Genomic DNA, 54801 nt, shown 5'->3' on the forward strand with positions numbered 1-54801 from the left:
TGATGGCGGCAAGATATTCCTTGCGCTCCAGATAATAGCGGCCGATCTGCATTTCCTTGCCAGCCAGCTGGTCGCGGGCAAAACGGATCTTGGCTTTCGCATCCTCGACATATTGGGATTCAGGAAAACGGTCCACGACCTCCTGCATCGCCGCAATTGCACGGCGGCTTGCAGCCTGATCACGGGTAACATCCGGAATCTGGCGGAAATAGCTCAGCCCGATAATGTAATAGGCATAGGCGGATTCTTCGGAGGTGGGGTAAAGCGTATTGTAACGCTTGGCCATATTGATGGCTTCTTCATATTTACCCTGACGGTAATTCGTGAAGGCCCCCATGACCAGCGCCTTGCGCGCCCACTCGGTATAAGGGTGCTGACGGTCGATCGCCTCGAACTTCTTGGCAGCTTCCGACAGACGGCCTGCTTCGAGATTGGCGAGACCTTCATTATAGAGCTGGTCGGCGGGATCGATCGTCTCGACATATTTGCTCAGGTCGATATCATCATTCTTGCTGGCACATCCGGCAAGCGGAACAAAAACGGCGAGAGCGCCGGTCAACAGCACGGCTTTCGTCTTTACCGGGAATTTGGAACTCGTCATGCGGTCTCCGGCCATCTGGCAGCAATTTTTCTTTCTGGAGCAGAGCAAAGCAAGGCTTCAATGCTTGTCCATATTTTCATTACATCAATATCAGCGCACAGGTAAACATCGCCACGGCTGTTTTGGCCGTTCATAAACCACATGCAGGCGAAATCAGCAATCGCCTAGCGGATTAATCATTGGAATTTGATCCGCATAATACATGTAAAGACCGGGCCCGGACACAAGGCTGCAAATTAACCTGCTTCGACTCACCAGCGAGAAGAACCAGCGAACGCGGCCCAATTATGGCGATTTCAGCGCATGGGTGAAGCCCTGCCTGCCCCCGCACCCGGCGAACCGCCCTTGCGTTCAGGGGATTCATCGTCAGGCAATTCCACGATCTCATAATTGGCTTCATCCGACAACAGCGCCCTGGCCGCTTCCGAGTTGAGCTTATGACCGCCGCGATAGGAGCGGAAACAGCCGATGAAGGGCAGCCCCGCCAGCGCCAGATCACCCACCGCATCCAGCGTCTTGTGGCGCACGAATTCATCCTTGAACCGCAATCCACCGGGATTGATGACTGAATCATCATCGGCAATCACCAGCGAATTTTCAAGCGACGAGCCGAGCGCCAGTCCCGCGGCCCAAAGATGCTCGACATCTTTCATGAAACCGAAAGTACGCGCGCTGGAAATTTCGTTGCGAAAGACGGCCTCGCTCATATCGCCTGCAAATTTCTGATGCCCGATCAGCGGGCATTCGAAATTGATCTCAACCTCAAACCGCGTGCCGGAATAAGGCGTGAACTCCGCCCATGCATTGCCTGCTTCCACCCGCACGGTTTTGGCAACCCGAATAAATCGCCGGCGAGCCGGTTGCGCCACTATGCCGGCCCGATCGAGTGCCTGGATGAACTGAACCGAAGCGCCATCGAGAATCGGGATTTCCGGCCCATCCACCTCTATAAGCAGATTATCGATGCCAAGGGCTGCCACCGCAGCCATGAGATGCTCGACCGTGTTGATTCTGGCCTCCTGCGGCCCCAGCGCGGTGCACAAGTCGGTCGCGCCGATCTGCGAAACATGAGCTGGGATCGCAGGCAAGGCTGGCCCTTTGTCCGAGCGTCGGAAGACGATACCTTGATCCGCCGGGGCCGGATTAAAAGTTACAGATGCCGCCTTGCCGCCATGAACGCCGAAACCCTCCAGCGTAACCGCGCGACTGATCGTTTTTTGATATACGCCCAAAATATTCATCCTTCATGTTGCGGCAGCAGCCACCGCTTCATAACAGGAGAGATATGGCGAAAATAGAGCATTTCCAGCAAAACTGTGAAACGGTTTTGCGTCGGATAATGCGAGAAAACAAAGACTTGAGACGCGGTTCAAGCGATTTTGTTTAAACAGGAACCGCTCTGGCGCCGCAATCCGGAATTCCCGAATATGAAATGCCGTGGGCGCGAACCCACGGCATTTGATTTCAGATCGTCACCGGCAAAAATCCGGCTGAATAGACTCAGTTCGACTGGCGGCGCAGGAAGGCCGGAATTTCGAGCTGGTCTTCTTCCGATGCGGCGCGCGGCTGCGGACGGCCCTGATCGTCAAGCTGTCCCCGGCGCGGCGCATAGATCGAGCTTTCCTGCGATGGACGGCGCTGTTCTGCCGGACGCAGGGTTGGCTCGCGATGCTGCGCAGGCTCAAGACGAGCGGCGGGCTGTTCTTCCTCACGACGCGAAAGACCATTGGTCAGGCGGCGCAGAAGGCTCATCGGGCCGCGTTCTTCATGTGCGGGCTGCTGCGGAGCGGTGCGGCGCGCATTGATCTCGGCCTGTGCTACCGGCGGAAAATCCGAAACGGCAGGCATACGCGGCGCGGGGCGCGGTTGTGGTGCAGGCTCCGTATGCATCTGCTGCGGCTGCTGGTAGGTCTGCTGCTGCACCGCCTGCGCGGCTGCCTGACTATGGATTGCCTGCGGCTGCGGTGCGCTCGCACGGGCAGCCGGTGCAAATCCTTCTGCGGCCGGTGCCTGGAAGATACGGCTTTGCGGACGGAAATCCTGTTCAGCGGAAGCAGTCGATGCGGCAGGAGCAGGAGCCGGAGCAGCGGCTTCCGCTTCAACGGCCTGCGTCGCAGGTGCGGCCTGACGTGGCTGTTCAGCAACCGGAGGACGCAAGGCGCCATGCGGAGCCATCGGCTTGGTCTGGGCAGCAGGCTTTACCGGCTGGCGAAATTCCAGCGGCGCAGGCGCCGCGTCTCCAATCTGCTTGTCGATGCCGGTTGCAACAACGGATACGCGGATGACGCCTTCCAGACCTTCGTCGAAAGTAGCGCCGAGAATGATGTTGGCTTCCGGATCGACTTCTTCGCGGATGCGGGTTGCGGCTTCATCGACTTCAAACAGGGTCATGTCGCGACCGCCGGTGATCGAGATCAGCAGTCCCCGTGCGCCGCGCATGGAGGTTTCATCGAGCAGCGGATTGGCGATCGCCGCTTCCGCAGCCGCCATTGCACGGCCTTCGCCCGAAGCCTCGCCCGTACCCATCATGGCCTTGCCCATTTCGCGCATCACCGAGCGAACGTCGGCGAAGTCGAGATTGATGAGACCTTCCTTGACCATGAGATCGGTAATGCAGGCGACGCCCGAATAGAGCACCTGATCAGCCATCGCAAAAGCGTCTGCGAAGGTCGTCTTGTCATTGGCGATGCGGAAGAGGTTCTGATTGGGGATGACAATCAGCGTATCGACGTTCTTCTGGAGTTCCTCGATGCCCAGATCCGCCGTCTTCATGCGGCGCACGCCTTCGAAGTGGAACGGCTTGGTTACAACGCCGACGGTGAGAATACCGCGTTCACGCGCAGCGCGCGCCACGACCGGAGCAGCACCCGTACCCGTACCGCCGCCCATGCCTGCCGTTACGAAGCACATATGCGTGCTGGTGAGGTGGTCGACGATTTCATCGATGCATTCTTCAGCAGCCGCCCGGCCGACTTCCGGCTGCGAACCCGCGCCGAGGCCTTCCGTGACCGCAGCGCCGAGCTGAATGATGCGTTCGGACTTCGACATGGTCAGAGCCTGGGCATCGGTATTGGCGACAACAAAGTCTACGCCGCGCAGACCGGCATTGATCATATTGTTGACCGCATTACCGCCGCCACCGCCGACACCAAATACGGTGATGCGAGGCTTCAGCTCGGTGATATCCGGCTTTTGCAGATTAATGGTCATGGTTCTCGTTCCTCTTAAGCCTCTCACCGCTTCGCCGCCGCGGTGCTAATTAGTTATTACCCAGATTTTTACGCCCCAAATCACGCAATCGGGTCACCGTGTACTCAAAAACTCTCTTTCAGCCATTGGCTGACACGCTGGATACGCCCTCCCGTCCCGGTCAGAAGACCGGAGGAAGCTGCCCTGACGGAGCGTTCTTCTATCCCGGCCACCTGCGGGTAGATCAGAAGTCCGACAGTGGCAGAAAAAGCTGCCCCCTTGGCCGCCTCAGGCAATCCCGCTATGCCAAGCGGGCGCCCGATGCGTACATTTCTTGCAAGAATCCGCCGGCCCGCCTCAGGCATTCCGGGAAGCTGGCTGGCCCCGCCCGTCAGCACCACACGCTTGCCGACAATATGGCCCAGACCTGACTGGTTCAGCCTGTCGCGGACCAGTTCCAGTGTCTCTTCCACTCTTGCACGAATGATTCGCGTCAAAACCGAACGCGGATATTGGTTGGGAATATCGCGTTCATCGTCACCGATTGACGGAACGCTGATCAGGTCACGGTCGTCGGCAGCACTTGGCAGCGCCGAACCAAACATGACCTTGAGGCGTTCAGCGTCTTCCATACGCGTGGAAAAGCCGCGCGCCACATCCATTGTGACGTGATTACCGCCGATGGCAACCGCATCGGCATGAATGAACTTGCCTTCCGAGAAGACCGAAATCGTCGTGGTGCCGCCGCCCATATCGATACATGCGGCACCCATTTCAGCCTCATCGCCGACCAGCGCCGAAAGGCCGCTGGCATAGGGCGTCGCCACGATGGCTTCGACCGAAAGATGGCAGCGATTGATGCACAGTTCGAGATTGCGCAAAGGCGCGCTGTCTGCGGTCAGCACATGCATATCGACGCCGAGGCTGTCGCCAAGCATGCCGAGCGGATCGCGAATGCCACGCTCGCCGTCAAGCGTGTATCCAACCGGCAGGGAATGAACCAGATGACGTTCCGCAGCCAGTGCCTGCTTGGCGCCAGCGGCCAGCACACGACGAATATCCGTCGGCTCGACTTCATGTCCGCCCAGATTGATGCTGGCGGTAAAGGTTTCGCTCTTGAGACGCCCTGCGGAAATATTGACGATCAGGCTGTCGACGGTCAGCCCCGCCATGCGCTCCGCCGCATCCACCGCAAGCCGGATCGATTGCTCGGCTGCGTCAAGATCGATGATGACGCCGGATTTGACACCGCGCGAACGCTGATGGCCAATTCCAAGCACTTCCATGCGATGCGTCCTGCCCGGCAGCAGCGGCCCGCTCTCATGCGGACGCAGCCGTGCGATGACGCAGCAAACCTTGCTCGACCCAACATCGAGAACCGTCAGCAGGCGCGCCTTGCGCCCTGACGATCCGCTTGCAGATGATCCCTTGCCGCCAAGTATACTCATACGCGTTGCCCCATGCGGGATAGAATCTTCTTGCGCTCCGCGAGAAATTTCTCGCGTTGCTTCATGCCGCTTGATGTCAGCTGAACCGTCACCCGGTCTTCAAGACGCAGATCGACCGATAGAATATCACGCGACAACAGATGCTTTTCGCTGTCGAGACGCTGTACTTGAGCCAGCGCCTTCATCGGCTCGTTCTCCGGCAGCATGATGCGCACGCCGTTTTCCAGCAGAATATCCCAGCGACGATCCGAAACGCGAATATAGGCGCGCGCCTTTTCGGCAAGCGCCGGATAGGCGGCGACTTCATCGATGAAGCCCTTGACGCGCTTTTCCGCGCCCTCGCCCACCACCAGCGGCAGCGAATTATAGCGACCCGCCCGAAAGGGCACGATCATGTCGCCCGCTTCATCGATCAGCGAAAGCTCCTTGTCGTTCTGCCAGATCGCGAACGGCTTGCGCTCTTGCAGCGAGACCAGCACCGTACTCGGATAGACCTTGCGGATTTCCGCACTTTCCACCCATGGCAATTGCGCGATGGATTGACGCGCGGATTCCGCACTCAGGCCGACCAGCGACGTTTCACCGTCCAGACCGAGCTGCCCGAGAATGTCGATGTCGGAAATCTCGTGATTTCCGGCAACCTTGACGTTTTCGATGGCAAAGCCCAGCGTCGAAGCCGTCGCCTTGATCATCTCCTGCGAATGGCCGCCAAGGACCATGCCATAAATGCCGGTTGCGCCGAGAAAACCCAGCATGCCGATCGTGCCCGCATAACGCGGAATATTCACATTGCCCTGAAACAGCCGGGCAGCGAAGCGGAAGGGCTTGCGCAGATAACGCGGCAGGACGAAGGCCGCGCCCGATGCACCCTGCATCGCGCCTGCACGCCTGTATCCATCAGATCTGCCATTCAGCGCAAACAAGATGCGTCCTCCACCATCCAACTCAACAATTCACCAAAAGAGATACCTGCCGCCCGGGCAATATCAGGCACAAGCGAGGTCGGCGTCATTCCCGGCTGCGTGTTCACTTCCAGCCAGATCACCTCACCTTCCTCGGAAAAACGGTCATCGAAACGAAAGTCTGATCGACTGACGCCCCGACACCCGATCGCCCGATGCGCCGTAAGGGCCATTGTTTGTATTTTTTGGTAAATATTTGGTGAAATTTTCGCCGGACATTCATGTCTTGATGCTCCGGCAACGTATTTTGAATCATAATCGTAGAACTGATGTCCTACCGGGATGATCTCGCAGACATCCATCGCGCGATCGCCCATCACGGCGCAAGTCAGTTCGCGACCGGCGACATAGCGCTCGACCATGACCTCATCGCCATATTTCCAGTCAGCAGAGCCGATTACCTGCGGCGGATGCGATTGATCTTCTTTGACGATCACCACGCCGAAGCTTGAGCCTTCACGCACCGGCTTGACCACATAAGGCGGCTCCATCGGATGCTCCGACCCGATGTCGAAACGGTTCATCAGCCGCGATGGCGCGACAATGACGCCAGCCGCCGCCGCCACTTTCTTCGCGCGATCCTTGTCCATGGCCAGTGCAGACGCCAGCACCCCCGAATGCGTGTAGGGAATCTGGAGATATTCGAGAACGCCCTGAATAGCGCCGTCTTCACCGAACGGCCCATGCAGCGCATTGAACGCCACATCCGGCTTGAGCGCCGCCAGCACACTCGCCACATCACGGTCGACATCGACGGTGGTAACACGATAACCGATTTCTTCGAGCGTCTTTGCGCAAGCCTTGCCCGACGAGAGGCTGACAGGGCGCTCCGAAGAGAATCCCCCCATCAAAACGGCAACATGCTTTCCAGCCATGTCTGTCATCCCCTCTGCGCATCCCCTGCGCTCGCATCAAAAATTCCAGCAGCCCGGCGGCGCAAGCCGCAGACGCCCACAGCAGAAAAATCCTGCCGAATCAAATCACTGTCCGGTTAACCATAAAGAATCAGAGGATTGATTCCGTGGCAAGTCCCCTTGAAGGGAGAACACCATTCACCATTGCGCCTGAAGCGCAAAAAAACCCGGTAAAACAGGGGGAAACCCCCATATGTTAAAATTAAACTTTTCCTAAAAATTCCTCGACCTGTCCGCCTTCCCGAAACAATCCAAGCCGCTTGATTTCCCACTGAAGGCGAATGCCGGAATTGTCATAAACCTTGACGCGAATTGTTTCGCCCAGCGTTTCCAGATCATGACCCGTGGCCGCATCCGTATTGATCATGAAATTGCAATGCAGTTCGGACATTTGCGCGCCGCCAACCCGCAGCCCGCGTCCGCCCGCCTTGTCGATCTCTTTCCACGCCGACGACCCCTCCGGATTCTTGAAGGTCGAACCGCCGGTCCTCTCGCGCACTGGTTGCACGGTCTCGCGATGGTTTTGTACTTCATCCATCGCCTGCCTGATTTCTTCCCGATCGCCAGGATCGCCTTCGAACAAGGCAGAAGTAAAAATCAGCCCGGGCGCCGCGGAAGAATGCCGATAGGCATATCCCATATCGGCATTGGAAAGCACATGCAGATTGCCCTTGCGATCGAGCGCGCGCACTTCCACCACCCTTTCGCGGGTCTCAACACCATTTGCGCCGGCATTCATGCGCAATGCACCGCCAATCCCGCCCGGAATTCCGTGATAGAAATGAAAGCCTGCAAGTCCCGCATCAAGCGCTGCTGCGGCCAATCGCTTGTCGGGCGCTGCCGCTCCTGCCCGCAACTGCCTGTCGGAAACCTGCCCGACCTCACCAAAACCCTTCGCCGAAAGCCGCACGACAAAACCCGGAATACCGCCGTCGCGCACCAGAAGATTGGAGCCTATACCCACTACCATGACGGGAAATTCTTCCGGCACCGCTTGCAGGAAGGCCGCCAGATCTTCTTCGTCTGCGGGCTGGAACAGAACCTGGGCCGGACCACCGGCACGAAACCAGGTGATCTTGTCCATACCGGCATCCGGCATCAGCCTGCCGCGCAGTTTCGACAGCCTGCCGTCGAGCTTTCCGAGAAGCGCTTCGCCGCTTTCCATTATTTCTTACCTTGTTCAGCCAATTCCTGTGGGAGAGCATAGGCCCATTGCGTGATATTTCCTGCACCAAGGCAGACAACGAAATCATCCGGTTCGGCAATGGAAGCGACAAGCGGGGCAATGTCCTCCGGCCCGTTTATATGGCGGGCATCACGATGGCCTGCGGTCTTGATGCGCGATACCAGCGCTGCTGAATCAACTCCTTCGATGGCCTCTTCGCCTGCCGCGTACACCGGCGTGATGATGACCGTATCCGCATCGTTGAAACATGCCGCGAATTCATCAAACAGGCTGTGCAGACGCGTATAGCGATGCGGCTGCATGATGCCGATCACCCGGCCTTTCGCAGCCTCGCGCGCCGCTTTCAGAACCGCCCGGATTTCGACCGGGTGATGGCCGTAATCATCGAATATCTCGACGCCGTTCCATGTGCCCGTATGGGTGAAGCGACGCTTGACGCCGCCAAATCCGGCCAAACCGCGCCGAATATCATCGGCAGGAATTCCCAGCTCATGCGCGACCGCAATGGCGGCTGTAGCATTGGATACGTTATGCAGCCCCGGCATGGGCAGACGCAGATCGGTGATTTTGGTTGTCTCGCCCTTGCGCGAGCGGATGATCACATCGAAAAGACTGACGGCTCCATCCATACGATGATTTAGAAAACGCACATCAGCCTGCGGGTTCTGGCCATAGGTGATGATGCGGCGATCCTCGATACGGCTGACCAGCGCCTGCACTTCCGGGTGATCGAGACACATCACACCGAAACCATAAAAGGGAACATTCTCGACAAACTGGCGGAAAGCTGCCCGCACATTGTCGAAGCTGCCATAATGATCGAGATGCTCGGGATCGATATTGGTAATAACCGCAATATCCGCCGGAAGCTTGAGGAAAGTGCCGTCGCTTTCGTCGGCTTCGACGACCATCCAGTCGCCCTCGCCCATGCGCGCATTGGTGCCATAGGCATTGATGATGCCGCCATTGATGACGGTCGGATCGAGATGGCCTGCATCGAGCAAAGCGGCCACCATGGATGTGGTCGTCGTCTTGCCGTGCGTGCCGCCGATGGCGATTGCGTGACGAAACCGCATGAGTTCCGCCAGCATTTCAGCCCGCCGCACGATGGGCAGCAGCTTCTCATGCGCCGCCACAAGTTCCGGGTTGTTCTTCTTGATGGCCGTCGATACGACAACGACCTCGGCATCGCCCAGATTGTCGGCCTTTTGTCCGACAAAGACCTCAATGCCCAGATCGCGCAGGCGCTGCACATTGGCGCTGTCCGACTGATCCGAACCCTGCACCTTGTAGCCAAGATTGTGCAGCACTTCCGCAATGCCGCTCATGCCGATGCCGCCGATCCCGATAAAATGGACAAGCCCGATATTCAGCGGCATTTTCATGGCTGTTTTCCTTTTTTCAATTCCTGAACTGTTCTGCCTGCTGCAATAGCTTCTGCCAGATCGGCGAGCAACCGTGCCGCATCCGGCTTACCCACGCTTTTTGCGGCTTTTGCCTGTTGTTCAAGTCTTTTGGGCTCATTTATGGCCCGGCTGATAATATCGGCAAGCCGTTGCGCCGTCAGATCTGCTTGCCGCACGACTTCGCATCCGCCTGCCGCAGCAAGTGCAGCCGCATTCGCTGCCTGATCATGATCAAGCGCATGCGGAAACGGAACCAGCATGGCCGGACGGCCTATGGCTGCAATTTCCGACACTGTCGATGCACCGGAACGGGAAATGACGAAATGCGCATTGGCAATATGCATCGGCATATCATCGAAGAACGCGGCGACGTCGGCGGGAACGCCCAATTCCTCATAAGCCTTGCGAACGGAAGCCTCATTTTCCTTGCGGGCTTGCTGTACGATCGACAGACGCGCACGATCTTGCTGAGACAAAAGCGCAACCGCTTGGGGAATGGCATTGGAAAAGAACTGTGCGCCCTGGCTTCCACCAAAAACCAGCAGCCGGAACGCCTCACCGGCCTGCACTGTTTTATAGGGAATATTAGCGGCCTTTAAAACCTGCGGGCGCACCGGATTGCCGGTTATGACCGTCTTGGCGGCATAGGCTCCGCCGCTGCCTTCGGGCAAAAAGCCCCCGGCAATAGCCTTCACACGCGCGGCCAGTCCTTTATTGGCGCGGCCCATAACCGCATTCTGCTCATGGATGAGGCTTGGTATGCCCATATTGCCTGCCGCATATAATGGCGGCAGGGTCGGATAACCGCCAAAGCCTGCAACAAGCTTGGGTTTCAGACGCCGGAACAGTTTGCGCGAATCGAGATTGCCCTGCCACAAAGACCAGAATGTGCGCGCCAGAGCGATTGGGTTGCGCCCGGAAACGGTTGCCGAGCGGATGACATGGACATGATCGCCGCTGAATGCACCGGCAAAGCGTTGAGCACGGGCATCCGTTGCCAGATGCACATCCCAGCCCCGCGATTTCAGTTCATGCGCCAGCGCTTCTGCCGGGAAAAGATGGCCACCCGTTCCTCCTGCAGCCACGACGATTACGCCCCTGTTCGCTAAACCGCTCATGATTCCCTCACAAAACCGGCACGCGTTCGCCCATGCCCACCGTATGGGTCATGCGGGCTTCCGGGCGACGACGCGTGAGCGCCAGAAGAATGCCCATGGTGATTGCAATTGCGATGAGCGACGAGCCGCCATAGGAAATAAATGGCAGTGTCATGCCCTTTGCAGGCATCAGATGCAGGTTCACCGCCATATTGATGATCGACTGAAAGCCAAACAGGATCACGATGCCGGATATGCCAAGGCGCGTGAATGGATCGCGTTCGCGCATGGCGATGGACAGCCCCCGCACCACGATGAAGGCAAACAGCAGCATGATGATGATGCACAAAATGATGCCATATTCTTCGGCAGCGACCGAAAAGATAAAGTCCGTATGGCTATCGGGAATAATGCGCTTGACGGTGCCTTCCCCCGGCCCCTGCCCGAACCAGCCACCGCGCAGGATTGCCTCCCGCCCCATATCCACCTGAAACGTGTCACCCTCGCCCGTCAGGAAGCGATTGACGCGTCCCGCGACGTGATCGAACATCAAATAAGCGCTTATGGCACCGCAAACGGCAACGCCGCCGAGCATAATGATCCAGAACATCGGCAACCCGGCCAGAAAGAACATCGCGCCCCATGTGCCTGCCGTCAGGATGGTTTGGCCCAGATCGGGCTGGAGAACCAGAAGTGCGGCTACAATGCCGAACAACAGCATCGCCAGAAAATTGCCCGGCATTTCGCCGCCGCGTTCACGCTCCGAAAACAGCCATGCGCAGATGACCACGAATGCAGGCTTCATGAATTCGGATGGCTGAATGGAAATGCCCAGAATACTGACCCAGCGCCGTGCACCCTTGACCTCTACGCCAAAAAACAGCGCCATCACCATCAGCACCAGCGCCACGCCAAGCAGGGCAAGGGCAAATCGCCTGATCTGGCGCGGCGAAAAAAACGAGACGCCGATCATCACAATGACGGCAGGCACCATGAAGACGATCTGCCTCTCGACGAAATGAAAACCATCAAGGCCGATGCGCTGGGCGACGGCGGGGCTCGCGGCAAAGGACAGGAGCACACCAAGCCCCATCAGGGCCAGGCACGCGGCCAGGAAGTAACGGTCGATCGTCCACCACCAATTGGCGACAGGACCACGGTCAACGCGACTTACCATCAGCTTTTCCCTTCGATTGCAGTGACCCCGGCAAGCGACAACACGGCGGCGCGGAAAGCATCGCCGCGCTTTTCAAAATTTGGAAACTGGTCAAAACTGGCGCAGGCAGGCGAAAGAAGCACGACCGGCTCTGCCGCTGCATCATTGCCTGCATCCCGCGCCGCGTGCTCGACCGCAACATCCAGCCTGTCGGAAATCTCGAACGGCACCGCATCGCCCAGCGTCGCCGCAAATTGCGCCGCAGCCTCGCCGATCAGATAGGCTTTGGCAATGCGCGGAAAGAAACCCGCCAATGCGGAAATTCCGCCGCTCTTGGGAACTCCCCCGGCAATCCAGTAAATATTCTGCGAAAACGATGAGAGCGCAGGCGCAGTCGCCTCAGCATTGGTCGCCTTGGAATCGTTTACAAACAATACCTTGCCGCGGTGCCCCACCTGCTCCATGCGGTGCGCAAGGCCGGGAAAGCTGCGAAGGCCGTCACGAATTTCGTCAAGGCTCAGGCCCACTGCAAGACAGGCGGAAACCGCCGCCAGCGCATTCTGCGCATTATGCGCCCCGCGCAAAGAGCCTATGCCATTGAGCGAGGCCAGCGCCTCAACCCGGCCTTCCTTGCTGAAAAACAGATCAGACCCTTCGGCGAAATAACCGCTCTCCAGCCGCTGGTCCTTGGAGATACGCGCAACATTGACGCCCTGCGCTTCCAGCTGGTCTGAAATCGCCGCGCAATAAGCGTCATCCATGCCGATTATCGCCGTATCGCTTGCCGCCACCAGCCGTTTCTTGATCGCCGCATAGTTTTCCATCGAACCATGCCGATCAAGGTGATCGGGCGTAAGGTTGAGCAGAATACCAGCGGTCGGATTCAGCGAAGGCGCCAGATCGATCTGGTAGGATGAACATTCAATCACATAAAATCGGCTCAGTGCAGGCGGCTCAAGCGTCAATATCGCTGTGCCGATATTGCCGCCAAGCTGCAGGTCGCGGCCAGATGTCTTGATGATATGGGCAATCAGCGCCGTGGTGGTCGATTTGCCATTCGTGCCGGTAATGGCGATGAACGGGCAATCCGGTGCAATATGATTGCGCTCGCGCGCGAAAAGCTCCACATCGCCGATGATCTCCACGCCTGCCGCATGCGCCAGTTCCACGCTCCAATGCGGCTTTGGATGGGTCAGCGGCACGCCCGGCGAAAGCACAAAGGCGGAGAATTGCGACCAGTCCGCCTGCCTCAGATCACCGGTTGCGATGCCCGCATCCTGCGCGCGGGCGACACTGTCGGGGTTATCGTCCCAGGCAATGATCTTCGCCCCGCCCGCCACAATGGCTTTGGCCGTGGCAATGCCCGACCCGCCCAGTCCGAAGAGGGCGACTGTCTGATCTTTGAGGGCGGTGATCGGGATCATTTTCGTGCCTGTTACCTGAGCTTCAATGTGGAAAGGCCGATCATGGCCAGAATGATCGCCACGATCCAGAACCGGATCACAACCTGACTTTCCGTCCAGCCTTTCTTTTCAAAATGATGATGGATGGGCGCCATCAGGAAAACGCGCTTTCCCGTCAGCTTGAACGAGCCGACCTGAATGATGACCGAAAGCGCCTCGACCACGAACAGGCCGCCGATGATCGCAAGCACGATTTCATGCTTGGTCGCAACCGCGACTGTGCCGAGCATACCGCCCAGCGCCAGCGAACCCGTATCGCCCATGAAGATTGCAGCCGGCGGCGCATTGAACCACAGAAAACCAAGCCCCGCGCCAATCACCGCACCCAGCACGACAGCGAGTTCGCCTGTGCCCGGAACAAAGTGGATTTGCAGATAATCGGCAAAGATCGCATTGCCCGAAAGATAGGCGATAAAGCCGAAGGATGCAGCCGCGACCATCACCGGCACGATGGCGAGGCCGTCGAGACCATCGGTAAGGTTGACCGCATTTCCTGCGCCAACCATCACGAAAGCGGCTACCGGAATGAAGAACCAGCCGAGATTGAGGACAAATTGCTTGACGAACGGAAATGTCAGCGATGAGGAAAACGGCTCCTGCCCCGCGCGCATGATGATGAAGGCGGCAATCGCTGCGATCAGGAATTCGATGGCCAGCCGCGACTTGCCGGAAAAGCCTTTGTCCGATTGTTTGGTGACTTTGAGATAATCATCATAAAAGCCGATAGCGCCGAAGCCGACCGTAACTATCAGCACGACCCAGACATACACGCTGGAAAGATTGGCCCATAACAGGCACGAAACCAGAATGCCAGTCATGATCATCAGCCCGCCCATGGTGGGCGTTCCGGCCTTCTTGAAATGGGTTTGCGGTCCATCGGCGCGGATAGGCTGGCCCTTTCCCTGCCGGGAACGCAGCGAATTGATGATGGTCGGGCCGAACAGAAAGACGATCAGCGCCGAAGTAATCATCGCGCCGCCGGTGCGGAACGTGATGTAGCGGAACACGTTGAACGGCGTCACATATTCGGCAAAGATCGTAAGAAGCATCAACATATGCAATAAACCCTCAAAAGCCGCCTATTCGGCGGGTGTCGCCGGCGGGAACCTGCCTCGCAAAGTCTTGACGATCAGGGAAAAGCCAATCCCCTTGGACGACTTCACCATGACGACATCGCCGGGGCGGACCGCCTTGACCACGAGCGGCACCAGATCCTCAGTGCTCTGCCTGTACTCGACATGAATTTCAACTGGCAATGCATTTTTAAGCACTGCCATTTCACGCCCGCCGATATAAAGCGCGTTCACCTGCGCATCGACGATCGGACGGGCAAGATCGGCATGAAGCTTGCCCGACTGCCGCCCAAGTTCCAGCATGTCCCCCAGAACAGCGATGCGGCGACCGCGCGGCCCGACGGGAGGCGTTGCCTGCAATAGCGCCAGCGATGCCCGCATCGATGTCGGATTGGCGTTGTAACTCTCATCGATCAGCGTGAAGGTGCCGCCATCGGGATGTTCAAGCTGATATTGCGCACCGCGTCCGCTTTCCGCCGTCAGCGTCGCCATTGCGATGGCTACCTTGGCCATGTCCGCGCCAGCCAGATGGGCAGCACCTAAAACCCCGAGCATATTCTGCACGATATGCCGCCCCGGTATTCCGGTTTTGATCACGGCTTCTTCGTCACCGATCCTGACCGTCATGCACGAGCAGCCGGGAAACAGCTTTACCTCGCGCAGCCGGTAATCGGAGCGCGCATTCGCGCCGAATGTCGCAATATGTTCGACCCCGGCCTTTTGCGCCAGTTCTTCTAGCTGCCTGAAACGCTTGTCATCACGGTTGAGCAATACGTAGCCGCCCGGCAGAACGCCTTCAAAAATCTCCGCCTTGGCCGTGGCGATCTCTTCCAGATTGGCGAAATGACCAAGGTGAGCGGGGGCAATAAGCGTAATCAGCGCAATATGCGGTCGTACCATCTTCACCAGAGGGCGAATCTCGCCATGATGGTTCATGCCGATTTCGAAGATACCGTAATCACTATCCGCAGGCATGCGGGCAAGCGTCAGCGGCACACCCCAATGATTGTTGAAGGATGCGGCAGAAGCGTGAACCTTGCCCGAACCCGACAGAACCTGCCGCAGGGCTTCCTTGGTCGTCGTCTTGCCGACCGAACCTGTCACGGCGATGATCTGTGCCTTCGAGCGCGCCCGTGACGCGATGCCGAGCTTGATCAGTGCCTCAAGCACATCTTCGACCACTATCATCGGCACCTTGAGATTGCCGAAAGCCGGAAGCCGCGATTCATTGACGACAAGCAGACCCGCGCCTGCCGCCATCGCCGCCGTCGCAAAATCATGGCCGTCGAACTGGTCGCCCTTGATGGCAAAAAAGGCTTCGCCTTCCCTCAGCGTGCGGCTGTCGATGGAAATGCCGGTAATGCCGACAGGAAGCGATCCGAAAGGACGCCCCTCCATCGCTTCGACCATATCGGCGGATGTCCAGAGCCAGTCGCTCATTCTTTGTGCTCCTCAAGACGCGCGGCAAGCGCTGCCGCAACCGCCTTATGGTCGGAGAAAGGCAGCGTGATGGAGCCAACCGTCTGGCCTTCCTCATGTCCCTTGCCCGCAACCACCAGCGTATCACCCGGCATCATCATCGACACGGCGGTGAAGATCGCTTCACGGCGGTCGCCGATTTCCATCGCCCCCGGAGCCGCCGCCATGATTTCGGAACGAATCTGCGCGGGCGTTTCCGAGCGTGGATTATCGTCGGTGACGATGGTGACATCCGCCAGCCGCGAGGCAATCTCGCCCATGATGGGCCGCTTGCCCTTGTCGCGGTCGCCGCCGCAGCCGAAAACCACGATAACGCGGCCCGTCGTAAACGGGCGCACGGAAGTCAGGACATTTTCAAGCGCTTCCGGTTTATGGGCGTAGTCGACATAGACCGGCGCACCCTCTTCGGTCGCCCCAACCAGATCGAGCCGTCCGGGAGCGCCCTTGAGGCGTTCGAGTGCGCGCATAGCGGCGGCGGCAGGAACCCCCGTCACCATGGCAAGTCCAGCCGCGACCAATGCATTCGCCACCTGAAAATCGCCAGCCAGCGGCAACTCGACCTCATAAATCTCGTCATTGATCCGCACTTCGACATGCTGGCGGAAACGCTCATGCTCGACACGTTTAAGCGCAATGAAATCGCCCTTGCGCCCGACAGTTTTCACTGCGCAGCCCGCAGCCTGGGCTGCCGCGATAGCCTGCGGCGAATAATGATCATCCGCAAAAATAATGACCGGCGATCCCTTGGGCAGCAGCGTGTCGAACAGGCGCATCTTGGCGCCCAGATATTCCTCGATGGTCGCGTGATAATCCATATGATCGCGACCAAGATTGGTAAAAGCACCTGCGGTAAGCTTCACACCGTCAAGACGCCGCTGATCAAGGCCGTGCGACGATGCTTCCATTGCCGTATGGGTGACGCCCTCGTCAGCCAGCACGGCAAGAACACGCTGCAACTCGACAGGATCGGGCGTCGTCAGCGAATTATAGTCGCTGCGTGTGGGCGAAAAGACGCCAGTGGTCCCGATATTGGCCGCAGGAAACCCCGCATAGGCCCAGATTTGCCGTGTGAACGATGCAACGGACGTCTTGCCGCTGGTGCCGGTGACAGCCACCATGACTTCCGGCTGCCTGCCATAAAACTGCGCCGCGGCAATCGCCAGCCCATGGCGGGGATCATCCACATGCAGCACAGGGACAGGAACATTATTGATCAGCGTATCCTTGCCCGCAATGATCGCAACCGCCCCCCGCTGGACCGCATCCGCCGCAAAAGCGGCTCCGTCGGCCTTGACGCCCTTGAGCGCGGCAAAAAGGAAACCGCGTTCGACCTTACGGGAATCGGATGTGACGCCCGTAATTTCCACTTCCCCGGCTGTTCCGGTAGTCAGTTCCTTGAAAAGAGCGATTTCCTTGAGCTTCATCGTCATACCAGATCCAGGTTCAGTTGCGTGATTGCCGCCCGACAGGTGGCATGACACGAATCATTCCTAATTAATCGAAGACACCATTGCTGGCATCGCTTCCTCTTCAAAATCGGGCCTGACCCCAAGGAAAGAAGCGGAGCGGCGTATGATTTCCGAAACCATCGGGGCAGCATTGAGGCCGGCGGTCGCGCTGAACTTTCCTTCCTCAGGTTTTGGCTCGTCGATGATCGTCAGAACCACATAGGCCGGGTCATCCATCGGAAACGCAGCGAGAAACGCATTGAACCGCACATCATTGGAATAGCGGCCATTGATGACCTTTTCCGCCGTGCCGGTCTTGCCGCCAACACGATAACCTTCGACCTGCGCGCGCCGTCCCGAACCGGTCTTTCCGTTCAGACGATAAAGATAGCGCATATCGGCGGAAACCTGCGGCGTCAGCACCTGTGTTGCCAGTTCGTCGGCTTCTGCCTCATTGCGCATAAGAAATGTCGGCGGAATCAACTTGCCGCCATTCATCAATGCCGCCGTCCCCACAGCTGTCTGGAGCGGCGTCGTCATCATGCCGTGGCCAAACGAAATGGTCATCGAATGGACCTTTTTCCACACGCGCGGCTCCACCGGGCGGGCCACTTCCGGCAGTTCCGTTTCCATGCGGTCGAGCAGGCCCATTTTCTTCAGGAATGCCCGATGGCCTTCGATACCGACCACATCGGCCTCGCGACCGGAACCAATATTGGAAGAATAAATAAAGACTTCCGGCAAAGTCAGCACACGCCCCTTGCCATGGAAATCGCGAATGACCTGCTTGCCGATCACCAGCGGACGGGAAGCATCCAGCGTGGATTGCAAATTGAACTTGCCCGAATCGAGCGCCATTGCAGTGGTGAAGCTCTTGATCGTCGAGCCCATTTCATAGGTGCCCGCCGACATGCGGTTGAGCCGGTCCTTGTCGAGCGCATGCACCGGATTATTCGGATCGAAATCCGGCACCGAAGCCATGGCCAGCACTTCGCCCGTTTTGACATTCAGTATCACCGCACCCGCCGCAATCGCCCGATAGCGCTCGACTGCCCTGACCAACACATCACGCATGATATGCTGCACCCGAATATCAATCGAAAGCTTCACCGGCTCCAGCGACTGCCCCGTTGCAAGACCGACCGAGCGTAGATCGCTCAGTCCTTGTGAATCGACATATTTCTCCATTCCCGCAATGCCCTGATTGTCGATATTCACAAGGCCCAGAATGTGGGAAGCGGTTGGACCGCCCGGATAGAAGCGACGCTTTTCGGTTCGGAAACCAATACCCGGAACGCCAAGCGCGAGAATCTGGCTTTGCTGTTTAGGCGTCAGCCCCCGCTTGACCCAGACGAAGCCCGCGCCGCTTTTGAGACGGCGATAGGTCGTCTCCCAGTCAAGATCGGGAATGACGGTTGAAAGCAGTTCGATGGTTTCGTCCGGATCGACAATCTTGCGCGGCTCGGCAAAGAGCGATGCCGTCTTGATGTCCGTTGCCAGAATCTCGCCATTGCGGTCGAGAATATCCGGGCGCGATGCAAGCTGCTGAACGGCAGGTCCACCGGAGCCGTCTTCTTCGCCGCCGATCACGCCAAAATAGATCAGCTTGCCGCCAATGACGCCATAAATGCCCACAAAACAGGCCACAGCCATCCAGAGGCGGTTACGCGCCCGGTTGCCATGCCTCTTGCGCGAACCGACAAAAGCCATATTGCCGACCGGCTTTTCATTGCCGACCGACTCTGCGCCATTGTCCAAATTCTGCTTTTTCCTTGCGGGTAGTCCGAGCTTCAGCCGCATGATCAGTGCCTCGCCCCATTCTTCTTGATGCTGCCGGTGATGGTTGCATCGGGTTTCAGGACACCGCTCGCCACCAGTTCATCGCTGCCGGAAATAAGCTTTTGAATATCATCGGGTTCGCGCTCCGGAATTTCATCGACACCCATTGCAAGCTGCTCGGCTTCGATGGGCTCGAGTTTCAATTCTTCCGAATAAACGCCAACCAGGCTCTGCAAGCGCCCCGGCTGGGTCATGAGCGCCCAATCCGCGCGTAACAATGTGATCGTATCCCTTTCGGAATCGATCTGCCGCTTGAGCTTGGCTATAACCGCAATCTGCCGTTCCGCATCATATTTGATGGTATAGGTGACTGCAGCTGCTACCAGCATCGCCGCTATCATGATGAGTTCAAAAGTACGCAGCACTCGTTCAACTCCGGGTCAATTCATGCGTATCGGGCAGTTTCGGCAGCCCGAAAAGCGATAGATCATCTTCAAGAGGCGGGTTTTCGGTTCTCATGCCCGCGCGCAGCTTGGCAGAGCGCGCACGCGGATTGCGCTCTTCTTCCTGCGCCGAAGGGCCGACGGCACCCTTGACGGCAGGCACGAAACTGGGCAGGCGCATATGCGTTTCCGGCAGATGGCGCGATCCGGCGCTGCCGCCCGCACGATCGGCAAAAAACCGCTTCACCATGCGGTCTTCGAGCGAATGGAATGTCACCACGACGAGACGCCCGCCGGGTTTGAGACTGCGTTCCGCCGCAAGCAATGCCCGCGCGAGTTCGCCCAGTTCATCATTCACATAAACGCGCAATGCCTGAAATACCCGCGTTGCCGGGTGAATCCGATCCTTGGGGTTGCGCCCGATCAACGTTTCAATCGCATTGGCAAGATCGAGCGTGCGCGTGAACGGCTGCGCAGCGCGGCGCTTGTCGATCATGCGCGCGATGCGGCCCGCATGGCGCTCCTCGCCAAGAAAATTGAAGATACGCGCCAGATCGCCGGTCTTGAGCCTGTTGACGACATCGGCGGCACTTGGCCCGCTGCCGGACATGCGCATATCGAGCGGCCCGTCCTTCTGAAAGGAAAAACCGCGCTCCGCCTCATCGATCTGCATCGAGGAGACGCCAATATCGAGCACGACGCCATCGACCTGAACACCCTCTCCGCAAACGCGCGCAACGGCTTTATCCAGCACCGAGAACCGGCTTTCCACCAGATGCAGCCGCCCCTCGAAAAGCTTTTCCATCGCCCTTCCCGCAGCGATTGCTGAAGGGTCACGGTCGGTGGCAATGACATCCGCTCCCGCTTCGAGAATATGACGCGTATAGCCGCCCGCACCGAATGTCCCGTCGACGATTACCTTACCCGCCTCTGGTTTCAAGGCGTCGAGCACCTCGGAAATGAGCACCGGAACATGACGAAGCTGGGCCTCTCCGGCTTGAGAATGGTCTCCGCCGAGGCTAGCCATCATTCCGATCCTTTCCCGGGCCTGTGTCCCGCTATCCTGAATTTTGATGCCAATTGCGACCATTCGCCAGCATGACGGATTCGTTTAAACCGTTATCGGATATTAAGCTTAATGAACCGTTATTCTTTGCCGCCGCAATTCGTCGAACGATATGCCGGCTGAGGATTTTCACAGCTTTCCGCCAACCAGCTTTCAGGCCGCAAAAAGCCGCAATTACCGGCCCGCGCACTCCTCATCACGTATTTATGAATTGCGCGCGCAATTGTTGCCTTGACGGCTGCATCGGACGCTCCAATAATTGCAAATGATTTGCAATAGCATAATTTAAGGTATTTTAATCATATGAGTCCCGATGGAAATTTGCCGTCAGTCGAACGGGCTGACACTTTTGAAGGCTGGCGCCGAAACCGTGGTGAGGCATCCATGTCGGATGTCTACCGCTCGATAACAGTGCACCGCTCCAGCTCGAAATTTCGCCGTGCCTTGTCGTTTTTCGGACCCGGCTATCTGGTTGCGGTGGGCTATATGGACCCCGGCAACTGGGCGACATCGCTCGCTGGCGGTTCGCGCTTTGGCTATACATTGCTCTCGGTCGTGCTGATTTCAAACCTGATGGCGGTTCTTTTGCAGGCGCTCTGCGCACGGCTGGCCGTTGCCACGGGCCGCGATCTTGCCCAGGCCTGCCGCGATGCCTATCCGCGCTTTCTGGCCTGGCCGCTCTGGCTTCTCGCGGAACTGGCCATATGCGCTACCGATCTGGCGGAAGTGATCGGCACGGCCATCGGCCTTAATCTTCTTTTCGGCATTCCGCTTGAAATCGGCGTCATCCTGACTGCCGCGGACGTCCTTCTGGTGCTTTATTTGCAGAATAAGGGCTTTCGCCGCGTCGAGGCGCTCATCATAACCTTGCTTGGAGTTATCGCAGCCTGTTTCCTAATCCAGATATTGATGGCACAGCCCCATTGGGGCGCGGTGATCCGCGGCTTTGCTCCCACCACCGAAATCATCCGCAACCCGGATATGCTTTATATCGCGCTCGGCATTATCGGTGCGACGGTCATGCCGCATAATCTCTATCTGCATTCAGGCGTGATACAGACCCGCGATTACGGCTACAGCACTGCTGAGAAGCGGGAAGCGATCCGTTTTGCAACGCTCGACTCAACCATCGCACTGACCTTCGCCCTGCTGGTCAACGCCTCTATTCTCATCCTCGCAGGCGCAAGCTTCAACGCCACCGGACATACCGGCGTCGAGGACATCGACAAGGCTCACGCACTCCTCCACCCATTGTTGGGTTCTGCACTGGCCCCGAGCCTTTTTGCCATCGCGCTTCTTTGCTGCGGTCTCAATTCCACAATCACCGCGACCATGGCAGGCCAGATCGTCATGGAAGGCTTCATCGACATCCGTCTCAAACCATGGCTGCGCCGCGCCATCACGCGCTTTGTAGCCATCGTCCCGGCGGCTGTCGTGACCATTCTGTTTGGCTCGAAAGGAACCACCGAACTGCTGATTCTCTCTCAGGTGGTGTTGAGCCTGCAATTGCCCTTCGCCGTCATTCCTCTGGTGATATTCACTGCGGAAAAGAAGAAGATGGGCGCATTGGTCTCTCCGCGCTGGATGACCGCGCTTGCCGCCATCACCGCCGCCATCATCGTCATACTCAATATGAAGCTGATCTATGATTTCTTGAGCGGAGCGCCAATTTAGCGCATTTCCTGCATGAAATGGAATGTCAGCCGGTCTGTAAGCCGGGTTCTGTATGGCCGGACTTTACGTCCGACGTGGTAGCCATTCATCTGGGACGGATGTCACCACCCGCCTCTTGCAACCCACCCGGACGGCTGATCCGGAAATCGATTGCCGGTTCTTGCGAACCGGCGCGCCGTCCCTATTCGGTTTTGCTCCCGGTGGGGTTTACCGTGCCGCCTGTGTTGCCACCGGCGCGGTGGGCTCTTACCCCACCCTTTCACCCTTACCCCGTCATCCCTGCTGTTGCACATGCAACAACACGGAAGACGGGGCGGTTTGCTTTCTGTGGCACTTTCCCTGGGGTCGCCCCCGCCGGGCGTTACCCGGCACCGTATTTCCGCGGAGCCCGGACTTTCCTCACCTGTCGCCTTTCGGCAAATGACAGGCGCGGCTACCCGACCGACTGACCGCGCGTATATAGCAACGACCGCGACGAGTGGAAACCTGCTTTCGCAAAAAGATTAGGTTGAGGCGATTCCGCTTGAACAAGAGCTGCTCCTGGCGCAACAAAAAAGCCGGCAGCAAACCGCTGCCGGCTTTTCGTTCACATCAAGCGGCATGAACGCTACGCCGCCGCCGATGTAAATCAAACAAACTCCAGCGCTTGTCAGAACGAACGCATATAGGCCTTCACCGAGTTGCAATATTTCGCAGAAGTCGGGTTCATGCGCTTTGCGCCATGACCGGCATTATATTTGAGGATGGTGCCGCAAGTGCTGCCGCCGCCGAGCTTCTGAGCCATGGCGAGATATTTCATGCCATACTGGATATTGGTCGAAGGCTCATAAAGCCCTTTGGCCGAGCCGGAATATCCAAGGCCGCGTGCTGTGGAAAGCTTGATCTGCATCAGGCCGATCTCGCCTGCCCTGCCGCGCACATTGGGCCGATAATTGCTTTCATGGCGCACAACGGCATGGGCAAGCGCGGAAGGAATGCCATAAGACTTGGCATAATGATTGATGATCTTGGAAAAAGGCTTGCTTCCCGCCGTAGCGTTTGAAGCAGCCGCTTTTGGACCTCTGGTATCCTTCGAAGCCGTGTTCTTGGAACCCTTGGCTTTCGGTGCACTCTTCGCACTCTTGTTCTTATCCTTGGTGGATTTGGTCGAGCCCGAAGGCGCTTTGGCCGGATTTTTTGTCTCGGCTTTCTTTTCCGCCTGCCTTTTGAACAATTCAGCCAGATTGGTCGGTTCATTTACCGGCGCACTGAATGCGGAACTTAGACCAAACGAACTCATTGCACCGACGAGGGCGCACACAACAACAAATTTTACTTTCATAACCTACCGTCTTAGACCGTTATTGGACCTGCCTGTCTTGGGGGCGGCAATGTCCTCTAGAGCGCTGTTCGATCTGATTTCATCACATCGTCACGTCTCAAACTTCTGGTTGTGGTGCATCTTCTGCCAAAAACCATTTTGTGGTCAGTGGGTGGATGCACTCGGATTATTGATCCCTTGGGACGGAGCATTATCGTGCCCCTGACCGCCGGGAATGACGATCATTTGGTGGGCAAATGCAGCCGAAGATTGGTAGGGGAAGTAAATTAGTCTTTCCAATTGTAATAAACAGGGACGCAGCCGCATGCCGCCTTGGCGCGGATTGCCGCTTCCACTTAAAGCTGCATCAGCACTAATTTGATGAATTTATTACAGGAATATGAAGCCTGGCGATTGCCCCCGCAAAATGCGTCTCCCCATTTATGCGGTAACATTTTGCAGCGAAAAAAGAAGCCTGTAGAGGGTGTCTATGGTCGAAACATCGGCCACCCCGTCGACATTTTGTGGACGAAAATGGCGCTGAAAGCCCTTTACGACAATTTCCGTGGCCTCATCGAACACGCCGGTAATCTCGATCCCATAGCCATAAAGCGCCAGCATGGACTGCAAAGCCTCGACCGGCTGGCCCTGCTCGCCTCGCGCCAGAAAGCGTCCGCCACGGATCGGGGTCGCATCCACCAAATGACCGATGCCCGCCTCATGCAACCGTTGCCATGGGAAATTATGCCCGGGATCTGTCTTGCGCGCAGGCGCGATGTCGGAGTGAGCCAAGACGTGCTCAGGCCGGATTTGATGGCGCTCGCAAATATTGCGGCAAAGCCGGATGACAGATGCAATCTGCTCTTCCGCAAACGGCGGATAGTTTTCCAGTTCACCCGGATTGACGATTTCAATACCGATCGATGCCGAGTTCAGGTCTGTCTCGCCCTTCCAGAAACTTTTGCCCGCATGCCATGCCCGCGCCTTTTCCGACACCATCTGCACCACGTCTCCATTCTCATGGACAAGATAATGCGCCGAAACTTCCATTTCCGGAGATTTGAGAATCTGTAGCGCTTCTTCCGCGCTTGGCAGGCCCGTATAGTGCAAAATCAGAAAGGCAGGCGTTTTCCCATCCCGACGCGGCCCGAAATTTGGCGATTGCTCAAGCAAGGCCCCCCGATAATCCGGCTCCGTCAATGACAGTTCCCTGATCATTTCCTCATCGGCGCTGACCACTTCGCTCATGCTGCCTCCAATTGCTTTTCGATGCTGGCCCATGCCGCATTTATCGCTGCAAGGCGATTATTGGCGATTGTAATGAATTCGAGCGGCAGGCCTTGCGCGACGAGCCGGTCAGGATGATGCTCCTTCACCAGCGCCCGATACCGCTTGCGCGCTTCTTCGAAAGAAACATTGCGATCAAGCCCTAAAATGGCGAAAGGATCGCCCTCGCTATCGGCAACGTGACGCAAGGCGATACGCTTGAACCTTTCCTCATCAAAGCCGAAAATTCCGGCCACGCTGGACAGGAAAGCCATTTCCTTATCATGAACATAACCATCGGCAGTGGCTATATGGAAAAGCCCGTCGAGTATGTCTTCCAGCAAATGGCAATCAGACTGCCCTTCACTGCAAAGCCGCGCGAGTTGACGCGCATAGCTTTCAAAACCTGCAACATCCTGCTTCGCGAGATCGTAGAGGCGCGCGACATGGGTGCGTTCACGCTCCGGCACGGAAAATATATTGTAGAAGGCGCGGATTTCTTCCTGCGTGACGACGCCGTCCGCCTTGGCCATTTTTGCCGATAACGCGATCATCGCAATGGAAAATGCCACCCGCCGCCGCGTATCTGCATCGCCTTCGAAAACCGTTTGCACGGCCTCGATCACGCTGGAAATAGCGTTAAGCGTTACAGATGTAACGAACTCACCAATACGGGCCCAAATCGACATGAGTCGTTTTTATAGAATTCCGAACCGGCTGCAACATAACAATATGTTTACGATCGATCAGGGCGTCTGGCGTGCTTCCAGAGAGCTTTGGGCGGCGGTAGCGGCAGCATCTCCCGCAGCCTTTATCTGCTGCGCATTCTGCCCGACTGCTTTGGCTGCAGCCTCGGCATTGTTGCGTGCACGCTCCACGGCGGCGGCCAGCTCTTCCGGCGTCATAACCCCGGAATTCTCGCGCAGCGCCTGTATCAGATCAGGCCCGTCAGCCCCGTTTGCCCCGTTTGCTTTGTCTGTCGCAGCGGGTTCCACAATGCTGGCGGCTGGCGGTTCCGCACTCTGCTCCTGCGTCTGGCCCGAAGGCGCAGCAGCTTGCTCATCCTCGCCCTTGCTGCAGGCAGCAAGCGCAATAAGCACGATCGCGGAAATGATAAACAGAAAATGGCGGCTCATGATGAAAGCCATAACCGAAGACAGCCTTCGTTTGAACAGCGAAAATGCTATCCCGTCGCCTTTCTCCTCGATTACTGCCCGATTATGCATCTGATGGCTCCTTTCGGATGAATAGTGGTCCGGAACACCGGACCACCATTATTCTCTGGGCCAATCGTCAGGCCGCCACCAGCACCTGCCGCCATCATCAATTTGCCGGCGGCGTGCCCGTGTCAGGTGTCGTAGGCGCCGGGGTAGCTGGAGCCGGAGTGGTTGGAGCCGGAGCCGTATCAGTGGGTGCTGCCGGTGCTTCCGGTGCGGGGGACTCAGGCGCTGTCGTATTATTGGAATTGTCATTGCAGGCCGCCAGCCCCAGAAAAGATGCAGCGGCAATCGATGCAATCAGAAACTTTCTCATTGTTGGCTCTCCTTTCATGAAACCCGATGTCATATGTCGGTGCGCGCTTCTCTTTGCTGTATCTGTCTGCTTGTTACAGCGGCGCCTTCCTCCATCAGCCATCATCGCGAAAGAAAACGGTCGACTTGAGGAAAGGTTCTCTCAATTAGTCTTACCGACGGTAATAAACCGCCATAATTACAAAGCCGTAGCGACAGCCCGCGCCGTTGCGCATCGTCACGCACCTGTCACCAGAGCATGATTTATTCTTTCCCCAGCGCGATGGGATTCGCTGCAAAGGGGAATATGGATGGCAAACAAGACAGCAGGCGGAACGATACTTAAACGCGCAGTGACGCAGAACCACGCGCTTTCCCCCAAAGGCTTGTCCGAAAGATTGTTTGCCGTGCTCTTCAAGGGGCTGGTCTATCCGCAAATATGGGAAGACCCGGAAGTGGATATGATCGCGCTTGCCATCGAGCCGCAGCACCGCATCGTGACCATAGCGTCGGGCGGATGCAACGCCCTCTCCTATCTGACCGCAGACCCCGCACTTGTTGAGGCCGTCGACCTCAACCGTGCGCATGTAGCCTTCAATCGCCTGAAGCTGGCCGCCCTCAAAAACCTGCCGGACTATAGCGCATTCTACCGCTTTTACGGCACCGCAGACGATAGCGCCAATCTCGCCGCCTATAAACGTTTCATTCGTCCGCATCTCGATGCCGAAAGCCGCGCCTATTGGGAAAAGCGAAAATGGAATGGCCGTCAGCGCATCTCCATTTTCTCGCGCGATCTCTACCGGCACGGCTTGCTTGGCGTATTCATCGGCATGGGGCACCGTGTAGCACGCCTTTATGGCATCGATCCGCGCGATATTCTCAAGGCGCGCACGATTGAAGAACAGCGCACTTTCTTCGATACAGCCCTCGCGCCCTTGTTCGAAAAGCGCATGGTGCGCTGGGCCACGGCGCGCAAATCATCGCTTTTTGGCCTGGGCATTCCGCCCCAGCAATATGATGCGCTGGCGACGGCTGGCAATGGGGATATGGCCATTGTGCTTCGCGCGCGTCTTGAGAAACTGGCCTGCGCCTTTCCGCTCGCCGAGAATTATTTTGCCTGGCAGGCATTCGGACGCGGCTATAGCGGCAATGAGGAAAGCGGTCCATTGCCGCCCTATCTTTCGCGTGCAAACTTTGAAACCGTGCGCAACCGCGCTGATCGCATGACGGTTCAAAATGCAAACTATACCGATTTTCTTGCGGCCAAACCCGCCGCATCGGTTGATCGCTATGTCCTGCTCGATGCGCAGGACTGGATGAACGACACGCAACTCAACGCGCTTTGGCGCGAGATAACACGCACCGCCGCTCCCGGCGCGCGCGTCATATTCCGCACTGCCGCCGAGCCGAGCCTGCTCCCCGGCCGCATCGAAACCAGTATTCTCGACCGCTGGGATTATCGCAAAGAAGAATCGCGCATTCTGCATGATCGCGACCGCTCATCCATTTATGGCGGATTTCATCTCTATGTCTTGAAGGACGCCTAGATGCCAAGCCAGTCACCGCGCGTTCAGGCTATCGATCATGCCAGCCTGATGGATCGGGTCTATCGCCGTCAGCGTCATTTTTATGATGCCACGCGAAAATATTATCTTCTGGGCCGCGACAAGATGATTGCGGGCCTTAACGTGCCGCAAGGCGGCAGCGTGCTGGAGATCGGTTGCGGCACCGGACGCAATCTCGTCAGGACCGCGCAACTCTATCCCCATGCCGGACTGTTTGGCATCGACATTTCATCGGAAATGCTTGAAACGGCCCAACACGCCACCCGGCGGGCGGGCATTGCCGACAGAACACGGCTGGAACGCGCCGATGCAAGCCAGTTTAACCCGGCAGAGCTTTTCGGGCAGACCGGCTTCGATCGCATCTTTATCTCCTATGCCTTGTCGATGATACCGCAATGGCAATCCGTCATCCGTGAAACGATAGGGCATCTTGCCCCCGGCGGAGAGCTTCATATCGTCGATTTCGGCGATCAGGCGCGGCTTCCGGGATGGTCCAGGAAAGCCTTGTTCACCTGGCTGCGCTGGTTTCATGTCACCCCCCGCGCCGATCTCTTCGCTGTTGCCGAAGATCTGGCTTCGCCGTATGGCGCACGCGCAAATCTTCAGGTTCTCTACCGCGGGTTTGCGTGGATCATCGTCATTCGCGTTGCCAGCTAGATCAATACCCCCTATTTCTTGATTGCAACTAATGACGCGCCGCCGCGGATCGCGTAACCGTTATGGGACCGATTCGCGACACGGGGACCATTCCATGCACCCTTTGGCCAGCCGCAGCTTCCTTGCCCTTGGCGTTTTTCTTCTATCTGCCTGCACGACGGTGGACTATGATTTTTCCGATGTAAAAAAATCGCGCAGCACAATGCAGCGCATTGCGCCACCGTCAGGTCCGGTCAAGGCTCCCCGCTTCGGTGATCGCAAGCCGCATGAATGGAGCGGAAGAACGCCCTGGCATTATCCCGTTCATGGCACGGATGTTTCCAAATACCAGACAAATGTGGATTGGCGCGCAGTGCGCGCAAGCGGCATTTCCTTTGCCTTCATCAAGGCGACCGAGGGCGGCGATCGCTTTGACGAGCGCTTTGACGAGCACTGGAACGGGGCAAAACAGGCAGGCATACCGCGCAGTGCCTATCACTTTTATTATTTCTGCCGCCCGGCCATCGAACAGGCGCGGTGGTATATCAGGAACGTGCCCCGCGACCCGCACGCCTTGCCGCCCGTACTCGACATGGAGTGGAATGCCCATTCACCGACCTGCAAATTGAGGCCCGATGCAGCCGTCGTGCGCAAGGAAATGCGTATCTTCCTGCGAGCGATTGAAAAACATTATGGCAAGCGGCCGATCATCTATACGACCGTCGATTTTTTCGATGACAATGATCTGCGCCAATTCGCCGATTATCCGTTCTGGCTACGCTCGACAGCCGGTCATCCGGATGAAAAATACGGCCCGCATCCATGGACGTTCTGGCAATATACCGGAACCGGCAGCATTCCCGGCATCAAGGGCGACGCCGACATAAATGTCTTTGCAGGCGATACGAAAACATGGAAGAAGTGGCTGGAAAACAACAAGGTGCGCTAATGCGCTTGCTCCAAAGCGATATGAATTTTGGAGCAGGCACATGAGTGATCCCGCATCCCGTTTCAAGGCTCGGCTGTAGTTTCACAATGCTTTCCACTCTCGTCGTCGTTCTGCCGGTATTTGCACTGATCTTTTCAGGCTGGGGTGCGTTCAAGCTGAAAATACTGGGCGAACATGCCATCGCGGAACTCAACCGTTTCGTGGTCTATCTCGCATTGCCCGCCCTGCTTTTCGACATTATGGCCAATACGGAAGGCAGCGAACTCTGGCAGCCGGGCTTTATCGCAGCCTACCTGTTAAGCAGTGTCATCGCCTTCACCCTGCCCTTCGTGATTCGGTTGCGCGGACGACTGCCGCTGGCCGACAAGGCCCTTGATGGGCTCAATGCCGCCTATTCCAACACCGGCTATATGGGAATCCCGCTTTCGCTGGTGGCCTTTGGCCCTGCCGTCCTCCCCGCCACGACCCTTTCCATCATCATCACCGTTTGCATCACCTTCGCCGCTGCCATAATTCTGATCGAAACCGGCATGCAGACCGAGAAAAAGCCCCTGCGTCTCGTTGGAAAGGTCAGCGCATCGCTGATACGCAATCCCTTGCTCGTGGCACCGGCGCTGGGCGCCATCCTTGCCTTTTCGGGCTGGAGCATCCCCGGCCCCATCGAAACTTTTCTGAAAATGCTCGGCGGCGCAGCCTCCCCCTGCGCCCTCGTTACTCTCGGCCTGTTTCTTGCCCTGCCGCGAAAACTCGAACGCGACAGCCTGAACGCAATCAGCTTTCTGGTTTTTGTCAAACTGATCGTGCACCCGCTGGCAACCTGGCTGCTTGCCGTCTATGTCTTCCGGCTGCCGCCGCTTCTGGCCGAAAGCGCGACCCTGCTTGCGGCCCTTCCGGCAGGCACAGGTCCTTTCATGCTGGCAGAACATTATCGGCGCGAAGCAGCCGTGACCTCCAATGTCATTCTCTATTCGACCGTTCTTTCCGTCCTCACGCTCTCAGCCTTTCTGGCTTTTGTACGGTAGGGTTTTCCAACAAAACACAAGCCCGGAATCACCACGAAGTCATAAATCTTTGCGCGAGATTGCCGGAAAACCGGCGGATTCATGACTTTTTCATGAAATGTGAACAGAAAATAATATATAATAATTTCAATTACCTAGCTGGTAAACGAAAGGTTATTTCTACTCTCACCCCATATTACAGTACGAAATCTTCTTTTGTTTAAATCAATTTATGCTTAGATTCTGTCTTCTACCAACGCGCATCGGGCTTAGGTCGGGTGCGAAAAAGGAGACAGACCAATGGGACTGACGCGATCTTTGAATGTCCTCATGATCTGTGTGGCATTTGCATTTATTGCAGCGTTGATAGCAGGCATTATTCCGTAAGAGGATCAGCCTAAACCGTTGGATGGCCGCTGTTTGAAGATAAACAGGTCAGCCAAAATAAATTGCAGTAAATAAAAGCCCGGTTTTTCAGACCGGGCTTTTATCATTTCAGGCGGCTTGCACCGCAGTTTCTGTCTTGGGCCTTATACCGAGCATATGGCAGATAGCGAAAGGCAGGTCGGCGCGGTTCATTGTGTAGAAATGGAAATCCTGTACCCCGCGCTCGATCAGGTCCATGACCTGCTCCGCAGCGATCGCCGCAGCCACCAGCTGATGTGTCTGCGCATCATTGTCCAGCCCATCAAAACGTTCTTCCAGCCAGGAAGGAATATGCGTGCCCGAGCGGGCGCAGAAATTACTGACCTGCCTGAAATTATGTATCGGCAAAATGCCCGGCACGATGGGGATGTAGATCCCGGCGCGACGAACCCGCTCGACATAGCGCTCATAAAGATCATTCTCGAAAAAGAACTGCGTTATGGCACGCGTTGCGCCATTATCGACCTTGCGCTTGAGCATATCGATGTCGGTCGCAAAATCGGGACTTTCGGGATGCTTTTCCGGATAGGCGGAAACCGAAATGTCGAAATCGGAAATATTGCGCAAACCGCTGACCAGTTCGGCTCCGTTTTGATAGCCGCCCGGCGTTGGTACATATTGCGCACCGATTCCACTGGCCGGATCGCCCCGCAGCGCCACGAAGCGTTCAACACCCAGCGCCGCAAATTCCCGCGCCACATGATCGACTTCGTCGCGCGTGGCATCGACACAGGTCAAATGCGCCGCCGGCTTGATGTCGGTCTCCTTGAGAATGCGGGCGACCGTGCGCACCGTGCGTTCGCGCGTGGATCCGCCCGCCCCATAGGTCACGGAGACGAATGCCGGCTTGAGCGGCGCAAGCCGCGTGACCGTTTCCCAAAGGCGCTGTTCCATTTCCTCCGTTTTGGGCGGGAAGAACTCGAACGATACCCGGGTGGTCTGGCCGACATCCGGTCGGCGGGAAAGACCATAAAAACCCATCAGACTGTCTCCGTCATGCTTTCATTGCGAGCAACCGGATCGGCAATGAGCAAACGTGGATCGCGCGCCAGCCAAAGCTTGACCGTCAACCCTTCGTCCCCATTTGCCGTTCGCGGACTCAATTCAGTCGTCTTCTCAGGTTCCAGACCCGCATCCCTCATCCAGCCCAGCATCTGTTCATCGCTGAAGCCAAGCCGGAGATGCGCATGTTCTTCACGCAGGAATTCCAGCCTGTGCGGCGCAAAATCAACGATCAGCAAACGTCCGTCAGGCCGTAATGCGCGCGTGGCCTCGCGGATCGCCGCCTGCGGATCATCCAGAAAATGCAGAACCTGATGTATCGTCACCAGATCGAAATTCTCGCGCTCCACCGGCAGCGCATAGACATCGCCCTGCCGCACCTGCGCGTTGCCAACGGATGCAAGATCGAGATTGGCGCGCGCGACAGCCAGCATGTCACGATTGATGTCGATCCCCAGACCGCGATTATAAAGCGGCGAAAACAACTCCAGCAGCCTGCCTGTTCCCGTGCCCACATCGAGCATGGCCTGAAACGGCCTCTCGCCGACAATCTTCCTGAGCGCAGCTTCCACCGCACTTTCCGAAACATGCAGCTTGCGGATTTCGTCCCAGCTTCCCGCATTGGCACTGAAATAGGCCGCAGCCTTTTCCTGGCGGCTGGCCTTCACCTGCGAAAGCCGTTCCATATCGCGTTCGATCAATGGGTCGTTTACATTAAGCCGCGCAAGCAGATCGCGCGCTACTTCCCCGCAAAGCGCATTGTCCGACAGCCGGAAAAATGCCCAGGCCCCCTCCTGATAGCGGTCGATCAGGTCAGCCTCGCCCAGAAGCTTGAGATGGCGTGAAACGCGCGGCTGCGATTGGCCGAGAATTGTCGTGAGATCAGAAACAGTGAGATCGCCCCGCGAAAGCAGTGCAAGAATGCGCAGGCGGCTGGGCTCTGCCACCGCCTTCAACACATCCACCATCCGATCAAGATGTAAGCGCAATTCTGCAATCTCCACAGCTTTAAAACAAAAGATATAAAGATATGTTTATATGAATTTCACCTCTCGCGCAAGCCATTTTCATGGCAGGATGCGCAAGAGATTCGGGTTTGCGGGAATTGAAGAAAGGCGGTGCAACCATGGGTGCGGGCACAACTCGTCAGAAGGCGATCGCCAAATCCCTGACGCTTCTGCTTCCTGCCGTTCCCTATTCGGATTCCGAACCGATCCGGGCGGCGGCACTTGCACCGCACATGAAAACGCTTCCCCCCTCCGTGGCGGTGTGGCTGGCGACGGTTGCGCATGTCCGCCACGTCCATACGGATTATGACGCATTACGCGATGAAGGATATGATAAGGATTCGGCCCGCTTTTTCGTAATGGACGCCATTAATTCCAAACTGACCGAATGGCGTGCGACACGCCTCGTCACCGCCGATGACGAAGAATCCGCCAAAATGTAAAGCCGCCGGGAGGCGGTGACACATGAGACTACTTGCGTGCCACTATGAAAATTCTTGGGAAGCGTAAAAGAACTCGTCCGTCACGCATCTGTGGATAGCTTTTTGTCAAAAGCTTTTCATAGGCACAAAGATAATCTGCCTGCTCCGCCTCGTTGAGCGGATCGAGAAATGGACGCAAACCAGTCCCCTTGACCCATTCCACAATGGCTTTAATCCCGTCGAGCGGGTGATTATAGATCGTGTGCCAGATTTCGACATGCGTGGCCAGATCAGCGAGCGCGTCATAATAGGTTGCAACAGGCGGCAAAGGCTCCCGGCCTACAGTGCCGATCTTGTCCGCAAAGGGAGCGCTCTGGGCCACTTCCCGCATGGCGAGATGCGTCGGCTCGCCCATATTGTCGGGCATCTGCACAGCCAAAACCCCGCCCGGTTTCAATGCCCGTAACAGACGCTGCATCTGAGCCATATGATCTGGAAGCCATTGGAAAACCGCATTTGAAAACAGAACGTCCGTTTCGGCATCCGGCTCGAAATCGCTCAGATCGCGAACTGAAAAATCCACCTGCGGCAGACGCCGCTTGGCCTGATCGATCATATTGGGCGATGAATCGAACCCAAAAATCTGCGCATCGCGCCAGCGTGCAAGCAATAATTCGGTCGAGTTTCCCGGCCCACAGCCTATATCCACGACCTTACGCGGCCTATCGAACCCAATCTGCGCAACAAGATCGGCAGCGGGACGGCTGCGCTCATCCTCGAACTTCAAATATTGCTTTGCAGACCAGTCTTCCATCTTGCGCCTCCATCAAAAAAGGCCGGTGTAAACACACCGGCCTTGCTGTTTGTTATCGCGTCAGCGGCTTGTAAGTCACCCGCTTCGGGTTGACGCTGTCAGGCCCGAGGCGGCGGATTTTATCGGCTTCGTAATCCTCGAAGTTGCCTTCGAACCATTCCACATGACTATCACCCTCAAAGGCCAGAATATGGGTGGCCAGGCGGTCGAGGAACATGCGATCATGGCTGATGATAACGGCGCAGCCAGCAAAGTTTTCCAGCGCGTCTTCCAGCGCGCCCAGCGTTTCGGTGTCCAGATCGTTGGTCGGTTCGTCAAGCAGCAGCACATTACCGCCGGATTTGAGCATCTTGGCCAGATGGACGCGATTGCGCTGACCACCGGAAAGATTGCCGACTTTCTGCTGCTGGTCGCCGCCCTTGAAGTTGAAGGCCCCGCAATAGGCGCGAGAATTCATCTCGAATTTGCCGAGCTTGATCACGTCATTGCCACCGGAAATTTCTTCCCAGACGGTCTTGTTCGGATCAAGCGCATCGCGGCTCTGATCGACATAGGACATCTGCACCGTATCGCCAATGCGCACCGTGCCGGAATCGGGCTGTTCCTGCCCCGTCAGCATCTTGAACAATGTCGATTTACCAGCACCGTTGGGGCCGATTACGCCGACAATGCCGCCTGCGGGCAATTTGAAATCCAGATTATCGATCAGCAGGCGATCACCAAAGCCCTTGGAAAGACCTTCCACCTCGATAACGACCTGTCCGAGACGCTCCCCGACCGGGATGATGATCTGCGCGTCGCCGGGGCGGCGTTCCTCGGCGCTGCGCACCAGTTCATCATAGGCTTTGATACGCGCCTTGGACTTGGCCTGGCGCGCCTTGGGGCTTGCGGAAATCCACTCGCGTTCGCGCGACAGCGCCTTTTCGCGGGCGGCCTCCTCGCGGCCTTCCTGCGCCATGCGCTTGGCCTTGGCTTCCAGATAGGCGGAATAGTTGCCCTCATAGGGAATACCACGACCACGGTCGAGTTCGAGAATCCAGCCCGTCACATTGTCGAGGAAGTAGCGGTCGTGGGTGATGATCAGCACTGAACCCGGATATTCGCGCAGGTGCTTTTCAAGCCACGCCGTCGTCTCGGCGTCGAGATGGTTGGTCGGTTCGTCGAGCAGCAGCAGGTCGGGCTTAGACAAAAGCAGCTTGCACAGCGCCACGCGGCGCTTCTCGCCGCCCGAAAGCGTGGTGACGTCCGCGTCACCGGGCGGGCAGCGCAGCGCTTCCATCGCCATTTCGACCTGACTTTCCAGATCCCACAGATTCTGGCTGTCGATGATGTCCTGAAGCTTCGCGCCCTCATCCGCCGTCTCGTCGGAATAATTCATCATCAATTCGTTGTAGCGGTCGAGAATAGCCTTCTTGTCGGCCACGCCTTCCATGACATTGCCCAGCACGTCCTTGGAAGAGTCCAGCTCCGGCTCCTGCGGGAGATAGCCGCAGGTCGCGCCCTCCGCCAGCCAGGCCTCGCCGGTATATTCCTTGTCGAGCCCGGCCATGATCTTGAGCACGGTCGATTTACCCGCGCCGTTTGGCCCGAGAATACCGATCTTGGCATCGGGATAGAAAGAGAGATGGATGTTCTCAAGGATTTTCTTGGTGCCGTAGGACTTGTTCAGTCCCGACATGTGATAAATGAACTGGCGAGCCATAAAGCGCGTCGTCTCCAACAGGTTGAAAGCGATCAGCAGAACGCGGACCGCAGAGAAATTGCTGCTGGTTATTTAGGGCAAATGCTGCACGGAAGCAAACATCATCACGCAGGACAAAAGGAAGAGCAGCCTGCAAAAGAAAGACAAGACGCTCACATTGGATCGATCCATAAATTATGAAACCGGGCGCGGATATTTCCGTCACCCGGTTTCCCCTCTGGCCACTATCCGCGAGAGTGTCCTCTCTCTCATCGGATAGCCTGCAAACCATCGCATGAACCTGAAATCCCGCCGCTTCGTTGCGCCTTCAAAACCCCGTTCATATCCCCCGATATGCATAGAGTTGCGCAGGATTTCCCTATTTTCAAGCAGAATTTGCCTGAAATTTGTCATTGCATAAAATTAGCTCACTAAAACTTGAATTGCCTTTCAAAACGGCGATTCAAAAACAGGATTTGACTAAATGATTGGCATAAATTCTGATGCCGCCATGTCATTCGAAACCATCCAGAAACTATCCCTCGCAGATGCAATGAACCTGCCCTTCCGGCAATCATTGGCTGATACGGACAAGGCCGTGGTGCAAATCTGCCATGGTCTGGCCGAGCATTCCGCCCGCTATGTGCGCTTTGCACAGGCCCTGAACCGGGCTGGTTTTCATGTCTATGCATCCGATCATCGCGGCCACGGCGCCAATATCGGCGTGCAGGCGCCTAAGGGAGTGTTTGCACTGCGCAACGGCCATGCGCTCGTCATCAGCGATGTTCTGGCCCTCAACCGGCATATCCGGCATAGCCACCCCGGCTTGCCGGTGATTTTATTCGGTCATTCCATGGGAGGGCTGATTGCACTCAATTATGTGCAGGCTCATGGCCAAACGATCGACGGCGTCGCAATCTGGAATGCCAATCTTGGCAGTCCCGCAGCAAACAATGCGGCACTTGCCCTGCTCTATGCAGAACGGATGCTCAAGGGATCGGATGTGCCGAGCACCATTCTGCCCCGGCTCACTTTTCGCGCATGGGGCAATGCGATCGCCGGCAATCGCACTCCTTTCGACTGGCTCTCGCATGAAACCTGCGAGGTGGATGCATATATTGCGGATCCTTTATGCGGCTTCGATCCCAGTGTGGCGCTTTGGATCGACATTTTTCACCTGATGAAGAATGCAACATCCGATTCCGCGTTTGCGCCTATCCGCAGGGACTTGCCTTTCAATCTGGTCGGTGGAGCAGAAGACCCCGCGACGAATAATGGCGCTGCAGTCCGCAAGCTGGAAAACAAGATGCGGCAGATGGGCTTTGGCAATCTGCACTGCACGATCTATGCAAGAATGCGGCATGAAAGCCTGAATGAAACAGATCAGCAAGAAGTAACACAGAATTTTCTCAATTGGCTCGATGAGGTGCTTCCGTCTTCTCCCATCTCCGGCTAAAAGCGGCAGTAAAAGCTTGTCAGGTTCGTATTTGCAAATTCCGTCCGATCTTGGCTTTGTAATATAATAAGTGCTATGGACCCCGCCTTGCGCCTGACGGGACCATCGGCCCTGCCTGTTCAGTGATTTCGATAAAGCGCAAGGTATGAAGGAAGCTCCGCTTGGAAACACCAACGATTTCTGTAGTCATCCCCTGCCGCAACGAAGCCGACAATCTCGCTTTTCTTCTCGATGAAGTCGACGAGGCAATGCAGGGCCGTGAATATGAAGTCATCGTCGTGGACGATGGCTCGACAGATTCCACCGGCGACGTGCTCGCGGGCCGCATTCATCTGGGCAAGCCCTTGCGCCATATCCGCCATGACCGCTCATCGGGACAGAGCGCTGCGTTGCGTTCAGGTGTTTTTGCAGCGCGCGGGCGGGTCATCGCGACATTGGATGGGGACGGCCAGAACAATCCAGCCTATCTGCCCGTGCTTGTCGATGCTCTCACCAATGCAGGCCCGGCTTTCGGCATCGCGGCAGGCCAGCGCCTCAAGCGCACCGATACGAAATTGAAGCAGCTTTCCTCGCGCCTGGCCAATAATTTGCGTGGCGCAATTCTCAAGGATAAAACCCGCGACTCCGGCTGCGGACTGAAAGCCGTCCACACCGATCTGTTTCGCCAGTTGCCGTTCTTTGATGGCTGGCATCGCTACCTGCCTTCACTGACCATCCGCGAAGGCTATGATGTCATCCATGTGGACGTCGTCGACCGCGAACGCCGCCACGGAAAATCCAATTATGGCATCCTCGATCGCGGGCTGCGCGGCATTCTCGATCTTTACGGGGTGTGGTGGCTGCGCAAGCGCCGCAAGGTCGTGCCGCGCGTGACGGAGATTACTCATGACTGATATATTCGCCAGCCTGTCACAATGGCTGCATGAAGTCTTTGTCGCCCAATGGGACGGGTGGATCATATTGGGTTTCATCGCCCAAGGCTGTTTCACCATGCGCTTTGTCGTACAATGGCTGGCATCGGAAAAAGCAAAGCGCAGCGTCATGCCGGTCGCCTTCTGGTTTTTCTCGATTGGCGGCGGTTTTCTGCTGCTGCTTTATGCGATTCAGCGCAAGGATCCGGTCTTCATTGCCGGGCAAGGTCTGGGACTGTTCGTCTATATCCGCAATCTATGGCTGATCGCCAATGAAAGGAAACGACTGGCTGCGGAGAAGTAATCCGTTACTGGCTCAGGAACTGAATAATCGTCCTACCGAACGATAATCGAGGCCGGTTCCCGCAATATCTTCAGGCTTGTAGACATTGCGCAGATCGATCAGCACATTGCCGTCCATAGCTTCCGCAATACGCTTGAGATTGAGTGCGCGATAGGCATTCCATTCCGTCAGAAGCGCCACCACCCCTGCACCCTCTGCCGCTTCATAGGCCGAGTTGCACCAGATCACATCGGGCAGGACCGCCCTTGCCCCTTCCATGGCCTCCGGATCATGGGCGCGCACTAAAATTCCCGCCTTCTGGATAGCGGCTATAATGTCGAGCGAGGGGGATTCGCGAATATCATCCGTATTGGGTTTGAAGGCCACTCCAAGAACCGCCACGCTATCTGCGCCGCATTCTCGCGCGGCACTAACGATGCGTCTGGCCATCGACTGCTTGCGCGCCTCATTGACCGCAATCACTTCCTCGATCAACGACTGCGGTGCATCATATTTCTTGCCAGTCGCAGCAAATGCGCGTGTATCCTTGGGAAAGCAGGAGCCGCCAAAGCCGGGGCCAGCATGAAGGAATTTCGAGCCGATACGATTATCCATGCCGATGGCGCGCGCGACTTCCTGCACATTGCCGCCGGTCTTTTCGCAAAGATCGGCGACCTGATTGATGAAAGTCACCTTCATGGCCAGAAATGCATTGGCGGCATATTTGATGATTTCGGCATTTTCCAGCGAGGTAACCACCATCGGCGTCTCACGCAGGTAAAGCGGGCGATAGAGCCGCTGCATGGCGGCCTTGCCGCGCTCGTCCTCTACGCCGACCACGACGCGATCAGGCCGCATGAAATCCTCGATCGCCGAGCCTTCGCGCAGGAATTCGGGATTGGACACCATCGAAAATTCCACATCCGGCCGGGCTGCGGCAATGCAGTCGCGAATGCGTGCATTGGTGCCGACGACGACGGTGGACTTGATGACGACCACCGCTCCCGGCTTCATTGCGGCAGCAATTTCATCGGCGGCCGCTTCGATATATTGCAGATCCGCCTCGCCATCACCGCGCCGCGAAGGCGTTCCCACGGCAATGAAGATCACATCCGCATCGGCCACACTCGTTGCCAGTTCCGTGCTGAAGTCAAGCCGCCCGTCCCGAATATTGCGCGCCATCAATTCGTCCAGGCCGGGCTCGAAAATCGTGACCTTGCCCGCCCGCAGCCGTTCGATGATCGATGGATTATTATCGACACAGGTGACGTGAAAACCGAATTCGGCAAAACAGACACCTGAGACCAGCCCAACATAACCGGTTCCGATCATCGCCAGCTTCATACATTCATTCCTTCATTGTCATGCCGTCGCATCTGCTACGGCTATTTCTCCAGCCAGCTGTCATAGTCCGATACCAGCAGATGCAGCGGCTGCTCATTTTCTTCCACATCGGAAAAACGACCGATAGGCTCGCGGAATATATTATCGGTGAGATCGTCATTGACCGTTGAAACCTCGCCGATCAGCACGTCACCCCCCTCGCCCCAGAAAGCGTGCCAGTTGCCCGGCAACAAGGTGACGCTTTCGCCGGGCTGCAATTTCAGATGCGCTCCGGCTTTCTGTGTGAGGAACCGCCCATCGCAGGCAACGGTAACGTCGCTTTCCTCATCAACACTGCCGTCGGGAAGCGAGTTAAACAATTCAAGAACCAGTGTCGCCCCGCCGCGATTGATGATGTCCTCCGCCTTCACCACATGCCGATGCATGGGCGAGAGCTGATTCTGCCGCGAAATCATGATCTTTTCGGCATAAAGCATGCCGGTGCCACGCTTGAGATCGTCCGCGTTGCCATTGCGCACGGTGAACAGAAACAGCCCCAGATCGGCAAACCTGCCCTGACCGTAATCAGTAATATCCCAGCCAAGGCGCGCCGCGCGAATGGCTTTGGCGTCGCTTGAAGTGCGCTGCCTGAGTTCCTCCGGCGACCAATAGGCGAAGGGGGGCAGGACATAGCCGAACGAGCGGATGAAAGCGTCGCTTTCGCGGATAATTTCATTGATCTCGGAACGTTTCATGACCACCGGCCCTCCCATGCAGCAAAGCAATTTGTCTCCGACCGTGTCGTAACCGTCTTTCAGGCTGCTTGGCAATCCCGCAAATATTGCCACGCACGATCGCAAAGCATCACCTGCCCTTCAGCCGCGACATTCTGGCGTGTCGTCTTTACGCGAAAACCATGTCGCATCCCAATGCGCGTTTAGAACATTTCGATGATTGAATCATGACAACGAAGGTGGTTCCCAATCAAAAGACGACAAGCACGGCTCATTGAGATATTGGAACAAACGGCCCTTTCGGAAGATAGAAGAAGCAGTCAATCATGCATGGGTCGCAAAAAGAACAGCAGTTGGTGCGATCCCTGCAATGGGGCCCATAAAACGGGCCAAAGGGTTTGTGGCTATGGACGCTCGCAACGAAATGCTGGACCTTTTAACCAGGCGTGACCCGAATTTCAGCCTGGAGCAGAAATTTTATACCGATCCGGATTATTTCAAACTGGATCTGGAGAACATCTTCTATCGCGACTGGCTGTTCGTGGGCCATGACTGCGAACTGCCGAAGACCGGCTCCTACATGACCGTGCAGATCGGCGCTTATCCGGTGATGATCGTGCGCGATACCCAAGGCGACATCCGCGCCTTCCATAATTCCTGCCGTCATCGCGGCTCACGCATCTGCGCGGCAGAAAAAGGCACGGCGGCCAAGCTCGTCTGCCCCTATCATCAGTGGACTTACGATCTGGATGGAAGGCTGCTTTTCGCCCGTCAGGTCGGCCCTGACTTCAAGCCCGCCGAATATGGCCTGAAGCCGGTCCATTGCGAAAGCGTTGCCGGTTACATTTACATTTGCCTTGCAAATGAAGCGCCCGATTTCAGGGCTTTCCGCGCCACTATCGAACCCTATCTCGCGCCGCACAATATCCGGGACGCGAAAGTCGCCTTTGAAAGCACCATTGTCGAAAAGGGCAACTGGAAGCTCGTCTGGGAAAACAACCGCGAATGCTATCATTGCGCCGCCAACCATCCCGAGCTTTGCCGCACCTATCCCGAGGCTCCGACGGCTACCGGCGTGCAAGGCATGCTGGATGACCCTGAAATCAACGCGCTCTGGAAAAACAGCGAAGCTATCGGCCTGCCAGCCCGGTTCCATATTTCCGACGATGGCCGCTATCGCATTGCGCGTATCCCGCTGCTTCGCGATGCCGTCAGCTATACGATGTCCGGCAAGCCGGCAGTCAAGAAGCCGCTGAGCGAGCGCGTCGCAGGCGACACGAATATCGGCGCCATGCTGCTATTCAATTATCCGACCACCTGGAACCATTTGATGGCCGACCATGCCATTTCCTTCCGCGTATTGCCGCTGGGTCCGAACGAAACGCAAGTCACCACCAAATGGCTCGTAAACAAGGATGCAGTGGAAGGTGTGGATTACGATCTGGAAGAATTGACCCATGTCTGGATCCAGACAAATGCTCAGGACCGCCAGATCGTTGAAGAAAACGCCGTTGGCATTCATTCGCCCGCCTATCAGCCCGGCCCCTATTCCGTGGAGCATGAAGGCGGCGTAATGCAATTTCTGGAATGGTACAGCAACACCATCACCCCGCGCCTGCGTGAAGAACCTGCGAAACTTCGTCACGCTGCCTGAGTTGAAGGCGCAAGATAACTTGCGCCTTTGTAGATATTGCATTTTCAGGAAGTGAGAAGGCCATGCAGCCTCTGAAATATCTGGACGAGATGCTGCCGTGGAACGACAGGTTGCAGATGCTCCAATGCATCTCGGCCATCGAAGAAGCGCCAGACGTGATGACCTTCTCCTTCAGGGCGACGGACGATAACTGGTTCCGCTATGCGCCGGGCCAGTTTATCACACTCGAACTGCCTATCGAGCGCAGCGACGGGCTTGGGCCGGTTCTGCGCACCTATACGCTTTCATCCACTCCTTCGCGGCCATATCATATCTCGGTCACGGTCAAGGCGCAGAAGGAGAGTATCGGCACCCGCTGGATGCTGGATAATCTGCGACCGCCCATGACGATCAAGGCCTACGGGCCAAATGGCGATTTTTCGCTCGCCAACCATCCGGGCAGAAAATATCTGTTTATCTCCGCAGGCTCGGGCATTACGCCAATGGTGTCGATGACCCGCTGGCTGTTTGATTGCGCCCCTGAAAGCGATGTGGCCTTCATCAACTGCGCGCGGACGCCCGACGACATAATCTTTCGCAAGGAACTGGAACTGTTGTCGGGCCGCATGGAAGCCATGCGCCTTGCCTTCATTGTCGAGCAGTCCTCCGCCCGCCATGTCTGGCCGGGCCTGCATGGGCGCATCGACCGTGCAAGGCTTGAGCTTCTTGCCCCCGACTTCATGGACCGGAAAGTCTTTTGCTGCGGCCCCGAACCTTTCATGAATGGCGTGCGCGGATTTCTGGAGCAGTCCGGCTTCGACATGGCCAATTACCATCAGGAGAGCTTCCAGCCGGCAAGCGAGATTTCAGCCGTGCCGCTGCCGGGGACGCTGGCTGCCGCAATCGATACGCTCGTCCCTGCCACGGCACCGACCGCACCTGCGCTCGCAACCGCAACCGTCGTCTTCAGCCAGTCCGCCATCGAAGTCGAATGTACCGAAAACGATACGATCCTTCTTGCTGCCCGCAATGGCGGTTTGAAAATCCCCAGCGCCTGCGAATTCGGCATTTGCGGCACCTGCAAGGTGAAATGCATCGGCGGGGAGACCGAAATGAACCATAATGGCGGGATTCGCGATGATGAAATCGCCGAAGGCTATATTCTGGCCTGTTGCAGCCGACCGCGCGGCCGGGTGGAGATAGACGCCTGACGGCTTGACCTCAGACGAAAGATGGCGTCGGATAATGCGACACAGAATTATTTAGGGTTGGCATTATGATCGGGCACGCGCTTCTCGCTGTTGATATTCAAAATGATTTCTGCCCCGGCGGTGCGCTGGGGGTCGAGCGCGGCGATGAGATTCTGCCAGCCGTCAACCGGCTGATTGAAGAGAGCGAGCATGTCATTCTGACTCAGGACTGGCACCCTGCCGGACATTCGAGTTTCGCGTCCAGCCATCCGGGCAAGAACCCTTTCGATACGGTTCAGATGGCTTATGGACCCCAAACCTTGTGGCCGGATCATTGCGTACAGGGAACGGAAGGGGCGGATTTTCATCCTGATCTGCGCTGGACTCGCGCGCAGCTTGTCATTCGCAAAGGCTTTCGCCTTGGCGTCGACAGCTATTCGGCATTCTTTGAAAATGATCACCAGACACCGACCGGCCTTGCCGGCTATCTGCGTGACCGCAATATCGGCTCACTGACGCTGGTTGGTCTCGCTACCGATTTCTGCGTCGCCTATTCGGCGCTGGATGCTATCGCACACGGCTTTCAGGTGCGGGTACGACTGGACGCCTGCCGCGGCATAGACCTCAATGGCTCCATATCTGCAATGCTGGAAAAACTGAGGCAGGCAGGTGTCGAACTGATCGATGAACCTGCCTCAGCTTCCTATCTCTCGTAGTCAGCGGTCGATTTCACCGTCCGGCATCACCACATAGATGAGCACGGCGATCATGGTAATGAAAAAGCGAAATGCCGATTCGATACCGTTCCATGTCGATGACATCCACATGCCGAACCATTCGCCCCCGACCGACATGAAGCCGACCTGCCAGATCAAAAAGCCCAGCGACAGGCCTAGAATGGCCCAGTTCTTTGAGCGGTTGAATGCGGCTGCATTGCCGCTGATGTGACGCAGCATCGCCACAGCGCCGATCCAGCACAGGATTGCGGTCAGTGTTTCCATTGCGATGATGAATATATAGGCGGCATTGTGCAGGAAGTTGCTGTCGATAGCGCGGTATTTGATCGTCGCGTCAGGAAAGATCGTATCCATCATCAACACATGCTGCACGAATGCAAAATTGCTGCCGTAATCGGTGATATTGCCAAATGAAACCAATGTCGCAAAAAACGCGATCGCGGCAACAAAGGCAGTCTTGCTCAAGCGTATAACCATTGTGGTTTTCCCTCTCCACAGCGCATCAGGAGTTGCATTACAGCCAGCTTGCACAAGAACTCTTTCAATTTGGTCAAAAAACAACAAGAGCGGCACCAGGCCGCTCTTGTTCATGCGTAATACTGCTGTCGACAGGGCTTTTACATCGCCGCCTCATCGGCATCCTTCTGCCATCGCGGATTAAGCCGGTTATAACGCACCGACGAAAGCAGCGAGAGACCGATCAGCACCGCACCGATAAGACCGGTGATGACTTCGGGAATGTGGACAAGCGTCTGCACATACATGATCACGGCCAGCACGAGGATGGCGTAGAAGGCGCCGTGCTCAAGATAGCGATACTGCCCGAGCGTTTTGCGCTCCACCAGCATGATGGTCATCGAACGCACATAGAAGGCGCCGATACCAAGGCCAATGGCAATGATGAAGAGATTGGTCGTGAGTGCAAAGGCACCAATAACGCCGTCGAACGAGAAGCTGGCATCAAGCACTTCGAGATAGATGAAAGCACCCAAGCCGCCGCGATGGACCATATCCATCTGCTCTTGTGAGGCATCGAGCACCTCGCCCAAGCCCTCGACCGCGAGGAAGGTGAGCAGGCCGAACAGTGCCGCAATAAGGAATGTATGGGAGTTTGCCGCATCGAGCTGGTAGGAGAAGAACAGGATCAACGCGATTGCCACCCCGATTTCAACCCCTTGAACGGAGGCAAATTTCGACATGCGGCTTTCAAGCACCCGTATCCAATGCACGTCTTTTTCGACATCGAAGAAATACTTCATGCCGACCATCAGAAGGAAGGTGCCGCCGAAAGCCGCGATGCCCGTATGGGAAGCGGCAATAATCCGCGCATATTCATCCGGTTGCCAGATCGCCAGTTTCAGGGCCGACCATGGATCCGTCCACATCGCTACGGCCACAATGGCAAGTGGAAACACGATACGCATGCCAAACACGGCAATGATGATACCCCAGGTCAGAAATCGATGCTGCCATTCAGGCGTCATGTCGCGCAGGATACGCGCATTGACGATGGCATTATCGAACGAAAGGGAGATTTCAAGGACACTCAGTACGGCGCAGATAATAAAAAAGGAGAGCATGCCTCCCATGGAGCCGGTTGTCGAATATCCAATCCAAAGAGCGGAAAGAAGACCGAGGACCGTGAAAGCCAAGGGCCAAAGGAAGTAGCGATATGTGGCCATCACCAACCATCTGATTATTATATTCTATGAAGGCAGGCGGAATATTGGCCCTCACCCAGAGGAACCGACAGTGCTCATCCTGCGGTGCAGGAGCTTATGTAAGGAGTGATTCCAGCCTAAACAAGAGAATTAATGGCAATATTTTGTTCATTAAAGTTTCCCTGCCGGACCATATTTACGATCAGCAGCATTTCTGGCCGCCTCTCCCGCAAAATGCCATATAGCATTTTGCCAAATTAAACATACATTTATAGCAGGCGGAGAGGTCGCATCGAAAACATCCGCCAGACCGATAATATGCATAATTTGTAATGAGAGGAGAGAATTCATGATAACAGGATCGCAATGCCGTGCAGCGCGCGCCTTGGTTCAGTTCTCGCGCGAGAGGCTCGCACGTTTTTCGGGCGTAAGCATTGAAGTGATCGAGTTTTTCGAGCGCAACATCGACAAGCCCTCAAGCGAGCAGATCATGGCTTTGCAAGACACGCTGGAAAAAGGCGGCGCACTCTTCATACCGGAAAACGGCGGTGGAATTGGTGTGCGCCTGAAGTTCAACAGTTCCGAGACAAAACGTATCGCCAATCTGGAAAATGAAGGCGGTGTCGTCGGCTATGATGATGTGCCATGATATTTCCCGCGAGGACACCTAGCCTCAAGCCGCTTTTTATCGCGGCCCTCGGCCTACTCATAGGGCCCGTCATGCTGTCCCCTGCCCAGGCAGCCACGTTCAGCGTCTGCCATGGTTATGATTGCTATTACAGGACTCGCGTTATCCTCACCAAAAAAGACGAGCAGCGCATTCGCAGTCTTCTGGCAAAAGCTTCCCGGTCCGCCGCAGCAGAACGCAAGGCGATACGGAGCGCCGTTGCTATTTTCGAGCAGCGCAGCACTCTGGCGATTGGCGTTCGCGACGAGCCTCGCATGCGCTTCGGCAAAGGGCGCATCAAGGGGCAAATGGACTGTATCGACGAATCCACCAATACGGACGCGTTCCTTCGCTATCTGCATTCGCGGCAATGGCTCAAATATCACGCACCAGCCCGCAAGGCCGCTCGCGGCAGCTTCTTCGACGGGCGCTATCCCCATTGGACCGCCGTCATAGAGGAGAACGGCGCTGGGCGCTGGGCGGTGGATTCCTGGTATGAGCCCGGAGGCGGTCCTCCTGACATCATGGCTCTGGAGGAATGGAAGCGCCGGGGGTATGGCGGCCAGAGATAAAGCTAAAAAATCTGAACCATTCCCGCTTGCGCGCGTTAGCTTCCTGACCTGTCAATTGGAATGAAGCGACGTGACCGCCCTATTTTGGCAAGCAGTTCCGTGCGGATAATGCAGCGAAAAGGTGGTTGCCGTGATTGAATTGATTGGGTCTGACGCCAATTCAACCCCGAACGGAGGAAGACCAATGGACTGGAATCGCGTGGAAGGCAATTGGAAGCAGGTTAAGGGCAAGGTTAAGGAACAGTGGGGAAAACTCACCGATGACGACCTTGACCAGATCAATGGACGACGTGAACAGCTCGAAGGCAAGATCCAGGAGCGCTATGGGATCGAGAAAGACCGGGTCCGCAGCGATATTGATGATTGGTACGATCGCCAGCAATGGCTACCATAAACTTATCTACTCCCGAGACCATCATATCGAAACCCTGCATATGGCGGGGTTTCGATAATTTTCCGTCTTGTTCAGCAGCGATCGACGCGCTGAAGCGATGCCGATAACCCCATGAGCGAAAATGAATAGCGCGTATTTGTCCCGCGCGCAGATGTCGCCTGAACATTCAGTGTACGCCCTGCGCGCATCGCCTTGAGTATCCGCGCTTCATCCCCTTCATTTTGCGCCCACGCACGATTGCCTTCACTAAAAAACGGAAACGCCGTACCGTCGACGAGGACCGTAACCGGGCTGTTGGCCTTCAACTGATACCCCATGACGAGTTGCGGGCTGAGATGTCCGCTCGACTTGGAAATAATTACGAAATTATCGCCATGCCGGACTCCCGCAGGATGAAAACTCGACGGCACGGTTAAAGCGTAGCATTTATTCCCGGGCAGTTGGGTGTTCTGATAAACGCCCCAATCCCTGAACTCACCGATGTAACTTGTTTTAGCCGAAACCGCGAGAGGACTCGCCACCAACCCTGCAAGCGCCAGCGCAACGGTGGTTGCCTTTTTCCTCATTGCCTGAAATCTCCTTTATTGGTTCACATTGCATGAAAAATTATTTCAATTCGTTATGATTTACTTAACAAACCCCTAAAAGCACATTAAAGTTTTGTAACCTTACGGTTCAAGATGCATATGGCGGCACATAAAACGCCAGATTTGCGCTGATTTCCCGATCAAAAATCACCAGTAAATGCTGAAATTCTCTCGCCCCAATGCAAAAAACCCGGCTAAACACCAGCCGGCATAAAAATGCATCGTTCATTGATGATGGTGGGCCCGGAGGGACTGCATCAAGTATTGATTTTATTGGGTAATTTCTAGGTTAGCTAATTTGGACTTTCCACTTTGTTCCGGGCCTTCGCGGCTAACCTAGTGCATCACTTCTGAAACCAACTCCACATTTTCACGGCGTTTTCATACAGTGCTACAACGCCGATCATGATGGCGAGAATGCCGAGGATCACCCACCGCATGAAGCGGCCAATGGTGCGCAGTGATCGAACCAGTTCCAGTCCGTCTTTCATCAGGTCAATATCTTCCTCCCGCAATTGAGACAGAAATTCCCGCGTCTCGTCGGGAAGCTCGATCATGCGATTTACGGTAGGCGCTTCATTATCCATTGGTGTCACCTTCCACACCCCGCTGCTTTGAAATATGCATTATGCCCCGCGATGCCCTGCCCTGCCGGAACATCGTTCTGCGTCAGATAGACGGCGGTGGCCGGTTTAAGGTTTATCTGTTTCCAGCCCGCGCAATTGCTCGCAGTCTGGCTGCAAGCCCCCAAGCTCAATGCAGAGCCGATAGCTGTCCATACCGATAATCTTTTCATCGATGTTCGCCCTTTGTGAGATTGCCTTTGCAGTGGCCTTTGCGGCCTCCAGTGCTGCATCCTGCCGCCCGTCACGCTTGCCAAGCTGGTAAAGGCCGATTGCCGCCAGACACGCGCCCATGAGGGCCAGAGCGCGCCAGTGGGAGGAAAGGAAGGTGAAAGCGCCCATCAATGATGCTCCTGCACTTTATCCATCGGCTCCGGCTTCTCTGGTTTCGGCTCCTTGTTCGGAATAAGCCACACCAGAAATGTCGTAATACCGCCGACGATGGCCGTGGCGACCGCATCATCGATCCCAAGATCAATGCCGAAATAAGAGCGCACCCATGCGACAACGGCCACGATAAGCGCAGCCCACATTTTGTTGAGACGGGTCATGCCGTGTTCCTTTTGAAGATGGAGGAAATTACCTTGATGAGAGCGGCCAGCCAGCCGGTGGACGGCTGCGGCTTCGTTATCGGTATACCGATTTCGGGTTTTGGTGCTGGCTTGTCGGCAGGCGTCACGCCATAGCCTTCCGCCCGGAGCAGATCATCGTACTTTCGGGCATATCCGGCGATCAGATCGGCCTTATCTGTCCCGTTGACGATCCGGCGCGCACTGACAAAGTTGGAAGATTGAAGCGTGATGTAATCGGCCAACTCTTTTGCTGTGAACCAGCCGTCTCGCATTCCGAGCACGATAATTTGAGCGGCAATGTCGGCTTCAAGCGCCAAGGAAGGATTGTTGACCAGATCGACGCCAAGCTCGCGCCCTGCCCGCTCATAATTGGCCTTATGGGTAAGCTGGACATAGCCCCTTCCCAAATATCCGCCAGACCAGTAATTTGACTTCACCCATGGCAGCTTTCCAGCCTTCCAAGCCTTGGTGAGAATTTCCTTTGCCTTCGCATCGGTCTTTGCCAGTGTCTCGCGCACTGGTTTCATGGTGTGGGCTGTTTCGTGATACGCAGTCGCCAGCACGTAGGCCAACTGATTGCGCAACAGGCCGTGCTTGCGAGCTTCCGCTATGATGAGGCGGGTATCGCCAAGCTTAAGGTTCATGGGATTTCCTTTCCCCAATAGAAAAAGCCGCCCCGAAGGACGGCTTGAGATTTTCACTTGATGGACGAAAGACTGAGGGACTTGGCTAAACCTGAGAATATTCAAGCCAAACTGTATCCACCTGCTCATCAGTCAACGCGAGTATCGGAATAAGCTGGACAACGAGCGGATGCAGCCGGTGAAATTCACTGGCGAACTGCCACTCTATTTCAGCCTGAGACTTTTCCGGCTCCGGCAGGGCGGCAATCGCGGTCGGAACAGCATCGAGTTTGCCAAGAGACAGGAGGCCAAGGCGAAGTTGACGCGCAGTCAGGTGCGGCATACGCTCCCTTGATGAAGCGTTCCAATCAGAATTATATTTTGCGACCAGACCCGCAAGTTCAACTTCGCTTGGCTGCTCGGCGTCCTCTGCTGACCAAGCCGCGATAAAAGCATCACCAAGGTACTCATTGCTATTTTCTCTTACCGGTTGCCCAACCCAAAAATCCCGACCATGAAGCAATTCGGGCCATTCGCTTTTGATCGCGTGGATGGTTTGCTCATGCGATATGAAAGTCATCTGCGCCTCTCTAGATATGGTTCTTGACTATAATGCCGCGTACCCAAACCCGGTTTGTGCTTTTTTGTGATCGTATCCCAACCACTACCCATGGATTAGGAAGGTCTACGGTTGCATCTTCGTAAAAAGGGTCAATCGAACCGAACTCCAGAATTCCAGATGCATGGCTACAGTTTTGCGGTGCCGTCTTCTTAGCAGCCTCTATCTCCGCCCTTGTCTGCGCTTGATTGGCAATAAAAGTGGTCAAATACCCGTTAAATGCGGCACCGTTAATATTGCCGTCATTCTGAATATTGGTGTCACCTACATTGATGCCATTGACCTTCAACAACCCAGCATCGTTAAGGGTCATCAAGTCATGTTGATTTCCACCCCCCTCGGCACCGGTATCGTTTCTGCGCCAATAAAAATGAGTGGGACCTGATTGTTTAGTAAAAGCTACATGTGCGCTACGCCAGTAGAGATAATTGACCCCCCCATTGAGAAAATCAAATCTGGTCGCATCTGACGCGGGCCCATCCCTGCGGATAAACCGCGCGTCGAAGAAATCCCGCAACCAAAGCTTGATATTGCCCCACGTCCACCTCTGAAGCGTCGATGACCCCGACAGCACACCGGTAGCCGATCCCATTGCAGTCAATATTCCTTGATCTTTGACCCATTCCGCCAGCCGGGTCATCATCATGCGGGCGCTGTCATTAACGACAGAAGGAAACATACCCTCCGACCAATTTATATCAGCATCTGCCGTGGCGTTATTCCCCGGCGTTGTGCTCCAGTCATAAATACTTGCCATCGTTCAACCTCACACTATGCGGGATTTCAGAAATTCGGAAAGGTAGTCAGTCAGCGCAGGCATTGTTTTGGGGGCTTGCATGGGCTGCATCATTGGCGGCTGCTGCTGTTCGGGCATCATTTGCCCCATAGCCGCGAAGATCGGGTTTGCCTTGGCTGCATCAACGCCGAGGGCCGATAAAAGCCCGGAAGGTGGTTCGGGCTGTGATTGGATAGGTCTTGCCGGAAGTGACGCCACGTTTATCGGCGGGTCCAGTGGAGGCGCTGGTGTACCGGACGCTTGCGGCGATGCAGAAGGCTGCGCGGCAACATGTGAGCCAATGCCAAGCGCCTTTGTGAACCTCTGGCCGTATGTTCCGACATCTGTTCCAAGAACGTCTTTTCGGTTGGTTTTCCCGACGCCGCCTGGCCCTGCGAACCACGCCTGCGCTGCCCCTTCTGGCCCAAACTGTCCTACATATTGACCAAATCGATGATCAAATACCGCATCTTGAATAGCAGGATCAGACATGAACTCTGCCGGAGTGACAGTCCGTCCAAGCGCTTCCTGCGACCAAGGACCAATATTGGCTTCCATGATCTGATAGCGGCCAAGCGCACGTCCCATTTTCGGGTGCCGAGGCCCCACGGCGGCGTAATCACCGCTGCCCCGGCTCTCAATCGAGGCAATGGCATCCCGATAGGCTTGTGTTGCCATTGGCATTCTCCATTAAAAAAAGCCGCCCGAAGGCGGCTGGCTGCGCAAATATGAAAAGCGCCATAAAACGCTCTGCCATGCTATCGTATTATGCTTGCATTTCTGCCAAAGTGGTCTATATTGCCAGCATGAATAGCAAGCAGAAAAAGACACTCGCCGCCATATTCAAAGACCCGGTGTCCGGCACCATCGAATGGGCGGCTGTTGAAAGCCTTCTGCTTGCGGTCGGTTGTCAGGTTATCGAAGGCAATGGCTCTCGCGTCCGCTTTGAGATCAACGGCGAGATAGAAAGCTTTCACCGCCCGCACCCTGCCAAGGAAGCAAAACGGTATCAGGTCCGCGCTGCCCGCGCCTTTCTGATCAGGTTAGGAGTTGAGCCATGAGCAATGTCATGACCTACAAGGGTTATTCTGCCCGTATCGAATATGACGATGAGGACGGCATTCTTTTCGGCCAGATCGCAGGCATTCGCGATGGGGTTGGCTTTCACGCTGATAGCGTTGATGAACTTCGCTCTGCCTTTCATGAAGCCGTAGAAGACTACCTTGAGACCTGCGCCAAGGTTGGCAAAGAGCCTCAAAAACCATATTCCGGCAAGATGATGTTTCGTGTCAGCCCAGACGTTCATCGAAAGGCAGCTATAGCTGCTGAGCTTTCCGGCAAGAGCCTTAACCAATGGGCAGAAGAAGCGCTTGATAAAGCTGCCAGAAATATAGCCGCATAACCCTGCCCCGCTCCGGCGGGGTTTTTACTATCTCGACAAATCCCCCGCCCTTTGCTTATGTGGAAGGGAAAGGGGATTGGGGATGAAGAAAAGCTGCCCGAAGGCCGCTCTTTTATGCTGACTTTTTTCGCTCCCAATCGGCAAAAGCCGTTGTTCCCGTTACGTCATCGGCCAGTAAGGGGCCGTCATCGACGCGCCTGTAAAAAACCGGGTGATGAGCGTATGGTGCGCGAATTAACAATTCATATTCGCCACCCATCATCTTGTTGTGAACAGCCATAAGCTCCGATGCTTCCTCTTGAATTTCGCGAAGGCGTACAAGGGGATGCTTTGCCTGTGCAATCGCCACAGCCGGAACCGTAAGCGCAACACCAGCAGCAGGAGCGGCGCGGAGAAAAGAGCGACGATTAAGCATTATGCCGCCCTCCGCTGGCTATCCGGCCTCAAATCAGGGAACTTCTCATCGAGAACTGCGAGAAACTCCTTTTTCTGATCTTCGGTGTATCCAATCCATATCTCAATCATTTCTCCTTCTGATTTGCTGAGTGAACGGCCAAGGCTGATTTCGAGAGAAAGCTTCAAGGCGCTTACCTGATCTTGCACATGAGGGAAAAGGTTCATTATACGTCCTCCCCCTCATATCGACGGATCGCAGTTTCAAGACGACGACGAGCATTCCGTGCCAAACGCTTTGCATCTTCCTGTTTGATGTAATCAGGCTTGGTGATTTCCATCATTTCGGCCCATTCTGGCGTTCCCCGTTCGATACGATCAATGCCACGCGCTTCCTTGAAGTCGTCATAGCTGGCACCAAGAGCATCCGAATAGAAACGAACTTCGCGTTCATGGCGGTTAACTTCGATCGCCTTTTCAGCGATTTCAATGAGTTGGGATAAGTTGCTCATTGCGTAACCCCCTTTACTCCAAGCGTCAAAATCAACTCGCTCGCAGCCTCATCACCCCATACTTCTCTAGCCTCAGATACTATTTCCGAGGCTACTTTTTCAGCAGCTTTCCGCGATGTCGAGATAATGGCTTTCCCTATAATGATGGTACTGCACAGCAATTCAGGCTCATCGAACAGGAGTTTTATTTCCTCGTCGCTTGCTTTCTGTTCCGCGAGAGCCTCCATAATGCTGGCTATCAGGTAAAGTCGCCGCTCTTCATTCATAACGCGCCCTCCGAAAAGGAACCCTGCGGGATTTCAAGCGCATAAGCCTCGCGCCAAACATCAGCATGATAGGCTTTCACGGCGCCGTAATTGGCGTCGAACCCGTCAATTGGCAGAGTATCCATTTCTAATGAAATATGTTTCAGTTCCCGCCATGAAAATGATTGCCCATGATAGAGCATCGACATGCGCTTGACCGTGGCATATTCCTGCGAGCGATCCAGCACCTTTTCAAGCTTGTTGGCTTTCTTGACGGCTTGGCTGGCCGTATTCATTGCCGTGGCTTCGCGACGCGTTCCGATTTCCGCTTTGGTGCGCTCTGCCAGCAAGCGCGCTTCATACTGTTCCGCCCATGCCCTCGCAGCAATAGCCGGATTGGTGAAGTCTGGCATTGTGCCACCGTTTTTAAGGCGCTGCCATTCATCGACAAGAGCCGCCGTAAATTCCGGTGACGCCGAGGGGATTGGCGTCACGGCTTTCTTCGTCTGCCTTTGGGCGGGGGGCTTGGGTGGAAGACGAATGCGAAAAATCGATTGTGAAGCCGAAACCCTTGAGGTTTCCGGCTGTGCGAGACTGCAAGGGAGAGATACGAAAGCCGCTCATTGAGCACCCTCCCCGATAACTCCAGCGCCGAACTTGCGGGCAATTCCATCAGAAAGGCGGATATTCTCTTGATGAGCTTCTTCGGTGATCATCCCGTTAGCCAAAAGCTCGGCGGACAGGGCTTTGTGATCATCCATGCTTTCAGATGTGCGAACTTTGGCACGATCTTCGCGAGATTGCGGTTCATGCGTATGCGCACGTGTAGCAAGGGCCGTGCCATTTTCGTATTCGTTCAGATAAAGATCGAAAATCGCATTGGCGTTATCAACCTCATCGCGGCCTTTCTTCTCGACCTTGCGGA

62 protein-coding genes and 1 other RNA gene (2 of these 63 running past the window's edge) are annotated in these 54801 nt (G+C 56.1%); 17 read left to right on the top strand and 46 right to left on the bottom strand.

The window, feature by feature from the left end:
- The 17 genes from DKP76_RS13185 to rsmH all read right to left on the bottom strand — a co-directional run.
- Positions 1–601 carry the 5' portion of an outer membrane protein assembly factor BamD gene (locus DKP76_RS13185; protein WP_199224810.1) on the bottom strand. Its footprint begins 263 nt before the window's first position, so only the first 601 of its 864 coding nucleotides appear in the window; its start codon is at positions 599–601; its stop codon lies beyond the left edge, outside the window.
- Positions 602–897: 296 nt separating this feature from the next.
- Positions 898–1833: a UDP-3-O-acyl-N-acetylglucosamine deacetylase gene (gene lpxC / locus DKP76_RS13190; protein WP_109707538.1), complete on the bottom strand. Its 936-nt coding sequence runs from the start codon at positions 1831–1833 to the stop codon at positions 898–900.
- A 268-nt stretch (positions 1834–2101) separates the two neighbouring features.
- The gene (gene ftsZ / locus DKP76_RS13200; RefSeq protein ID WP_109707280.1) at positions 2102–3811 is read right to left on the bottom strand and encodes a cell division protein FtsZ; all 1710 of its coding nucleotides are present in this window, start codon (positions 3809–3811) and stop codon (positions 2102–2104) included.
- Positions 3812–3915: 104 nt separating this feature from the next.
- Complete coding sequence (gene ftsA / locus DKP76_RS13205; protein WP_109707281.1) at positions 3916–5238, bottom strand: cell division protein FtsA; 1323 nt, start codon at positions 5236–5238, stop codon at positions 3916–3918.
- Positions 5235–6161, bottom strand: coding sequence for a cell division protein FtsQ/DivIB (locus tag DKP76_RS13210; protein ID WP_109707282.1), 927 nt, complete (start codon positions 6159–6161; stop codon positions 5235–5237). Before DKP76_RS13210 ends, ftsA begins: the two co-directional genes overlap by 4 nt.
- On the bottom strand, positions 6149–7075 hold the full coding sequence (locus DKP76_RS13215) for a D-alanine--D-alanine ligase (protein ID WP_109707539.1): 927 nt from the start codon (positions 7073–7075) through the stop codon (positions 6149–6151). The genes DKP76_RS13210 and DKP76_RS13215 overlap by 13 nt, the downstream gene beginning before the upstream one ends.
- Before the next feature lie 241 nt (positions 7076–7316).
- Positions 7317–8279 carry a UDP-N-acetylmuramate dehydrogenase gene (gene murB / locus DKP76_RS13220; RefSeq protein WP_109707283.1) on the bottom strand — a complete coding sequence of 321 codons (963 nt, stop codon included), beginning with the start codon at positions 8277–8279 and terminating at the stop codon, positions 7317–7319.
- On the bottom strand, positions 8279–9685 hold the full coding sequence (gene murC, locus DKP76_RS13225; RefSeq protein WP_109707284.1) for a UDP-N-acetylmuramate--L-alanine ligase: 1407 nt from the start codon (positions 9683–9685) through the stop codon (positions 8279–8281). Before murC ends, murB begins: the two co-directional genes overlap by 1 nt.
- Positions 9682–10824, bottom strand: coding sequence for an undecaprenyldiphospho-muramoylpentapeptide beta-N-acetylglucosaminyltransferase (murG, locus tag DKP76_RS13230; RefSeq protein WP_109707285.1), 1143 nt, complete (start codon positions 10822–10824; stop codon positions 9682–9684). Before murG ends, murC begins: the two co-directional genes overlap by 4 nt.
- 7 nt (positions 10825–10831) lie before the next feature.
- Positions 10832–11980 carry a putative lipid II flippase FtsW gene (gene ftsW / locus DKP76_RS13235; RefSeq protein WP_109707286.1) on the bottom strand — a complete coding sequence of 383 codons (1149 nt, stop codon included), beginning with the start codon at positions 11978–11980 and terminating at the stop codon, positions 10832–10834.
- Positions 11980–13383 carry a UDP-N-acetylmuramoyl-L-alanine--D-glutamate ligase gene (gene murD / locus DKP76_RS13240; RefSeq protein WP_109707287.1) on the bottom strand — a complete coding sequence of 468 codons (1404 nt, stop codon included), beginning with the start codon at positions 13381–13383 and terminating at the stop codon, positions 11980–11982. The genes ftsW and murD overlap by 1 nt, the downstream gene beginning before the upstream one ends.
- An 11-nt stretch (positions 13384–13394) precedes the next feature.
- Positions 13395–14477 carry a phospho-N-acetylmuramoyl-pentapeptide-transferase gene (gene mraY / locus DKP76_RS13245; protein ID WP_109707288.1) on the bottom strand — a complete coding sequence of 361 codons (1083 nt, stop codon included), beginning with the start codon at positions 14475–14477 and terminating at the stop codon, positions 13395–13397.
- Between the two features lie 24 nt (positions 14478–14501).
- Positions 14502–15935 (bottom strand): UDP-N-acetylmuramoylalanyl-D-glutamyl-2,6-diaminopimelate--D-alanyl-D-alanine ligase, encoded by a 1434-nt coding sequence (locus DKP76_RS13250; RefSeq protein WP_109707289.1) that lies wholly within the window; start codon positions 15933–15935, stop codon positions 14502–14504.
- The gene (locus DKP76_RS13255; RefSeq protein ID WP_109707290.1) at positions 15932–17404 is read right to left on the bottom strand and encodes a UDP-N-acetylmuramoyl-L-alanyl-D-glutamate--2,6-diaminopimelate ligase; all 1473 of its coding nucleotides are present in this window, start codon (positions 17402–17404) and stop codon (positions 15932–15934) included. Before DKP76_RS13255 ends, DKP76_RS13250 begins: the two co-directional genes overlap by 4 nt.
- A gap of 60 nt (positions 17405–17464) precedes the next feature.
- Positions 17465–19222, bottom strand: a complete 1758-nt coding sequence (locus tag DKP76_RS13260) for a peptidoglycan D,D-transpeptidase FtsI family protein (RefSeq protein WP_109707291.1) — start codon at positions 19220–19222, stop codon at positions 17465–17467.
- Between the two features lie 2 nt (positions 19223–19224).
- Positions 19225–19626 (bottom strand): cell division protein FtsL, encoded by a 402-nt coding sequence (ftsL, locus tag DKP76_RS13265; RefSeq protein ID WP_109707292.1) that lies wholly within the window; start codon positions 19624–19626, stop codon positions 19225–19227.
- A 4-nt stretch (positions 19627–19630) separates the two neighbouring features.
- On the bottom strand, positions 19631–20674 hold the full coding sequence (gene rsmH / locus DKP76_RS13270) for a 16S rRNA (cytosine(1402)-N(4))-methyltransferase RsmH (RefSeq protein ID WP_199224811.1): 1044 nt from the start codon (positions 20672–20674) through the stop codon (positions 19631–19633).
- Positions 20675–21013: 339 nt separating this feature from the next.
- Between rsmH and DKP76_RS13275 the strand changes: the two genes are divergently transcribed.
- Positions 21014–22384 carry an Nramp family divalent metal transporter gene (locus DKP76_RS13275; RefSeq protein WP_109707293.1) on the top strand — a complete coding sequence of 457 codons (1371 nt, stop codon included), beginning with the start codon at positions 21014–21016 and terminating at the stop codon, positions 22382–22384.
- Between the two features lie 21 nt (positions 22385–22405).
- Here DKP76_RS13275 and rnpB read toward each other — a convergent pair.
- The 6 genes from rnpB to DKP76_RS13305 all read right to left on the bottom strand — a co-directional run bounded on the left by rnpB (position 22406) and on the right by DKP76_RS13305 (position 26483).
- Positions 22406–22833, bottom strand: an RNA gene (gene rnpB, locus DKP76_RS13280) — RNase P RNA component class A.
- Positions 22834–23033: 200 nt separating this feature from the next.
- A complete protein-coding gene (locus DKP76_RS13285; protein ID WP_109707294.1) occupies positions 23034–23705 on the bottom strand; it encodes a lytic transglycosylase domain-containing protein in 672 nt (223 codons plus the stop codon).
- A 420-nt stretch (positions 23706–24125) separates the two neighbouring features.
- Positions 24126–24932, bottom strand: coding sequence for an N-acetylmuramoyl-L-alanine amidase (locus tag DKP76_RS13290; RefSeq protein ID WP_109707295.1), 807 nt, complete (start codon positions 24930–24932; stop codon positions 24126–24128).
- Entirely contained in the window at positions 24929–25639 is a 711-nt protein-coding gene (locus tag DKP76_RS13295) for a J domain-containing protein (protein ID WP_109707296.1), read from the bottom strand. Before DKP76_RS13295 ends, DKP76_RS13290 begins: the two co-directional genes overlap by 4 nt.
- A gap of 57 nt (positions 25640–25696) precedes the next feature.
- The gene (locus DKP76_RS13300) at positions 25697–26176 is read right to left on the bottom strand and encodes a hypothetical protein (RefSeq protein WP_342587841.1); all 480 of its coding nucleotides are present in this window, start codon (positions 26174–26176) and stop codon (positions 25697–25699) included.
- Positions 26177–26273: 97 nt separating this feature from the next.
- Positions 26274–26483 (bottom strand): hypothetical protein, encoded by a 210-nt coding sequence (locus DKP76_RS13305; RefSeq protein ID WP_109707297.1) that lies wholly within the window; start codon positions 26481–26483, stop codon positions 26274–26276.
- A gap of 289 nt (positions 26484–26772) precedes the next feature.
- Here DKP76_RS13305 and DKP76_RS13310 point away from each other — a divergent pair, with 289 nt between their 5' ends.
- The 4 genes from DKP76_RS13310 (at position 26773) to DKP76_RS13325 (ending at position 30633) form a co-directional block, all read left to right on the top strand.
- Positions 26773–28008 carry a BtaA family protein gene (locus tag DKP76_RS13310; RefSeq protein ID WP_109707298.1) on the top strand — a complete coding sequence of 412 codons (1236 nt, stop codon included), beginning with the start codon at positions 26773–26775 and terminating at the stop codon, positions 28006–28008.
- Complete coding sequence (locus tag DKP76_RS13315; protein WP_109707299.1) at positions 28009–28683, top strand: class I SAM-dependent methyltransferase; 675 nt, start codon at positions 28009–28011, stop codon at positions 28681–28683. It begins immediately after the preceding gene.
- Positions 28684–28777: 94 nt separating this feature from the next.
- Positions 28778–29611 carry a glycoside hydrolase family 25 protein gene (locus DKP76_RS13320; RefSeq protein ID WP_109707542.1) on the top strand — a complete coding sequence of 278 codons (834 nt, stop codon included), beginning with the start codon at positions 28778–28780 and terminating at the stop codon, positions 29609–29611.
- 86 nt (positions 29612–29697) lie between these two features.
- Positions 29698–30633, top strand: a complete 936-nt coding sequence (locus DKP76_RS13325; RefSeq protein ID WP_109707300.1) for an AEC family transporter — start codon at positions 29698–29700, stop codon at positions 30631–30633.
- A 474-nt stretch (positions 30634–31107) separates the two neighbouring features.
- On the opposite strand, the gene metF is transcribed toward DKP76_RS13325, so the two are convergent.
- Positions 31108–32019 (bottom strand): methylenetetrahydrofolate reductase [NAD(P)H], encoded by a 912-nt coding sequence (metF, locus tag DKP76_RS13330; protein WP_109707301.1) that lies wholly within the window; start codon positions 32017–32019, stop codon positions 31108–31110.
- Positions 32019–33038, bottom strand: coding sequence for an ArsR/SmtB family transcription factor (locus DKP76_RS13335; protein ID WP_109707543.1), 1020 nt, complete (start codon positions 33036–33038; stop codon positions 32019–32021). The genes metF and DKP76_RS13335 overlap by 1 nt, the downstream gene beginning before the upstream one ends.
- 128 nt (positions 33039–33166) lie before the next feature.
- Between DKP76_RS13335 and DKP76_RS13340 the strand changes: the two genes are divergently transcribed.
- Positions 33167–33490, top strand: a complete 324-nt coding sequence (locus DKP76_RS13340) for a DUF2293 domain-containing protein (RefSeq protein WP_109707544.1) — start codon at positions 33167–33169, stop codon at positions 33488–33490.
- A 28-nt stretch (positions 33491–33518) separates the two neighbouring features.
- Here the strand turns inward: DKP76_RS13340 and tam are convergent, their stop codons facing one another.
- Both tam and ettA read right to left on the bottom strand, forming a co-directional pair.
- Positions 33519–34283 carry a trans-aconitate 2-methyltransferase gene (gene tam / locus DKP76_RS13345; RefSeq protein ID WP_109707302.1) on the bottom strand — a complete coding sequence of 255 codons (765 nt, stop codon included), beginning with the start codon at positions 34281–34283 and terminating at the stop codon, positions 33519–33521.
- Between the two features lie 52 nt (positions 34284–34335).
- Positions 34336–35985, bottom strand: coding sequence for an energy-dependent translational throttle protein EttA (gene ettA, locus DKP76_RS13350; RefSeq protein ID WP_109707303.1), 1650 nt, complete (start codon positions 35983–35985; stop codon positions 34336–34338).
- A gap of 490 nt (positions 35986–36475) precedes the next feature.
- Here ettA and DKP76_RS13360 point away from each other — a divergent pair, with 490 nt between their 5' ends.
- The 3 genes from DKP76_RS13360 to DKP76_RS13370 all read left to right on the top strand — a co-directional run bounded on the left by DKP76_RS13360 (position 36476) and on the right by DKP76_RS13370 (position 38635).
- Complete coding sequence (locus DKP76_RS13360; RefSeq protein WP_109707545.1) at positions 36476–37420, top strand: alpha/beta fold hydrolase; 945 nt, start codon at positions 36476–36478, stop codon at positions 37418–37420.
- Between the two features lie 161 nt (positions 37421–37581).
- Complete coding sequence (locus DKP76_RS13365; protein WP_109707305.1) at positions 37582–38313, top strand: glycosyltransferase family 2 protein; 732 nt, start codon at positions 37582–37584, stop codon at positions 38311–38313.
- Positions 38306–38635 (top strand): lipid-A-disaccharide synthase N-terminal domain-containing protein, encoded by a 330-nt coding sequence (locus DKP76_RS13370; RefSeq protein ID WP_109707306.1) that lies wholly within the window; start codon positions 38306–38308, stop codon positions 38633–38635. Before DKP76_RS13365 ends, DKP76_RS13370 begins: the two co-directional genes overlap by 8 nt.
- Before the next feature lie 12 nt (positions 38636–38647).
- Here DKP76_RS13370 and DKP76_RS13375 read toward each other — a convergent pair whose 3' ends face one another.
- Positions 38648–39958 (bottom strand): UDP-glucose dehydrogenase family protein, encoded by a 1311-nt coding sequence (locus DKP76_RS13375; protein ID WP_109707307.1) that lies wholly within the window; start codon positions 39956–39958, stop codon positions 38648–38650.
- 41 nt (positions 39959–39999) lie between these two features.
- Positions 40000–40692, bottom strand: a complete 693-nt coding sequence (locus DKP76_RS13380; RefSeq protein ID WP_109707546.1) for a D-lyxose/D-mannose family sugar isomerase — start codon at positions 40690–40692, stop codon at positions 40000–40002.
- Between the two features lie 385 nt (positions 40693–41077).
- On the opposite strand from DKP76_RS13380, the gene DKP76_RS13385 reads away from it, so the two are divergent.
- From DKP76_RS13385 to pncA, 3 genes are all read left to right on the top strand, one after another.
- A complete protein-coding gene (locus DKP76_RS13385; protein WP_109707308.1) occupies positions 41078–42325 on the top strand; it encodes an aromatic ring-hydroxylating oxygenase subunit alpha in 1248 nt (415 codons plus the stop codon).
- A 62-nt stretch (positions 42326–42387) separates the two neighbouring features.
- Positions 42388–43515 (top strand): FAD-binding oxidoreductase, encoded by a 1128-nt coding sequence (locus DKP76_RS13390; RefSeq protein WP_109707309.1) that lies wholly within the window; start codon positions 42388–42390, stop codon positions 43513–43515.
- 65 nt (positions 43516–43580) lie between these two features.
- A complete protein-coding gene (pncA, locus tag DKP76_RS13395; RefSeq protein ID WP_109707310.1) occupies positions 43581–44210 on the top strand; it encodes a bifunctional nicotinamidase/pyrazinamidase in 630 nt (209 codons plus the stop codon).
- Here pncA and DKP76_RS13400 read toward each other — a convergent pair whose 3' ends face one another.
- The 3 genes from DKP76_RS13400 to DKP76_RS19045 all read right to left on the bottom strand — a co-directional run bounded on the left by DKP76_RS13400 (position 44211) and on the right by DKP76_RS19045 (position 46243).
- The gene (locus DKP76_RS13400) at positions 44211–44708 is read right to left on the bottom strand and encodes a DUF2165 family protein (RefSeq protein ID WP_109707311.1); all 498 of its coding nucleotides are present in this window, start codon (positions 44706–44708) and stop codon (positions 44211–44213) included.
- 140 nt (positions 44709–44848) lie between these two features.
- A complete protein-coding gene (locus tag DKP76_RS13405; protein ID WP_109707312.1) occupies positions 44849–45913 on the bottom strand; it encodes a DUF475 domain-containing protein in 1065 nt (354 codons plus the stop codon).
- 150 nt (positions 45914–46063) lie between these two features.
- Positions 46064–46243 (bottom strand): hypothetical protein, encoded by a 180-nt coding sequence (locus DKP76_RS19045; RefSeq protein WP_146198932.1) that lies wholly within the window; start codon positions 46241–46243, stop codon positions 46064–46066.
- Here DKP76_RS19045 and DKP76_RS13410 point away from each other — a divergent pair.
- The 3 genes from DKP76_RS13410 (at position 46242) to DKP76_RS13420 (ending at position 47525) form a co-directional block, all read left to right on the top strand.
- On the top strand, positions 46242–46541 hold the full coding sequence (locus tag DKP76_RS13410; protein ID WP_109707313.1) for a hypothetical protein: 300 nt from the start codon (positions 46242–46244) through the stop codon (positions 46539–46541). The genes DKP76_RS19045 and DKP76_RS13410 overlap by 2 nt on opposite strands.
- A gap of 71 nt (positions 46542–46612) precedes the next feature.
- Complete coding sequence (locus DKP76_RS13415; RefSeq protein WP_199224812.1) at positions 46613–47131, top strand: hypothetical protein; 519 nt, start codon at positions 46613–46615, stop codon at positions 47129–47131.
- A gap of 184 nt (positions 47132–47315) precedes the next feature.
- Positions 47316–47525 (top strand): CsbD family protein, encoded by a 210-nt coding sequence (locus tag DKP76_RS13420; protein WP_109707315.1) that lies wholly within the window; start codon positions 47316–47318, stop codon positions 47523–47525.
- A gap of 71 nt (positions 47526–47596) precedes the next feature.
- Here DKP76_RS13420 and DKP76_RS13425 read toward each other — a convergent pair whose 3' ends face one another.
- The 8 genes from DKP76_RS13425 to DKP76_RS19650 all read right to left on the bottom strand — a co-directional run bounded on the left by DKP76_RS13425 (position 47597) and on the right by DKP76_RS19650 (position 52002).
- On the bottom strand, positions 47597–48091 hold the full coding sequence (locus tag DKP76_RS13425) for an invasion associated locus B family protein (RefSeq protein WP_109707316.1): 495 nt from the start codon (positions 48089–48091) through the stop codon (positions 47597–47599).
- 365 nt (positions 48092–48456) lie between these two features.
- Complete coding sequence (locus tag DKP76_RS13430; protein WP_109707317.1) at positions 48457–48699, bottom strand: hypothetical protein; 243 nt, start codon at positions 48697–48699, stop codon at positions 48457–48459.
- 105 nt (positions 48700–48804) lie between these two features.
- Positions 48805–49077, bottom strand: coding sequence for a hypothetical protein (locus DKP76_RS19225; RefSeq protein ID WP_158279448.1), 273 nt, complete (start codon positions 49075–49077; stop codon positions 48805–48807).
- Positions 49077–49286, bottom strand: coding sequence for a hypothetical protein (locus DKP76_RS13435; RefSeq protein ID WP_109707318.1), 210 nt, complete (start codon positions 49284–49286; stop codon positions 49077–49079). The genes DKP76_RS19225 and DKP76_RS13435 overlap by 1 nt, the downstream gene beginning before the upstream one ends.
- The gene (locus DKP76_RS13440; RefSeq protein ID WP_109707319.1) at positions 49283–49951 is read right to left on the bottom strand and encodes a glycoside hydrolase family 19 protein; all 669 of its coding nucleotides are present in this window, start codon (positions 49949–49951) and stop codon (positions 49283–49285) included. Before DKP76_RS13440 ends, DKP76_RS13435 begins: the two co-directional genes overlap by 4 nt.
- A gap of 85 nt (positions 49952–50036) precedes the next feature.
- Positions 50037–50510 carry an XkdW family protein gene (locus tag DKP76_RS13445; RefSeq protein ID WP_109707320.1) on the bottom strand — a complete coding sequence of 158 codons (474 nt, stop codon included), beginning with the start codon at positions 50508–50510 and terminating at the stop codon, positions 50037–50039.
- A 10-nt stretch (positions 50511–50520) separates the two neighbouring features.
- Entirely contained in the window at positions 50521–51306 is a 786-nt protein-coding gene (locus DKP76_RS13450) for a hypothetical protein (RefSeq protein ID WP_109707321.1), read from the bottom strand.
- Between the two features lie 9 nt (positions 51307–51315).
- The gene (locus tag DKP76_RS19650; protein WP_245410236.1) at positions 51316–52002 is read right to left on the bottom strand and encodes a hypothetical protein; all 687 of its coding nucleotides are present in this window, start codon (positions 52000–52002) and stop codon (positions 51316–51318) included.
- Between DKP76_RS19650 and DKP76_RS13460 the strand changes: the two genes are divergently transcribed.
- Positions 52002–52385, top strand: a complete 384-nt coding sequence (locus DKP76_RS13460) for a type II toxin-antitoxin system HicA family toxin (protein ID WP_245410237.1) — start codon at positions 52002–52004, stop codon at positions 52383–52385. The two genes, DKP76_RS19650 and DKP76_RS13460, sit on opposite strands and share 1 nt — an antisense overlap.
- Positions 52382–52726 carry a type II toxin-antitoxin system HicB family antitoxin gene (locus DKP76_RS13465; protein ID WP_109707322.1) on the top strand — a complete coding sequence of 115 codons (345 nt, stop codon included), beginning with the start codon at positions 52382–52384 and terminating at the stop codon, positions 52724–52726. Before DKP76_RS13460 ends, DKP76_RS13465 begins: the two co-directional genes overlap by 4 nt.
- A gap of 112 nt (positions 52727–52838) precedes the next feature.
- On the opposite strand, the gene DKP76_RS13470 is transcribed toward DKP76_RS13465, so the two are convergent.
- From DKP76_RS13470 to DKP76_RS13495, 6 genes are all read right to left on the bottom strand, one after another.
- A complete protein-coding gene (locus DKP76_RS13470) occupies positions 52839–53141 on the bottom strand; it encodes a twin-arginine translocation signal domain-containing protein (RefSeq protein WP_109707323.1) in 303 nt (100 codons plus the stop codon).
- Positions 53141–53347 (bottom strand): hypothetical protein, encoded by a 207-nt coding sequence (locus tag DKP76_RS13475; protein WP_109707324.1) that lies wholly within the window; start codon positions 53345–53347, stop codon positions 53141–53143. The genes DKP76_RS13470 and DKP76_RS13475 overlap by 1 nt, the downstream gene beginning before the upstream one ends.
- Positions 53347–53631, bottom strand: a complete 285-nt coding sequence (locus DKP76_RS13480) for a hypothetical protein (protein ID WP_109707325.1) — start codon at positions 53629–53631, stop codon at positions 53347–53349. Before DKP76_RS13480 ends, DKP76_RS13475 begins: the two co-directional genes overlap by 1 nt.
- Positions 53628–53897, bottom strand: a complete 270-nt coding sequence (locus tag DKP76_RS13485) for a hypothetical protein (protein ID WP_109707326.1) — start codon at positions 53895–53897, stop codon at positions 53628–53630. Before DKP76_RS13485 ends, DKP76_RS13480 begins: the two co-directional genes overlap by 4 nt.
- A complete protein-coding gene (locus DKP76_RS13490; protein ID WP_199224814.1) occupies positions 53894–54370 on the bottom strand; it encodes a hypothetical protein in 477 nt (158 codons plus the stop codon). The genes DKP76_RS13485 and DKP76_RS13490 overlap by 4 nt, the downstream gene beginning before the upstream one ends.
- Before the next feature lie 126 nt (positions 54371–54496).
- Positions 54497–54801: the 3' portion of a DUF2312 domain-containing protein gene (locus DKP76_RS13495; protein WP_109707327.1), read on the bottom strand. Its footprint extends 151 nt past the window's final position; only the last 305 of its 456 coding nucleotides appear in the window; the start codon falls outside the window, past its right edge — the gene reads right to left on this strand; it ends in the stop codon at positions 54497–54499.

Origin of the sequence: Falsochrobactrum shanghaiense, assembly GCF_003149535.1 — a bacterium.
Classification (GTDB): domain Bacteria; phylum Pseudomonadota; class Alphaproteobacteria; order Rhizobiales; family Rhizobiaceae; genus Brucella; species Brucella shanghaiense.

Excerpts from the sequence above, each read along its gene's own strand:
- DKP76_RS19045 (WP_146198932.1), bottom strand. The coding sequence starts at position 46,243 with ATGAATTCTCTCCTCTCATTACAAATTATGCATATTATCGGTCTGGCG.
- DKP76_RS13340 (WP_109707544.1), top strand. The coding sequence starts at position 33,167 with ATGGGTGCGGGCACAACTCGTCAGAAGGCGATCGCCAAATCCCTGACG.
- tam (WP_109707302.1), bottom strand. The coding sequence starts at position 34,283 with ATGGAAGACTGGTCTGCAAAGCAATATTTGAAGTTCGAGGATGAGCGC.
- DKP76_RS13390 (WP_109707309.1), top strand. The coding sequence starts at position 42,388 with ATGCAGCCTCTGAAATATCTGGACGAGATGCTGCCGTGGAACGACAGG.
- DKP76_RS13385 (WP_109707308.1), top strand. The coding sequence starts at position 41,078 with ATGGACGCTCGCAACGAAATGCTGGACCTTTTAACCAGGCGTGACCCG.
- DKP76_RS13415 (WP_199224812.1), top strand. The coding sequence starts at position 46,613 with ATGCTGTCCCCTGCCCAGGCAGCCACGTTCAGCGTCTGCCATGGTTAT.
- ettA (WP_109707303.1), bottom strand. The coding sequence starts at position 35,985 with ATGGCTCGCCAGTTCATTTATCACATGTCGGGACTGAACAAGTCCTAC.
- DKP76_RS13440 (WP_109707319.1), bottom strand. The coding sequence starts at position 49,951 with ATGAACCTTAAGCTTGGCGATACCCGCCTCATCATAGCGGAAGCTCGC.
- DKP76_RS13215 (WP_109707539.1), bottom strand. The coding sequence starts at position 7,075 with ATGGCTGGAAAGCATGTTGCCGTTTTGATGGGGGGATTCTCTTCGGAG.
- DKP76_RS13420 (WP_109707315.1), top strand. The coding sequence starts at position 47,316 with ATGGACTGGAATCGCGTGGAAGGCAATTGGAAGCAGGTTAAGGGCAAG.
- DKP76_RS13445 (WP_109707320.1), bottom strand. The coding sequence starts at position 50,510 with ATGACTTTCATATCGCATGAGCAAACCATCCACGCGATCAAAAGCGAA.
- DKP76_RS13475 (WP_109707324.1), bottom strand. The coding sequence starts at position 53,347 with ATGAACCTTTTCCCTCATGTGCAAGATCAGGTAAGCGCCTTGAAGCTT.
- DKP76_RS13255 (WP_109707290.1), bottom strand. The coding sequence starts at position 17,404 with ATGACGATGAAGCTCAAGGAAATCGCTCTTTTCAAGGAACTGACTACC.
- pncA (WP_109707310.1), top strand. The coding sequence starts at position 43,581 with ATGATCGGGCACGCGCTTCTCGCTGTTGATATTCAAAATGATTTCTGC.
- DKP76_RS13290 (WP_109707295.1), bottom strand. The coding sequence starts at position 24,932 with ATGAGCGAAGTGGTCAGCGCCGATGAGGAAATGATCAGGGAACTGTCA.
- DKP76_RS13430 (WP_109707317.1), bottom strand. The coding sequence starts at position 48,699 with ATGGATAATGAAGCGCCTACCGTAAATCGCATGATCGAGCTTCCCGAC.
- DKP76_RS13405 (WP_109707312.1), bottom strand. The coding sequence starts at position 45,913 with ATGGCCACATATCGCTACTTCCTTTGGCCCTTGGCTTTCACGGTCCTC.
- mraY (WP_109707288.1), bottom strand. The coding sequence starts at position 14,477 with ATGTTGATGCTTCTTACGATCTTTGCCGAATATGTGACGCCGTTCAAC.
- DKP76_RS13400 (WP_109707311.1), bottom strand. The coding sequence starts at position 44,708 with ATGGTTATACGCTTGAGCAAGACTGCCTTTGTTGCCGCGATCGCGTTT.
- DKP76_RS13325 (WP_109707300.1), top strand. The coding sequence starts at position 29,698 with ATGCTTTCCACTCTCGTCGTCGTTCTGCCGGTATTTGCACTGATCTTT.
- ftsW (WP_109707286.1), bottom strand. The coding sequence starts at position 11,980 with ATGGTAAGTCGCGTTGACCGTGGTCCTGTCGCCAATTGGTGGTGGACG.
- DKP76_RS13320 (WP_109707542.1), top strand. The coding sequence starts at position 28,778 with ATGCACCCTTTGGCCAGCCGCAGCTTCCTTGCCCTTGGCGTTTTTCTT.
- DKP76_RS13300 (WP_342587841.1), bottom strand. The coding sequence starts at position 26,176 with ATGCATAATCGGGCAGTAATCGAGGAGAAAGGCGACGGGATAGCATTT.
- DKP76_RS13435 (WP_109707318.1), bottom strand. The coding sequence starts at position 49,286 with ATGACCCGTCTCAACAAAATGTGGGCTGCGCTTATCGTGGCCGTTGTC.
- DKP76_RS13310 (WP_109707298.1), top strand. The coding sequence starts at position 26,773 with ATGGCAAACAAGACAGCAGGCGGAACGATACTTAAACGCGCAGTGACG.
- DKP76_RS13450 (WP_109707321.1), bottom strand. The coding sequence starts at position 51,306 with ATGGCAAGTATTTATGACTGGAGCACAACGCCGGGGAATAACGCCACG.
- DKP76_RS13465 (WP_109707322.1), top strand. The coding sequence starts at position 52,382 with ATGAGCAATGTCATGACCTACAAGGGTTATTCTGCCCGTATCGAATAT.
- DKP76_RS13425 (WP_109707316.1), bottom strand. The coding sequence starts at position 48,091 with ATGAGGAAAAAGGCAACCACCGTTGCGCTGGCGCTTGCAGGGTTGGTG.
- DKP76_RS13470 (WP_109707323.1), bottom strand. The coding sequence starts at position 53,141 with ATGCTTAATCGTCGCTCTTTTCTCCGCGCCGCTCCTGCTGCTGGTGTT.
- DKP76_RS13295 (WP_109707296.1), bottom strand. The coding sequence starts at position 25,639 with ATGTCGATTTGGGCCCGTATTGGTGAGTTCGTTACATCTGTAACGCTT.
- metF (WP_109707301.1), bottom strand. The coding sequence starts at position 32,019 with ATGGGTTTTTATGGTCTTTCCCGCCGACCGGATGTCGGCCAGACCACC.
- DKP76_RS13275 (WP_109707293.1), top strand. The coding sequence starts at position 21,014 with ATGAGTCCCGATGGAAATTTGCCGTCAGTCGAACGGGCTGACACTTTT.
- rsmH (WP_199224811.1), bottom strand. The coding sequence starts at position 20,674 with ATGATGGCTAGCCTCGGCGGAGACCATTCTCAAGCCGGAGAGGCCCAG.
- murD (WP_109707287.1), bottom strand. The coding sequence starts at position 13,383 with ATGATCCCGATCACCGCCCTCAAAGATCAGACAGTCGCCCTCTTCGGA.
- DKP76_RS13315 (WP_109707299.1), top strand. The coding sequence starts at position 28,009 with ATGCCAAGCCAGTCACCGCGCGTTCAGGCTATCGATCATGCCAGCCTG.
- ftsZ (WP_109707280.1), bottom strand. The coding sequence starts at position 3,811 with ATGACCATTAATCTGCAAAAGCCGGATATCACCGAGCTGAAGCCTCGC.
- DKP76_RS13485 (WP_109707326.1), bottom strand. The coding sequence starts at position 53,897 with ATGAATGAAGAGCGGCGACTTTACCTGATAGCCAGCATTATGGAGGCT.
- DKP76_RS13260 (WP_109707291.1), bottom strand. The coding sequence starts at position 19,222 with ATGCGGCTGAAGCTCGGACTACCCGCAAGGAAAAAGCAGAATTTGGAC.
- DKP76_RS13285 (WP_109707294.1), bottom strand. The coding sequence starts at position 23,705 with ATGAAAGTAAAATTTGTTGTTGTGTGCGCCCTCGTCGGTGCAATGAGT.
- DKP76_RS13480 (WP_109707325.1), bottom strand. The coding sequence starts at position 53,631 with ATGAGCAACTTATCCCAACTCATTGAAATCGCTGAAAAGGCGATCGAA.
- murB (WP_109707283.1), bottom strand. The coding sequence starts at position 8,279 with ATGGAAAGCGGCGAAGCGCTTCTCGGAAAGCTCGACGGCAGGCTGTCG.
- murC (WP_109707284.1), bottom strand. The coding sequence starts at position 9,685 with ATGAAAATGCCGCTGAATATCGGGCTTGTCCATTTTATCGGGATCGGC.
- DKP76_RS13410 (WP_109707313.1), top strand. The coding sequence starts at position 46,242 with ATGATAACAGGATCGCAATGCCGTGCAGCGCGCGCCTTGGTTCAGTTC.
- DKP76_RS13250 (WP_109707289.1), bottom strand. The coding sequence starts at position 15,935 with ATGAGCGACTGGCTCTGGACATCCGCCGATATGGTCGAAGCGATGGAG.
- DKP76_RS13360 (WP_109707545.1), top strand. The coding sequence starts at position 36,476 with ATGTCATTCGAAACCATCCAGAAACTATCCCTCGCAGATGCAATGAAC.
- DKP76_RS19650 (WP_245410236.1), bottom strand. The coding sequence starts at position 52,002 with ATGGCAACACAAGCCTATCGGGATGCCATTGCCTCGATTGAGAGCCGG.
- DKP76_RS13305 (WP_109707297.1), bottom strand. The coding sequence starts at position 26,483 with ATGAGAAAGTTTCTGATTGCATCGATTGCCGCTGCATCTTTTCTGGGG.
- DKP76_RS13380 (WP_109707546.1), bottom strand. The coding sequence starts at position 40,692 with ATGAAACGTTCCGAGATCAATGAAATTATCCGCGAAAGCGACGCTTTC.
- DKP76_RS19225 (WP_158279448.1), bottom strand. The coding sequence starts at position 49,077 with ATGGGCGCTTTCACCTTCCTTTCCTCCCACTGGCGCGCTCTGGCCCTC.
- ftsA (WP_109707281.1), bottom strand. The coding sequence starts at position 5,238 with ATGAGTATACTTGGCGGCAAGGGATCATCTGCAAGCGGATCGTCAGGG.
- DKP76_RS13375 (WP_109707307.1), bottom strand. The coding sequence starts at position 39,958 with ATGAAGCTGGCGATGATCGGAACCGGTTATGTTGGGCTGGTCTCAGGT.
- DKP76_RS13370 (WP_109707306.1), top strand. The coding sequence starts at position 38,306 with ATGACTGATATATTCGCCAGCCTGTCACAATGGCTGCATGAAGTCTTT.
- murG (WP_109707285.1), bottom strand. The coding sequence starts at position 10,824 with ATGAGCGGTTTAGCGAACAGGGGCGTAATCGTCGTGGCTGCAGGAGGA.